Annotated in this window: 56 protein-coding genes and 1 tRNA gene (2 of these 57 running past the window's edge); 31 read left to right on the top strand and 26 right to left on the bottom strand. The window is 64.0% G+C overall.

The features are described from left to right. The 3 genes from B5X69_RS03655 to B5X69_RS03665 all read left to right on the top strand — a co-directional run. A protein-coding gene (locus B5X69_RS03655) for a saccharopine dehydrogenase family protein (protein WP_079637350.1) crosses the window boundary here: on the top strand, positions 1–948 show its 3' portion. It extends 168 nt beyond the left edge of the window; the window shows 948 of its 1,116 coding nt (coding positions 169–1,116); the start codon falls outside the window, past its left edge; its stop codon occupies positions 946–948. Beyond that, entirely contained in the window at positions 941–1,393 is a 453-nt protein-coding gene (locus B5X69_RS03660) for a thiol-disulfide oxidoreductase DCC family protein (protein WP_079637351.1), read from the top strand. Before B5X69_RS03655 ends, B5X69_RS03660 begins: the two co-directional genes overlap by 8 nt. Before the next feature lie 190 nt (positions 1,394–1,583). After that, complete coding sequence (locus tag B5X69_RS03665) at positions 1,584–2,855, top strand: MFS transporter (RefSeq protein ID WP_079637418.1); 1,272 nt, start codon at positions 1,584–1,586, stop codon at positions 2,853–2,855. Here B5X69_RS03665 and rsmD read toward each other — a convergent pair. Continuing rightward, on the bottom strand, positions 2,830–3,375 hold the full coding sequence (rsmD, locus tag B5X69_RS03670; protein ID WP_079637352.1) for a 16S rRNA (guanine(966)-N(2))-methyltransferase RsmD: 546 nt from the start codon (positions 3,373–3,375) through the stop codon (positions 2,830–2,832). The genes B5X69_RS03665 and rsmD overlap by 26 nt on opposite strands. Continuing rightward, the gene (locus B5X69_RS03675; protein WP_079637353.1) at positions 3,372–4,220 is read right to left on the bottom strand and encodes a pseudouridine synthase; all 849 of its coding nucleotides are present in this window, start codon (positions 4,218–4,220) and stop codon (positions 3,372–3,374) included. Before B5X69_RS03675 ends, rsmD begins: the two co-directional genes overlap by 4 nt. Before the next feature lie 155 nt (positions 4,221–4,375). Between B5X69_RS03675 and B5X69_RS03680 the strand changes: the two genes are divergently transcribed. Beyond that, positions 4,376–4,813 (top strand): response regulator, encoded by a 438-nt coding sequence (locus B5X69_RS03680; RefSeq protein ID WP_079637354.1) that lies wholly within the window; start codon positions 4,376–4,378, stop codon positions 4,811–4,813. A 102-nt stretch (positions 4,814–4,915) separates the two neighbouring features. Beyond that, entirely contained in the window at positions 4,916–6,313 is a 1,398-nt protein-coding gene (locus B5X69_RS03685) for an AmpG family muropeptide MFS transporter (RefSeq protein WP_079637355.1), read from the top strand. Between the two features lies 1 nt (position 6,314). Here B5X69_RS03685 and B5X69_RS03690 read toward each other — a convergent pair whose 3' ends face one another. From B5X69_RS03690 to purB, 8 genes are all read right to left on the bottom strand, one after another. Then, entirely contained in the window at positions 6,315–7,631 is a 1,317-nt protein-coding gene (locus B5X69_RS03690; protein WP_079637356.1) for a bifunctional folylpolyglutamate synthase/dihydrofolate synthase, read from the bottom strand. A gap of 125 nt (positions 7,632–7,756) precedes the next feature. After that, a complete protein-coding gene (gene accD / locus B5X69_RS03695; protein WP_079637357.1) occupies positions 7,757–8,608 on the bottom strand; it encodes an acetyl-CoA carboxylase, carboxyltransferase subunit beta in 852 nt (283 codons plus the stop codon). Beyond that, positions 8,605–9,396, bottom strand: coding sequence for a tryptophan synthase subunit alpha (gene trpA, locus B5X69_RS03700; RefSeq protein WP_079637358.1), 792 nt, complete (start codon positions 9,394–9,396; stop codon positions 8,605–8,607). The genes accD and trpA overlap by 4 nt, the downstream gene beginning before the upstream one ends. A 199-nt stretch (positions 9,397–9,595) precedes the next feature. After that, entirely contained in the window at positions 9,596–10,807 is a 1,212-nt protein-coding gene (gene trpB, locus B5X69_RS03710; RefSeq protein WP_079637360.1) for a tryptophan synthase subunit beta, read from the bottom strand. Further along, positions 10,804–11,433: a phosphoribosylanthranilate isomerase gene (locus B5X69_RS03715; RefSeq protein ID WP_079637361.1), complete on the bottom strand. Its 630-nt coding sequence runs from the start codon at positions 11,431–11,433 to the stop codon at positions 10,804–10,806. Before B5X69_RS03715 ends, trpB begins: the two co-directional genes overlap by 4 nt. A gap of 110 nt (positions 11,434–11,543) precedes the next feature. Beyond that, on the bottom strand, positions 11,544–12,218 hold the full coding sequence (gene pyrF, locus B5X69_RS03720) for an orotidine-5'-phosphate decarboxylase (protein ID WP_079637362.1): 675 nt from the start codon (positions 12,216–12,218) through the stop codon (positions 11,544–11,546). Next, on the bottom strand, positions 12,215–12,559 hold the full coding sequence (locus tag B5X69_RS03725; protein ID WP_176141502.1) for a LapA family protein: 345 nt from the start codon (positions 12,557–12,559) through the stop codon (positions 12,215–12,217). The genes pyrF and B5X69_RS03725 overlap by 4 nt, the downstream gene beginning before the upstream one ends. A gap of 71 nt (positions 12,560–12,630) precedes the next feature. Then, a complete protein-coding gene (gene purB, locus B5X69_RS03730) occupies positions 12,631–13,947 on the bottom strand; it encodes an adenylosuccinate lyase (protein WP_079637363.1) in 1,317 nt (438 codons plus the stop codon). A gap of 200 nt (positions 13,948–14,147) precedes the next feature. On the opposite strand from purB, the gene B5X69_RS03735 reads away from it, so the two are divergent. After that, entirely contained in the window at positions 14,148–14,732 is a 585-nt protein-coding gene (locus tag B5X69_RS03735) for an EF-hand domain-containing protein (protein WP_079637420.1), read from the top strand. A gap of 74 nt (positions 14,733–14,806) precedes the next feature. Here B5X69_RS03735 and rnk read toward each other — a convergent pair whose 3' ends face one another. After that, positions 14,807–15,211, bottom strand: a complete 405-nt coding sequence (rnk, locus tag B5X69_RS03740; RefSeq protein ID WP_079637364.1) for a nucleoside diphosphate kinase regulator — start codon at positions 15,209–15,211, stop codon at positions 14,807–14,809. A 262-nt stretch (positions 15,212–15,473) separates the two neighbouring features. Continuing rightward, a complete protein-coding gene (locus tag B5X69_RS22215; protein WP_281250916.1) occupies positions 15,474–15,599 on the bottom strand; it encodes a hypothetical protein in 126 nt (41 codons plus the stop codon). Between the two features lie 130 nt (positions 15,600–15,729). Between B5X69_RS22215 and B5X69_RS03745 the strand changes: the two genes are divergently transcribed. The 8 genes from B5X69_RS03745 (at position 15,730) to B5X69_RS03780 (ending at position 22,317) form a co-directional block, all read left to right on the top strand. Next, a complete protein-coding gene (locus tag B5X69_RS03745; RefSeq protein WP_245798560.1) occupies positions 15,730–18,915 on the top strand; it encodes an intermembrane phospholipid transport YdbH family protein in 3,186 nt (1,061 codons plus the stop codon). Continuing rightward, positions 18,912–19,127, top strand: a complete 216-nt coding sequence (locus B5X69_RS03750; RefSeq protein ID WP_079637365.1) for a YnbE family lipoprotein — start codon at positions 18,912–18,914, stop codon at positions 19,125–19,127. The genes B5X69_RS03745 and B5X69_RS03750 overlap by 4 nt, the downstream gene beginning before the upstream one ends. Before the next feature lie 64 nt (positions 19,128–19,191). Continuing rightward, the gene (locus B5X69_RS03755) at positions 19,192–19,554 is read left to right on the top strand and encodes a YdbL family probable chaperone protein (protein WP_079637422.1); all 363 of its coding nucleotides are present in this window, start codon (positions 19,192–19,194) and stop codon (positions 19,552–19,554) included. Positions 19,555–19,760: 206 nt separating this feature from the next. Next, on the top strand, positions 19,761–20,081 hold the full coding sequence (locus tag B5X69_RS03760; protein ID WP_079637366.1) for an AtpZ/AtpI family protein: 321 nt from the start codon (positions 19,761–19,763) through the stop codon (positions 20,079–20,081). A 67-nt stretch (positions 20,082–20,148) separates the two neighbouring features. After that, a complete protein-coding gene (locus B5X69_RS03765; RefSeq protein ID WP_079637367.1) occupies positions 20,149–20,934 on the top strand; it encodes a F0F1 ATP synthase subunit A in 786 nt (261 codons plus the stop codon). 42 nt (positions 20,935–20,976) lie between these two features. Next, positions 20,977–21,204 carry a F0F1 ATP synthase subunit C gene (locus B5X69_RS03770; protein ID WP_003044110.1) on the top strand — a complete coding sequence of 76 codons (228 nt, stop codon included), beginning with the start codon at positions 20,977–20,979 and terminating at the stop codon, positions 21,202–21,204. A gap of 77 nt (positions 21,205–21,281) precedes the next feature. Continuing rightward, positions 21,282–21,782, top strand: a complete 501-nt coding sequence (locus tag B5X69_RS03775) for a F0F1 ATP synthase subunit B family protein (RefSeq protein ID WP_079637368.1) — start codon at positions 21,282–21,284, stop codon at positions 21,780–21,782. Further along, a complete protein-coding gene (locus tag B5X69_RS03780) occupies positions 21,775–22,317 on the top strand; it encodes a F0F1 ATP synthase subunit B family protein (protein WP_079637369.1) in 543 nt (180 codons plus the stop codon). Before B5X69_RS03775 ends, B5X69_RS03780 begins: the two co-directional genes overlap by 8 nt. A gap of 281 nt (positions 22,318–22,598) precedes the next feature. Here the strand turns inward: B5X69_RS03780 and B5X69_RS03785 are convergent, their stop codons facing one another. After that, a complete protein-coding gene (locus B5X69_RS03785) occupies positions 22,599–23,318 on the bottom strand; it encodes an SDR family oxidoreductase (protein WP_079637370.1) in 720 nt (239 codons plus the stop codon). A gap of 67 nt (positions 23,319–23,385) precedes the next feature. Between B5X69_RS03785 and uvrC the strand changes: the two genes are divergently transcribed. The 7 genes from uvrC (at position 23,386) to B5X69_RS03820 (ending at position 30,062) form a co-directional block, all read left to right on the top strand. Continuing rightward, a complete protein-coding gene (gene uvrC / locus B5X69_RS03790) occupies positions 23,386–25,320 on the top strand; it encodes an excinuclease ABC subunit UvrC (RefSeq protein ID WP_079637371.1) in 1,935 nt (644 codons plus the stop codon). A gap of 97 nt (positions 25,321–25,417) precedes the next feature. Next, entirely contained in the window at positions 25,418–25,810 is a 393-nt protein-coding gene (locus B5X69_RS03795; protein ID WP_079637372.1) for a PaaI family thioesterase, read from the top strand. Continuing rightward, a complete protein-coding gene (gene recO, locus B5X69_RS03800; RefSeq protein WP_079637373.1) occupies positions 25,798–26,535 on the top strand; it encodes a DNA repair protein RecO in 738 nt (245 codons plus the stop codon). The genes B5X69_RS03795 and recO overlap by 13 nt, the downstream gene beginning before the upstream one ends. A gap of 48 nt (positions 26,536–26,583) precedes the next feature. Next, the gene (gene leuB, locus B5X69_RS03805) at positions 26,584–27,630 is read left to right on the top strand and encodes a 3-isopropylmalate dehydrogenase (RefSeq protein ID WP_079637374.1); all 1,047 of its coding nucleotides are present in this window, start codon (positions 26,584–26,586) and stop codon (positions 27,628–27,630) included. A gap of 13 nt (positions 27,631–27,643) precedes the next feature. Next, positions 27,644–28,852, top strand: coding sequence for a trans-sulfuration enzyme family protein (locus B5X69_RS03810; protein ID WP_079637375.1), 1,209 nt, complete (start codon positions 27,644–27,646; stop codon positions 28,850–28,852). A 17-nt stretch (positions 28,853–28,869) separates the two neighbouring features. After that, entirely contained in the window at positions 28,870–29,271 is a 402-nt protein-coding gene (gene apaG, locus B5X69_RS03815; RefSeq protein ID WP_079637423.1) for a Co2+/Mg2+ efflux protein ApaG, read from the top strand. Next, a complete protein-coding gene (locus B5X69_RS03820; RefSeq protein ID WP_079637376.1) occupies positions 29,268–30,062 on the top strand; it encodes a LysR family transcriptional regulator in 795 nt (264 codons plus the stop codon). The genes apaG and B5X69_RS03820 overlap by 4 nt, the downstream gene beginning before the upstream one ends. A gap of 2 nt (positions 30,063–30,064) precedes the next feature. On the opposite strand, the gene B5X69_RS03825 is transcribed toward B5X69_RS03820, so the two are convergent. Then, positions 30,065–31,378 (bottom strand): serine hydrolase, encoded by a 1,314-nt coding sequence (locus tag B5X69_RS03825; RefSeq protein ID WP_079637377.1) that lies wholly within the window; start codon positions 31,376–31,378, stop codon positions 30,065–30,067. A 770-nt stretch (positions 31,379–32,148) separates the two neighbouring features. Beyond that, positions 32,149–34,128, bottom strand: a complete 1,980-nt coding sequence (gene parE, locus B5X69_RS03835) for a DNA topoisomerase IV subunit B (RefSeq protein ID WP_079637379.1) — start codon at positions 34,126–34,128, stop codon at positions 32,149–32,151. Between the two features lie 171 nt (positions 34,129–34,299). Between parE and B5X69_RS03840 the strand changes: the two genes are divergently transcribed. After that, complete coding sequence (locus B5X69_RS03840) at positions 34,300–35,121, top strand: outer membrane protein (RefSeq protein ID WP_079637380.1); 822 nt, start codon at positions 34,300–34,302, stop codon at positions 35,119–35,121. A gap of 116 nt (positions 35,122–35,237) precedes the next feature. On the opposite strand, the gene B5X69_RS03845 is transcribed toward B5X69_RS03840, so the two are convergent. Both B5X69_RS03845 and B5X69_RS03850 read right to left on the bottom strand, forming a co-directional pair. Further along, complete coding sequence (locus B5X69_RS03845) at positions 35,238–35,642, bottom strand: PaaI family thioesterase (RefSeq protein WP_079637381.1); 405 nt, start codon at positions 35,640–35,642, stop codon at positions 35,238–35,240. Continuing rightward, on the bottom strand, positions 35,639–36,319 hold the full coding sequence (locus B5X69_RS03850) for a GcrA family cell cycle regulator (protein WP_079637382.1): 681 nt from the start codon (positions 36,317–36,319) through the stop codon (positions 35,639–35,641). The genes B5X69_RS03845 and B5X69_RS03850 overlap by 4 nt, the downstream gene beginning before the upstream one ends. Before the next feature lie 125 nt (positions 36,320–36,444). Here B5X69_RS03850 and B5X69_RS03855 point away from each other — a divergent pair, with 125 nt between their 5' ends. Further along, complete coding sequence (locus B5X69_RS03855; RefSeq protein ID WP_079637383.1) at positions 36,445–37,317, top strand: ABC transporter permease; 873 nt, start codon at positions 36,445–36,447, stop codon at positions 37,315–37,317. Between the two features lie 13 nt (positions 37,318–37,330). Here the strand turns inward: B5X69_RS03855 and hspQ are convergent, their stop codons facing one another. Further along, positions 37,331–37,717: a heat shock protein HspQ gene (hspQ, locus tag B5X69_RS03860; RefSeq protein ID WP_079637384.1), complete on the bottom strand. Its 387-nt coding sequence runs from the start codon at positions 37,715–37,717 to the stop codon at positions 37,331–37,333. 219 nt (positions 37,718–37,936) lie between these two features. On the opposite strand from hspQ, the gene B5X69_RS03865 reads away from it, so the two are divergent. Both B5X69_RS03865 and B5X69_RS03870 read left to right on the top strand, forming a co-directional pair. Beyond that, positions 37,937–38,512: a Yip1 family protein gene (locus B5X69_RS03865; RefSeq protein WP_245798562.1), complete on the top strand. Its 576-nt coding sequence runs from the start codon at positions 37,937–37,939 to the stop codon at positions 38,510–38,512. Between the two features lie 102 nt (positions 38,513–38,614). Then, entirely contained in the window at positions 38,615–39,172 is a 558-nt protein-coding gene (locus B5X69_RS03870; protein ID WP_139375653.1) for a peroxiredoxin, read from the top strand. Positions 39,173–39,176: 4 nt separating this feature from the next. Here the strand turns inward: B5X69_RS03870 and B5X69_RS03875 are convergent. Continuing rightward, positions 39,177–39,266, bottom strand: a tRNA-Ser gene (locus B5X69_RS03875). 103 nt (positions 39,267–39,369) lie between these two features. Between B5X69_RS03875 and B5X69_RS03880 the strand changes: the two genes are divergently transcribed. Both B5X69_RS03880 and yghU read left to right on the top strand, forming a co-directional pair. Beyond that, positions 39,370–40,548 carry a CaiB/BaiF CoA transferase family protein gene (locus B5X69_RS03880; RefSeq protein WP_079637387.1) on the top strand — a complete coding sequence of 393 codons (1,179 nt, stop codon included), beginning with the start codon at positions 39,370–39,372 and terminating at the stop codon, positions 40,546–40,548. Positions 40,549–40,621: 73 nt separating this feature from the next. Then, positions 40,622–41,503: a glutathione-dependent disulfide-bond oxidoreductase gene (yghU, locus tag B5X69_RS03885; protein WP_079637388.1), complete on the top strand. Its 882-nt coding sequence runs from the start codon at positions 40,622–40,624 to the stop codon at positions 41,501–41,503. Positions 41,504–41,521: 18 nt separating this feature from the next. Here yghU and B5X69_RS03890 read toward each other — a convergent pair whose 3' ends face one another. Further along, positions 41,522–42,598: an MBL fold metallo-hydrolase gene (locus B5X69_RS03890; protein ID WP_079637389.1), complete on the bottom strand. Its 1,077-nt coding sequence runs from the start codon at positions 42,596–42,598 to the stop codon at positions 41,522–41,524. A gap of 176 nt (positions 42,599–42,774) precedes the next feature. Here B5X69_RS03890 and B5X69_RS03895 point away from each other — a divergent pair, with 176 nt between their 5' ends. Together B5X69_RS03895 and B5X69_RS03900 are read left to right on the top strand one after the other, a co-directional pair. Next, positions 42,775–43,968: an acyl-CoA dehydrogenase family protein gene (locus B5X69_RS03895; RefSeq protein ID WP_079637390.1), complete on the top strand. Its 1,194-nt coding sequence runs from the start codon at positions 42,775–42,777 to the stop codon at positions 43,966–43,968. A 107-nt stretch (positions 43,969–44,075) separates the two neighbouring features. After that, positions 44,076–45,215 (top strand): acyl-CoA dehydrogenase family protein, encoded by a 1,140-nt coding sequence (locus tag B5X69_RS03900; protein ID WP_079637391.1) that lies wholly within the window; start codon positions 44,076–44,078, stop codon positions 45,213–45,215. A 29-nt stretch (positions 45,216–45,244) separates the two neighbouring features. Here B5X69_RS03900 and B5X69_RS03905 read toward each other — a convergent pair whose 3' ends face one another. The 4 genes from B5X69_RS03905 to B5X69_RS03920 form a co-directional block, all read right to left on the bottom strand. Continuing rightward, positions 45,245–47,674, bottom strand: coding sequence for a TonB-dependent receptor (locus B5X69_RS03905; RefSeq protein ID WP_079637392.1), 2,430 nt, complete (start codon positions 47,672–47,674; stop codon positions 45,245–45,247). Position 47,675: 1 nt separating this feature from the next. Then, positions 47,676–48,608 carry a FecR family protein gene (locus B5X69_RS03910; RefSeq protein WP_079637393.1) on the bottom strand — a complete coding sequence of 311 codons (933 nt, stop codon included), beginning with the start codon at positions 48,606–48,608 and terminating at the stop codon, positions 47,676–47,678. Continuing rightward, a complete protein-coding gene (locus B5X69_RS03915) occupies positions 48,598–49,119 on the bottom strand; it encodes a sigma-70 family RNA polymerase sigma factor (protein WP_079637424.1) in 522 nt (173 codons plus the stop codon). The genes B5X69_RS03910 and B5X69_RS03915 overlap by 11 nt, the downstream gene beginning before the upstream one ends. A 271-nt stretch (positions 49,120–49,390) precedes the next feature. Further along, positions 49,391–52,597 carry an autotransporter outer membrane beta-barrel domain-containing protein gene (locus B5X69_RS03920; protein WP_079637394.1) on the bottom strand — a complete coding sequence of 1,069 codons (3,207 nt, stop codon included), beginning with the start codon at positions 52,595–52,597 and terminating at the stop codon, positions 49,391–49,393. Between the two features lie 145 nt (positions 52,598–52,742). Between B5X69_RS03920 and B5X69_RS03925 the strand changes: the two genes are divergently transcribed. Then, positions 52,743–53,411 (top strand): hypothetical protein, encoded by a 669-nt coding sequence (locus B5X69_RS03925; protein ID WP_079637395.1) that lies wholly within the window; start codon positions 52,743–52,745, stop codon positions 53,409–53,411. Between the two features lie 42 nt (positions 53,412–53,453). Further along, positions 53,454–53,879 (top strand): GFA family protein, encoded by a 426-nt coding sequence (locus tag B5X69_RS03930; RefSeq protein ID WP_079637396.1) that lies wholly within the window; start codon positions 53,454–53,456, stop codon positions 53,877–53,879. A gap of 290 nt (positions 53,880–54,169) precedes the next feature. Here the strand turns inward: B5X69_RS03930 and B5X69_RS03935 are convergent, their stop codons facing one another. Then, positions 54,170–54,562 (bottom strand): HK97 family phage prohead protease, encoded by a 393-nt coding sequence (locus B5X69_RS03935; RefSeq protein ID WP_079637397.1) that lies wholly within the window; start codon positions 54,560–54,562, stop codon positions 54,170–54,172. Next, positions 54,559–54,590, bottom strand: partial view of a phage portal protein gene (locus tag B5X69_RS03940; protein ID WP_245798564.1) — the 3' portion only. It continues 991 nt past the right edge of the window; the window shows 32 of its 1,023 coding nt (coding positions 992–1,023); its start codon lies beyond the right edge, outside the window — the gene reads right to left on this strand; it ends in the stop codon at positions 54,559–54,561. Before B5X69_RS03940 ends, B5X69_RS03935 begins: the two co-directional genes overlap by 4 nt.

Here is a 54,590-nt window from a genome sequence, read left to right on the forward strand (position 1 = left end):
GCGATCGATATCGATGGCGACCTCGACGCAGCACTCGACCGTATCGCGCCCGACATCGTCATACACACCACAGGACCTTTCCAGACGCAGGATCATCACGTCGCCAGGGCATGCATCGCGCAGCGCTGTCATTATCTCGACCTCGCCGATGCGCGGGAGTTCGTGGCGACGATCGACCGGCTCGATGCCGAGGCAAAGGCGAAAAATGTGCTAGTCGTCAGCGGCGCCAGTTCCGTCCCCTGTCTGACCGCAGCCGTGATCGACGCCTATCTCCCATCCTTCGCCCGGCTGGAGGCTGTCGATTATGGCATCAGCGCTGCTCAACACACCAATCGAGGTCTGGCAACAACCTCCGCGGTGCTCAGCTATGTGGGCAAGCCGATACAGATGCTGCGCGATGGCGTGATGAAAACCGTCTATGGCTGGGAAGATACGCATGTCGTCCGCTATCCCGGCCTTGGCACCCGTCTCTTCGGCAACTGCGACATCCCCGACCTGACGCTGTTTCCCGAACGCTATCCCACGCTCCGATCGATGCGCTTCTGCGCCGGCCATGAGTTGAAGGCCCTCCATATCGGCACGCGCGCCTTGGGCGCCCTGGTACGGTTGGGGATGATCGTATCGCTCCGCGACCATGCCGGACCGCTGCTCAAGCTCGCTTTCGCATTCGACCGCTTCGGGTCCGGGCAAAGTGGCTTCCACATGTTCATGAGGGGCCTCGGCCATGACGGCAATCCGCTGGAACGACGCTTCTGGATCGTCGCGCGGTCAGGCCATGGCCCCTATATCCCGTGCATGCCGGCGATTCTGCTGGCCCGGCGACTGGCAGGAGACAAGGATATACAACCCGGCGCGATGCCCTGCGTCGATTTGATTGATCTCGACAGCTACCTTGCGGCGCTGTCAAATCTCGATATCGAGATCATTCGGGACGAAATCGATGCCTGAAGTCTCAAAGCAATCGTTCAGCTATCGCGATGATCCGTCGGTTCCCGATTTCGGTGACGGCAGGGCGCTGTTCATATTCGATGGCATCTGCGCATTATGCTCGGGCGGCGCGAGCTGGATCATGCGATATGACAGCCGGGCGCTCGTCAACTTCTCGCCCGCGCAGGAAGCGCTGGGTCGAGCGCTCTATGCCCATTACGGTATCGAGATGGACGAGAGCTATCTGCTGATTGCGGATGGCCGCGCCTACACCGCCTCTCGCGGCTATCTGGAACTCTGCCGGATATTGGGGGGCTGGTGGCATGCCCTCCGTATCTCCGCCATCGTCCCCGAGCGCCTGCGCGACTGGCTCTATGCGCTGATCGCCCGAAACCGATATCGCTGGTTCGGCAAGGCCGACTATTGCGCTCTGTTGACTAAAGAGCAGCGCGGGCGATTACTTTAGAATGGCAAGCCAACACCTGTTTGAATGGCCGCTGCCCAAACCACTTCGTGGATTGGCGTTCGCGAGAATGACAAAGATCGGGACGATGGGAACGCTCCACTCCAATTGACCCAGCGCCTCTTTCGTCTTGCGCGAAGCGGGGCAAACCGTCCAAAGCGGCGCCGGCACAAGCAGGGAAGGGGCGATTGACATGGATTTGGGACCCTATCGCTTGCACCGGCGCGTCCTGGTCGCGAGCCTCGTCGGTACCGCGGTCGAATTCTATGATTTTTACATTTATGGCACCGCCGCGGCGCTGGTCTTCGGGCCGCTCTTCTTCCCGTCCGAATCGGAGTCGGCGCAGCTGATGCTCAGTTTCATGAGCTTCGGTCTCGCCTTTTTCGCTCGGCCCGTCGGCGCGGTCGTCTTCGGTCATTTCGGCGACCGCATCGGCCGCAAGTCGACGCTCGTCGCCTCGCTGATGCTCATGGGCTGCTCGACGCTGCTCATCGCCTTTCTTCCGACCTATGCAATGGCGGGATGGGTTGCGCCGCTGCTGCTTTGCACCTTGCGTTTCGGGCAGGGATTTGGGCTCGGCGGCGAATGGGGCGGCGCTGCGCTTCTCGCGGTCGAGAATGCACCGCCCGGTTGGCGCGGACGGTTCGGCATGGCGCCGCAACTGGGTGCACCCGTCGGTTTTATCGCAGCAAACGGCCTGTTCCTGCTGCTCGGGCTATGGTTGAGCGATGCCGAGTTTGCGGCATGGGGCTGGCGCATCCCCTTCCTCGTTTCGGCCGTGCTGGTGGGGCTCGGATTGTGGGTGCGGCTGAAGATCCACGAGACGCCCGCCTTTGCCGAGGCCTTGAAACGCGAACCGCCGGTTGGAGTCCCGTTTGGCGCGGTCCTGCGCGACCATGGCGTCGCGCTGCTCGCGGGGACCTTCGCGGTCGTCGCCTGCTTCGCAATTTTCTATCTGGCGACGAGCTTCGCGCTTGCGCACGGGACAACCGCGCTCGGCTACGCGAAGGAGCAATTCCTGCTGATTCAGCTCGGTGCGATCCTGTTCATGGCGACGGGGATCGTCTTCGCTGGATATTGGAGCGACGCGGCGAGTGCACAGCGCGTGCTGAGTTGGGGCTGCGCGGCGACTGTGGGAATCGGTTTCCTGTTCGGGCCATCGCTCGCATCGGGGTCGTGGATTGTCGTCGGGCTGGGCCTCTCGGCGTCGCTGTTCGTGATGGGGCTCGTTTACGGCCCGCTCGGCGTGTGGCTCCCCGCGCTCTTTCCGGTAAGGGTGCGCTATACGGGCGCATCGGTGGCGTTCAACGTCGGCGGTATACTGGGCGGCGCCGGCGCGCCGATCGCCGCCCAATGGCTAAGCGAGAGCGGCGGGACGAACTTTGTCGGGCTCTATCTGGGTATCGCGGGGTTGCTGAGTCTCCTCGGGCTCTTGCTGGTCAGATCGCGCGCCGCAACAGCGTGAGACGCGCCTTGCCGACCTTGCGCTCAACATCGATCTCGAAGCCGGCGACCTCGACAACCTCCCTGTCAGCGGTTTCAATCGAGACCCAGCTTTCAGGGCCAACCCAGCCAAGGCGGGTGAGCTTGTCGAGCGCGACGCTGCCGGCTCCGGTGCCATAGGGCGCGTCGAAGAGCAGCAGGTCAAGCGCACGCGGTGCAGGCCCGAGCTCGAGGACCGACCCGGCGCGAACCTCAGCGCGGCCGGCGGCGTCGAGGGCTGCGAGATTCTTGCGCAGCGCCTCGAGCGCATCACGGTCTTGTTCGCTAAAAAGGCAGCGTTCCGCGCCGCGCGATAGCGCTTCGATGCCGAGCGCGCCCGACCCTGCAAAAAGATCGGCGACATATAGCCCTTCGAAGCTGCCGAGGCGGCTTGCGAGCATCGAGAAGAGCGTCTCGCGTGTGCGGTCTGCTGTGGGCCGCGTCGCATCATTCCTGGGCGCGAGCAGCTTGCGGCCGCGCCATTCGCCCGCAATCACCCTCATTTGTCGAGGCGCCGCCGAAACTGGAACAATTCATCGCGCGGGACGATCTCGACCGCTCCGACCGCGAGATCGCCGACGGTGAACTGGCCGTAGCGCGTGCGGATCAGCCGGCTGACCTGGAGTCCGAGATGTTCCAGAACGCGGCGTACTTCGCGGTTCTTGCCTTCGGTCAGCGTGAGTTCGATCCACTGGTTGCGCCCGGTGCGGCGCTCCAGATTGGCGTCGATCTTGCCGTAGCGAACACCGTCGATCGTGATGCCCTCGACCAGATCTTCAAGCCGCGTCTGGCTGATGTCGCCAAAGGCGCGCGCGCGATAGGTACGTTCGACACCGCTCGCGGGCAGTTCGAGCTGGCGTTTGAATTCGCCGTCGTTGGTGAGGAGCAACAGTCCCTCAGTGTTATAATCGAGCCGCCCGACCGGCATCAGGCGGGGCAAGCCGTCCGGCAGGAGGTCATAGATTGTCTTGCGCCCCTTGGGGTCGCGCGCAGCTGTGAGGCAACCCGAGGGCTTGTGGAAGCGGTAGAGGCGGGTGGAGACGGGCTTCGCCACCGGATTGCCGTCGACCGTGAGCCCCTCGAGCGAGTTGAGGAGCGGTGCGGGCTGCGACACGGTCTCGCCGTTCAGCGCAATCCGCCCTTCCGCGATCATCCGCTCGACATCGCGGCGCGATCCGACGCCGGCGCGCGCGAGCAGCTTTGCGATCCGCTGCGGCCCATCTTCGCGCTCGGGCTCGGTCGCCTTCGGCTTGCACGGCGACGCTGCGCGAGCCGCGCGGCGCCCCTTTGGTGCATCCCGGCCGGGCGATGATCGGGACGCGGATCGGGGTGGGCGACGGTTCGTCATCGGAACGGATGGGCCTTCTTATCGTTTTTCGGGAAGAAAAGTGTTGCGCTGCGATCACGCTCATAACCGGAAAAGTGCCGCTTCGTCGATGGGAAGCAGAAGCGATATTGCACAAGGGAAAGGGGCGCGTCATGGCGCGGTGAAATGGAGTTTCTATGCTCTTTGCGACTCGCCCCTCGTGCATCAAGAGGCTGCTGATCATCGAGGATGATCCGCTGGTCGCGTTCGATTATGAGCATACACTCAAGCAGAGTGGTTACACAATCGTCTCCACGGTTGATACGGGCGAAGCGGCAGTCGCCGTGATGGCTACCGAAGCGGTCGACGCGATTGTGCTCGACCTCGGACTCGCAGGCCATATGACCGGGCGCGAGGTCGCGCGGCTCGCGCGTGACCGCGGCGTCGCGGTACTCCTCGTGACCGGACAGTGTCCGAAGGATGCCGCAGACATCGCGCTTGCCTGCCTCAACAAACCCCATCCTCCCGCGGCGCTGGTAGGGGCACTGCGCGCGATCGAGACGATGATTTGCCAGAACAAGCTGCCGCGCAAGGTCAACGGGCTACAAACTTATTGGCGGCCTGAGGCCGCCTAAGCCTCACCCCGCCGATTAGCGGCTTCCAATTTGCTCACGACGCTTTAGGCCGGACGTTCATGCAGAGGAGGTTTGCTCGACCGAGCGGCCGAGGGAGGGACGATGCAGCTGGGCTTCGATAGTGCGATCCTGGTCGCGGTGATTGCCGCGATCATCGGCCTTGCCTATGTCATTCCGGCCTTTGCTCCCTACAGGCGGCCGATGCCCATCGTCGCATTCCTGCTGGGGATATCGAGCGGCTTTCCTCTGACCCTTCTGCTGGCGACGATGACCTTCTGGCTGTCGAAGGTGGGTATCGAGAAGTCCACGATCGGTTTTGCAATCGGCCTTACAACGCCGTACACGCTGAAATTCCTGTGGGCACCGCTTGTCGACCGCTTGCCGATACCGGTGCTGACCCGGCTGCTGGGCCAGCGGAGAAGCTGGCTTTTCGTGATCCAGGCGCTGCTTGTCATCGCGATCTGGCAATTGGGCGCGAGCAACCCCTCGAACGATCATCTCGCCCCCTTTGCGATATGGGCGATCATCGTGGCCTTCCTGTCCGCAACGCAGGATATCGTCATCGATGCCTACCGCATCGAGATATTGAGTGATGCTGAACTGCCGCACGGCACCGCGATGAACCAGTTCGGCTACCGCACCGGCAACCTGATCGCAGGAGTTGGCACGATCGCGCTTGCATCGCCGGAAGGGTTCGGACTGGGTTGGGCGGCGGCCTATGCCTTCACGGGGCTCGCCGTGCTCCCTGCGGCGATCGCCGCGCTTCTGGCAGGCCCAGGGCGTTTCCATCCATCGCAGGCGCGCGGCGGCGCCCAGGGGTTTGCGGCGTGGCTCAACGAAACCGTGGTCAGCCCTTTTCGCGAATTCCTCGGGCGGCATGGCGCGGCGCTGATCCTGCTGTTCGTCCTGATCTACAAGGTTGGCGATGCCATGGGACAGGGGATGCTCAACCCGATGATCGTCGAACTCGGCTTCACCGACACGGAATTTGTCGCGATCAACAAAGGCGTCGGCTTTGTAGCCCTGATCATCGGCTCGGCGTGCGGCGCGCCCTTCATCGCCTGGCTCGGCATGGGGAGGGCCCTGCTGATTTCAGGACTGCTGATGATGTTCAGCAATCTTCTGTTTGCCGCGCTTGCATCCGCGGGTCATTCACCGCTCATGCTGGCGATCGCAGTGGGGACCGAGAATTTTACCAGCGGGATCGGCCTCACTGTCTTCGTGACCTATCTCTCCGGCCTGTCGAGTCTGGCTTATACGGCGACGCAATTCGCCTTGCTTTCCTCCTTCGCGGCGGTCGGGCGCACATGGCTCGCGGCGCCCGGCGGCTATGTCGCAGAGACGCTGGGCTGGGTCGGCTTCTGGCTGTTCACCGTCGCGATTGCTGCACCGGGCATGATCTTGCTGTGGCTGCTGTGGAAGCGCGGATTCGTCGTCCAGACGGTGCGGCAGCCGAGCACCGAGGATGACGGGCATGAGGTGGCGCCGAAGGGCGGCTAGCCTATTCCGGCAGCTCCCCGTTGAGTTCGAGCACGGTGCCCGCGAGATAGAGCGAGCCGGCGACCAGGACGATTTCCTCAGCAGGATCGACGCTCAGGCGAGCGAGCGCCGCCTCGACAGACTGCGCTTGTCGTGCGTCGGGGCCGAAGGCCGCGGCGTCATGGTGATCATGGCCGGGAACAGGCACCACCGTCACCGATGCGAGGCGGGGCGCGAGCGGCGCGAGGATCGCCTGGGGATGCTTGTTCGCGAGCATGCCGGTGACGAGGTGGATCCGGCGCGGCTCCGTCTCGAAGTGGCGCGCGAGCTGGATGCCCGCGTCGGCATTGTGCGCGCCGTCTAGCCACACTTCGGTCGCGGGCGGAAGCAGCGCGACAAGTGGTCCGCCTTTGAGTCGTTGCAATCGCGCGGGCCAGAAGGCGTTTGCGACCCCCTTCGCGATCGCTTCGGCGTCCGGCTTCGCGCCTGGTGCGAGGTGGAGCATGGCGATGGCGAGGCCTGCGTTGCGCATCTGGTGCGCGCCGGCCATCCGGGGGCGCAACAGACCGGGCAGCGCACCGTCCATCGACGTCCAGCGGAACGCGTCGCCGGCCGGCTCGACCGACCAGGCATCACCCTCGACGAAGGGGGAGACGCCCGCGGCTTCGGCGCGCGCGGCGATGATATGGCCGAGCGGCGGCGGATAGGCGAGGGTGGCGAGCGCGGCGCCCGGCTTGACGATGCCGGCCTTTTCCCACGCGATCCGGGTGGCGGGTTCGGACGGGGTGCCGTCCTCCGGCGCGAGAAGGAAGGCTTCGTGATCGATACCGAGCGAGGCAATGCCGCACGCCGCGGGCGGCGGGATGATGTTGGTCGCGTCGAGGCGGCCGCCCAGCCCGACTTCGATGATGCAGTCGTCCGCGGGCGTGCGCGCGAACGCGAGGAAGGCGGCCGCAGTCGTGACCTCGAAGAAGCTGGCGTGCAAACCCTCAGCCTCGTCGAGCACCTCGGCGAGCAGCGCAGCCAGGAGAGCGTCGTCAATAAGCCTGCCCGCGAGCCGGATGCGCTCGTTGAAGCGGACGAGGTGCGGGCTGGTATAGGCGTGGACGCGGCGTCCCTGGGCCTCGAGAATTGCGCGGATATAAGTGCAGGTCGATCCCTTGCCGTTGGTTCCTGCGACGTGAAACGTGCGGGGCAGGCGCTCTTGCGGATTGCCGAGACGCTCGCATAGCTCGGCGATCCGTTCGAGGCCCAGGATGTCGCGCCCTGGCGACAGGGCCGCGAGGCGATCAAGCTGGGCCTGCACTTCGGGGTCGGAGCTATGGGCGTGGTCGGGCATGGCGGGCGGACCTGGCAGAAGCGCGGCGCTGCGAGCGATGCGAAGCTATCCCGAGCGGGTTTATTGAGCTCTGGAATAGCGTCGCTTCGCTCCTCGTAATGACGATAGTGACGATAGAGGAAAGCTTACGCCGCTTTTTCGGGTGCCAGATAGGCGATCAACCGCCCCAGCGTCGCAGGCAGATCCTTGCGGTGCACCACCATGTCGATCATCCCGTGGTCGAGCAGATATTCGGCGCGCTGGAAACCCTCGGGCAGCTTTTCGCGGATCGTGTTCTCGATGACGCGCTGCCCCGCGAAGCCGATCAGCGCCCTGGGCTCGCTGATCTGGACATCGCCGAGCATCGCATAGCTCGCAGTGACGCCGCCCGTGGTCGGGTCGGTCAGCAGCACGATATAGGGCAGACCGGCGCGGCGCAGGCGCGCGAGCGCGACGGTCGCCCGCGGCATCTGCATGAGCGAGAGCGTGCCCTCCTGCATCCGCGCGCCGCCGGCAGCGGTGACCGCGACATAGGGGCAGCCGCGCTTGATCGCCTCTTCGACGCCGGCGACAAAAGCTTCACCGACCGCGACCCCCATTGATCCGCCCATGAAGGCGAAATCCTGCACGCCGACAACGACAGGGCGGCCGTCGATGCGGCCGAAGCCGTTCTGATAGGCGTCGCGGTCGCCGGTCGATGCGCGCGCCGCCTTGATGCGGTCGACATATTTCTTGGTATCGCGGAACTTCAGCGGGTCCTCTGGCGCCGCGGGGGCGGGAAGAATTTCGTGCAAGCCCCGGTCGAAGAGCTGCGCGAAGCGCTCCTTGGCGCCGATGCGGTCATGATGGTCGCAGCGCGGGCAGACGTTCAGATTGTCTTCCCACTCCTTGACGAACACCATCTGCTGGCACTGGCGGCACTTGTGCCACAGATTGTCCGCCGTATCGCGCTTCGCAGTGAAGGGCAGGGCGTTGCGGACGCGGTCGAGCCAGCTCATTCAGCGATCTCCTTTGCGCCGTGGATAGCATCGGCGAGGGTACGGGTGAAGGCTTCGAGCGGCGCCGCGGCGGCGTCACCATGCTCGGCGATGATGTCGACAAAGGCCGATCCGACGACGACGCCATCTGCAACTTTCGCGATTGCTGCGGCCTGATCGGGCGTGCGGACGCCAAAGCCGACCGCCACGGGAAGGTCGGTTGCCGTCTTGAGACGCGCCACCGCATCCTCGATGCTCGCCTGCGCCGCCTGCTGGAGCCCGGTGATGCCAGCGACCGAGACATAATAGAGGAAACCGCCCGCGCCGTTCAGCACGTCGGGCAGGCGCGCGGCATCGGTGGTCGGGGTAGCGAGACGGATCAGGTCGACCCCGGCGGCGCGCAGGCTGGGCCCCAATTCGGCATCCTCCTCCGACGGAATGTCGACGCAGATGACGCCATCGACGCCAGCCTGAGCACATTCGGCGGCGAACCAGTCGGCCCCTCGGATCGTCATCGGATTGGCGTAGCCCATCAGAACGAGCGGAGTGTCTGGGTGGCGCTGGCGAAAGGCGGCGGCGATCGCGAAGATGTCGGCAGTGGTCGTGCCTTTGGCGAGGCTGCGCAGGTTTGCGGCCTGGATCGCCGGGCCGTCGGCCATCGGATCGGTGAAGGGCATGCCGAGCTCGATCACATCGGCGCCCCCCGCGACGAGCGCGTCGAGGTTCGCGGCGGTGTCGCCATCGCCGGCAGTAATGAAGGTGACGAGGGCGGGGCGGGGTTTGGCGAAGGCGGCGGCGAAACGGGTCATTCTGCCCACCTCTTCCTGGGCTCCGGCCAGAGACGATCGAATAGCTTGTCACCCTTCATGACGCTGAAAGCGATACCGATCGACAGGCCAAGATACCGGCTCCAGAGGTACGGCATTACAAGGCTGGCCAAGAATAGGACAACAGACCCCAGCGCCACGCCAATGCCAACTTTAAACAGGAAACGAAGAGACGCGCGCTTCACAGTTCAACCCCCAAAGCATCGGCCACGGTGAAGATGTCCTTGTCCCCCCGGCCCGAGCAGTTGACGATCATCAGCTTGTCCTTGCCCAGCGTCGGCGCGATGCGTTCGGCGGCGGCGATGGCGTGCGCTGACTCGAGCGCGGGGATGATGCCTTCGAGCTTGGTCAGCTTCTGGAAGCTCGCGAGTGCTTCGGCGTCGGTGACGGGTTCGTAGCGAACGCGGCCGATGTCGTGGAGCCATGCATGTTCGGGGCCGATCCCCGGATAGTCGAGCCCCGCCGAAATGCTGTGCGCCTCGGTGATCTGGCCGTCCTCGTCCTGGAGCAAATAGGTCTTGTTGCCGTGGAGGATGCCGGGGCGCCCGCCCGCAAGGCTCGCGGCATGTTTCTTGTCCAGCCCTTCGCCTGCGGCCTCGACTCCGACGATCTCGACCCCCGCGTCATCGAGGAAGGGGTGGAAGAGGCCGATCGCGTTCGATCCGCCGCCGACGGGAGCGATCAGCATGTCGGGAAGGCGGCCTTCGGCTTCCAATATCTGCGCGCGGGCTTCGTTGCCAATCACCGACTGAAAGTCGCGAACGAGCTCGGGATAGGGGTGCGGACCCGCGACGGTCCCGATTATGTAGAAAGTATCGTGGACATTGGCGACCCAGTGCCGCAGTGCCTCGTTCATCGCGTCCTTGAGCGTCTTCGCTCCGCTTTCGACCGCGACCACCTCGGCGCCGAGCAATTTCATGCGGAAGACATTGGGCTGCTGGCGCGCGACGTCGACCGCGCCCATGAAAATGGTGCAGGGAAGGCCGAACAGCGCGGCAACGGTTGCGGTTGCGACGCCGTGCTGACCCGCGCCTGTCTCTGCAATGATCCTCGTCTTGCCCATGCGTTTCGCAAGCAGGATCTGGCCGATGCAATTGTTGATCTTGTGTGCACCGGTATGATTGAGGTCCTCGCGCTTGAGGTAGATTTTTGCGCCGCCAAGATTTGCGGTCAGCCGTTCGGCGAACCACAGTGGGCTCGGGCGTCCGACATAATGCTCGAGCAGACGTTCGAACTCCGCCTTGAAAGCTGCGTCCTGCTGCGCCGCGCGATAGTGACGCTCCAGATCGAGGATCAGCGGCATGAGGGTCTCGGCGACGTAGCGGCCGCCGAAGGCGCCGAAATGGCCGCGGTCGTCGGGGCCGGTGCGAAGGCTGTTGGGTCGGTCGGTCATCGTCCCGCCGCTTTAAGGAACGCGGCGATCTTGTCCACATCCTTGACGCCCGGCGCGCTCTCCACGCCCGAGGAGACATCGAGGAGCGGCGCGCTGGTCGCGGCCATCGCCTCGGCGACATTGGAAGGGGTCAGTCCCCCGGCAATCCCCCAATCCATCCTATGGCGATGGTTGACGAGCAGGCTCCAGTCGAAACGCGTGCCGGTGCCGCCCGGTAGCGCCTGTGCGGGGGCGTCGAAGAGCAGGCGGTCGACGATCCCCTCATATTGCCGCGAGCGCTCAAGCGTTCCTGCATCCCGGAGCCCGACTGCCTTCCATGCCTCGGCGGACACATGCTGCTTGACAGCGGCGATCCACTCGGGGGTTTCGCTCCCGTGAAACTGGATGATATCGGGCCGCACAGCGCTGTAGGCCGCCCCCGTAAGCTGGGGCGAGGCGTTGACGAGGAGGAGGGCAACCTTCACCGCCGAGCCCGCCCGCTGGCGAAGCTCGGCCGCGGTCTTGAGATCGACGTGACGCGAGCTCGGCTCATAGTGAACAAGCCCGATGTGGGTAGCGCCAAGCTGGATCGCCGCATCGAGCGTTTCCGGCGTTGAGAGGCCGCAGATCTTAACGAGTGGGGGCATGATTTGTCTCTGCTAGGCTGTTCGCATCGAGCGATGCCGAGGGCCCTCGGCCTTGCGCTGCTTAGAGGGGTGCTCGACTGAGCTCGGCACCCACGGCGGTGAAACTTGTCTTAAAGCGTCGCTTCGATCTCGCGCGCTGCAAGGTCAGGGTCTTCCGATTGGCTGATCGGGCGCCCTACAACGAGGATGGATGCCCCGTCGGCCATCGCCTGCGCCGGGGTGACCACCCGTTTCTGATCGCCGGTCTTGCCGTTGGAAGGACGAACCCCGGGAACCACGAAAAATCCGCTTGGCCAGGCGTTCCGCGCGGCTTTCACCTCGTGACCGGAGCAGACGATCCCGTCGAGCCCGCTTTCCCGTGCCAGCGAGGCGAGCCGGACCACCTGGTCATGCAAGGATCCTTCAACTCCTGTGTCGGCAAGATCCAAGCTGTCGAGGCTGGTCAGCACGGTCACCGCCACCACCTTCGTGTTGAGGCCCGCCGCCGCTTTAGCCTCTTCGAGCATCGCACGGCCGCCGGCGGCATGAACGGTAAGGACAGCCGGCTCGAGCGGACGCAGCGCCTGGATCGCCTTTGCTACCGTGTTGGGAATGTCGTGCAGCTTGAGGTCGAGGAAGATGGGCAGTCCAAGCTTGGCAACTTCATGCACCCCGTGGTGACCGTTGGCGCAGAAGAATTCGAGCCCGAGCTTGAAGCCCCCGACATGGTGGCGAACGCGCTGCGCCAGCGTCAGCGCAGCGTCGAGATGCGGGGTATCGATGGCAAGATAGAGCGGAGACGTCATTGGTGATCCAGCGGCGATGGAGGAATGTCATTGACCGGTGCCGACGCCGGGGCAGGCGGAACGGGTGCGGGTTCTGCGGCGCGATTGGCCATCGCGCGCAGGTCGGCGAGCTGCCGCTCGCTGGTGTCGAGCCGACGTTTCAAGGACCAGCGTGCGGCGCGCAGCGCGATCCACATCGGGAGGCTCCCGAGGAGAAAAGCAACGACGATCAGCACCGGCAATTTGGTGTCGAGTACCTGACCTGGCCAGATCGTGACGGTCACCGGATTCCAGTTCGCCATGGCGAACAGGACGAGCAGGACGGTCAGCAAGACCCAGATGATCGTACGCAGGATTCCCACTTGGCGTTGCTCCTCGTTCGGCCCCTCGCATTTCCTATGCGAGTTTTGCCCGGGTTTCCAGCCCAACCAGTCTAGGAGGCGCCGAACACGCGCGCAAAGATCGTGTCGACCTGCTTTAGATGATAGCCAAGATCAAAGAGCTGGGTGAGTTGATCTGCCGACAGCCGCGCAGTGACATCGCCGTCAGCCTTGAGCAATTCGAGGAGCGAGATTTCGCCGTCCGACTCCCATACTTTCATCGCGTTACGCTGGACCATGCGATAGCTGTCCTCGCGGCTCGCACCCGCCTGCGTCAGAGCCAGAAGGACGCGCTGGGAGTGAACGAGGCCGCCCATCCGGTCGAGATTCTTCTGCATCCGCTCAGGATAGACGACGAGCTTGTCGATAACCCCGGTGAGCCGCGCGAGCGCGAAATCGAGAGTGATCGTCGCATCGGGGCCGATGAAGCGCTCAACCGACGAGTGGCTGATATCGCGCTCGTGCCAGAGCGCCACATTCTCCATCGCGGGGATCGCGGCACTGCGCACCATGCGCGCAAGGCCCGTCAGATTCTCGGTGAGCACGGGGTTACGCTTGTGCGGCATCGCCGAGGAGCCTTTCTGCCCCGGCGAAAAATACTCCTCGGCTTCGAGGACTTCGGTACGCTGAAGGTGACGAACCTCGACCGCGAGCCGCTCGATCGACGATGCGATAACGCCAAGGGTTGCAAAAAACATTGCGTGACGGTCGCGCGGAATGACCTGCGTTGAAACGGGCTCGATCGAAAGGCCGAGCTTTTCCGCGACATGCGCCTCGACCCGGGGGTCGATATTCGCAAAGGTGCCGACCGCGCCCGAAATGGCGCAGGTCGCAATCTCTGCGCGGGCGGCTAGCAGCCGATCCTTGCCGCGCGAAAATTCGGCATAGGCTTCAGCGAGCTTAAGGCCAAAGGTCACGGGCTCGGCGTGGATACCGTGGCTGCGTCCAATCGTCGGGGTCAGCTTGTGCTCAAAGGCTCTGCGCTTGATCGCGTCAAGCAGCGCGTCGATATCCGCCAGCAAAATGTCGGCCGCCTGCGTCAGCTGCACAGCGAGACAGGTGTCGAGAACGTCGCTCGACGTCATTCCCTGGTGCATGAAGCGCGCTTCCTCCCCGACATTATCGGCCACCCAGGTCAGGAAGGCGATGACGTCGTGCTTCGTCACCGCTTCGATCGCGTCGATTGCGTCGACGTCGATCGCAGGCTTTGTGGCCCACCAGTCCCACAGCGCTTTGGCAGCAGACTTGGGCACTGTACCGAGTTCGGCAAGCGCGTCGGTCGCGTGCGCCTCGATCTCGAACCAGATTCGATAGCGATTCTCGGCCGACCAGATAGCTGTCATCGTGGGCCGGGCGTAACGCGGAACCATTGGATTTCCTTCCTTTTATTACGATTTGTCGCGGAATAGGCGCGAAATCGCGACCAGCCGCCCCCTAGCAGGGGCCGAACGCTTCGCCAATCGCTGGAGAACCGCAACCTCGGCCAAGCTGGCCAGTTGAGCTCTTGCCCCTTCAAGAGGTTGGCGGGGAACCGTCTCAAAGGCGCCGCCACCGGTACAGGAGATTTATGATGCTGAAACACATGCTTTTGATCGGCGCTGCAGCCGTGAGTTTTCCCGCGCTTGCGCAGGAAGCCCCGCCTGCAGGTGAGGATCCTCAAACGCCGCCGGCGGGTGAAACGGCCCCGGCTGATCCCACTACCCAGACCCCGCCGACCGACCCTGGTACCGCGCCATCAGCGGACCCGGCCACTCCGGCCGATCCGGCGACCCCCGCGGAGCCGGCTACGCCGGGTGACCCTGGAACGCCGGCCGATCCCGCGACGCCTGCCGATCCTGCAACACCCGCTGATCCGGCAACCCCGCCGGCGAGCGAGCCCGGCGCACAAAGCGGCGCGGCTGCAACGCCCGGCCAAGTCGCGCAGATCGTGAACCAGGAGTTCCCGACTTATGACAGCGACGGTAACGGCGGCCTCGATGAGACCGAGTTTGGAACCTGGATGAAGAAGCTCCGCACGGCGACGGACCCCACGGTCGATCCTGAATCGGAGCAGGTCAAATCCTGGATCGGTCAGGCCTTTGCTGCCGCCGACGCCGACAAATCGGGCGGAGTCAGCAAGGAAGAGTTGACCAGTTTCCTGTCGCGCGGCGCCTGATCCAAACCGATCGACGCCCTTGACCGGGTGGTGCGGCCGCCGGAGTGATCCGGCGGCCGCATCCGCGATTCCGGCTACTGGGCGCGCTCGACCCTCACGATCGAAAGCCGGCGTTGCTGGCCGTCGCGGTCGGGCCAAAGGATGGATTGGCCTTCGCGCAGGCCGATCAGACCGGCTCCGACGGGGGTCATGATCGATATCCGGCCCGCCGCGATGTCGGCATCGCCAGGGTAGACAAGCTCGACGGTGCGTGAGGCGCCGTTCGCCTCGTCGACGAATTCGACGCGCGAATGCATTGTCACCACATCGGCGGGTATCTTGGTCGCGGAATAAATTTTTGCGCGATTGATTTCTTCCAGCAATAGCGCGCTGACCTCGGGCGAACGTTCCTGTCGCGCTAGCGCAAGGTCGGTCAGCGTATCAGCCTCGGTGTCGATCATATGGATAGGCGGCCGCTTGGCGGCGCTGCGGGTTTTCATCGTTCGAACCTTCAATTTGAGCAAACATACGCCTGCCGCATGTCGCAATCAGGAAAGGAGAAAGTTGGCCCCGGGCTCGGGGCATGACGCGCCGGACCCGGGGCTAAAGGCCCGCGAGGCGTTGACCCGCGTGCGAGTGGAGTCGGGAAAGGGCGCGCAGATTCTGCATCGTGTCATGATGTCCGCGCCGCGCTCCCAAGTCAAATCCTGACGTGCTGCGCCAAAGCGAGCGTGAGAAGATTCTCGTCGTCCGCATCTGCAATCATGCGATGATCGCGAAAACGCTGTTCCACGCCGCGCCGCGGTGACGGCCAAGCTGCTCCATGTCGCCGGATGGCCGGGCGGAACCGGCGCTGCGGCGGACGACCATCAAGACGGGCAGGCACACCGCATTGGCCTTTCATGGAAACAATCGCCTTGTGGGGGCCAATCAACGGTCATAAAAAAGACCGACAGCGTTGCGGACCAATTCCTGCATCGAAAAAGATTTCAGCGCGTTCCCATGCGGGAATAGGGGGTTGGCGGTCGAGGACGGACAACAGGTGCAGGCCATTACCGATCCCGAAGCGCCAAGGACTCCCAAGCGATTGTTCAAGAAGCGCTGGCTGACGGCGGGCGCCGCTGCGGCCATGGCGCTCGGGCTGTGGGTGGCGCGCGAGCCGATCGCGGACCGCTATATTCGTGACGAACTCGACGGCCGCGGCATTCCCGCACGCTACACGATTGAAGAGATCGGCTTTCGCACAGAGCGCCTCAGCGACGTGGTCATCGGCGATCCGGCGCGGCCCGACCTTACGGCGAGGATCGTGGAAGTCTCGATCGGCTACGGTATATCCGGGCCCTATATCTCTGAAATCCGGGCGGACGGCGTACGGCTTTACGGCCGCGTCGTCGAAGGTCAGCTGTCGCTCGGCGCGCTCGACAAGTTCCGGGACCCGGCCGACAAAACACCGTTCGCGCTGCCGGACATTTCGGTGATTCTCGCCGATGCCCGTGCGCGCGTCGAAACCCCGTGGGGTGATGTGGGCGCGGTGCTCAATGGCGGCGGCAATCTCAGGAAGAATTTCGCCGGCAAGCTCGCCCTGGTCGCCCCTGTTCTGGTTGCGGCGGGATGCTCCGCGCAAGAGCTGAGCTTCTACGGCGACGTGCGCGTGCGGAACGTTCGCCCGACGCTCACCGGAGCGCTGCGGGGCGAGCGTCTGGTCTGCGGCAATGTCGGCGCTGCGGTGGATAGTCCCCAGATCGCGATCGACGTTTCGCTCGCCGAGACTTTGCAAAGCTGGCGCGGCACGGCCGATGCGCGCCTCGCCAAGCTCGAGGCGGGCCGCATGAACGCTAAGAAACTGGGGTTGCGCGCCCGCTTTTCGGGCAGCGCCGCGCGCACGACGCTAGACGGTTCGGCCGAGGTCGCCGAGCTGAGCGCAGGCGATTTTTCCGCGCGCCGCGTCGAGATGTCGGCCAAGGCTGAGGTCGGACATGGCTCGCCGCAGGTCGAAGGCGATGTTCGCTTCGTCGAGGCCAGCGCCAGCCCGGAGCTGCGCCGTTCCATGGCCGCGAGCGCCGCGCGTCTTGACGCAAGCCCTCTCGGCCCGCTCGCCGCGAAAGCGGCTGCGGCGCTATCGCACATGCTCGCCGACGCGAGCGGCAGCAGCGGCTTTGCGCTCAGCGGCGAGGGCCGCGCGGCGCACTTTGAACTTGTCGCGCCGCAGTTGCGAAGCGCGAGTGGTGCCAGCGTCGCCGGGAGCGCTGGGAGCCGTATCGCATGGCTGCTCGCGGAGCCAACCCCCCTCGTCACGATCGCAGGTGACTGGACGTTCGGGGGCGGCGGCCTCCCTTCGGGGTCGCTGGCGCTTGATCGGCGCGCCGACGGGACGACGCGCGGCGAGGCGCGCTTTGCCCCTTACGCTGCCGACGGCGCGCGGCTTGAGCTCGACCCGGTTCGCTTTTGGGGCGGTCAGGATCAAATGCTGCGCTTCGCGACGCGCGCGACCCTGTCGGGACCGCTCGCGGACGGCCGCGTCGAGGGGCTGACGGTGCCGCTGGCTGGAACAATCGCCTCGAGCGGTGAGATCAGCCTCGCGGGCGGTTGCACCCGCGTCGGTTTCGATCGGCTCGCCGCCTCCGGCTTCCGCATTGCTCGCGCCGGGATCGATCTTTGCAGTCGCCCGCGGGCGCCGCTGTTTCGCGCCGGGCCGGCTGGTCTGCGTGGTACCGTCCTCACCCGCGACATTGCCCTGCGGGGCACCAGCGGCACCGGGCCTTTCGCCTTCGATGCAGGGCGGGGCGAGGTCGACCTCTCCGCAATGCGATGGATGCTCGCCGGTGCCGATGTCCGGCTAGGCGAGGGCGATAGCGTCACGCGCTTTGCCGCCGACCGCATCAGTGGGCGCGGCGTGAGCGGCGGCATGCAGGGGAGTTTGTCGGGCGCGAGCGGCAAGATTGGCGCCGTACCGCTCGTCCTGTCAGACATTGCCGGGAGCTGGCGCTGGCAGGGCGGCGCGCTGACGCTCGATGGGAGCTTGGGACTCAGCGACGCCGAGCCCGATCCGCGCTTCTTTCCTCTGGTGAGCGATACAGCGACCCTGCGCTACGCCGAGGGGGGCATCGACGCGGCGGCCAGTTTCCGCGAGCGCAAATCGGGGCGCAAGATCCTCGATGTCGTCATTCGCCATGACCTCGAGCCTGGTACTGGCTTTGCCGATCTCGATGCTCCGGAGATCCGTTTTGACGAAGGCTTCCAGCCCGACCAGCTCACCCGCCTCGCGCTCGGCGTTGTCGCGAATGTGCAAGGGTCGGTGGTCGGTGGGGGCCGCATCGAATGGTCGCCCCAGGCCGTCACGAGTCGCGGGACCTTTGCCACCGCAAACACCAACCTCGCTGCCGCCTTTGGACCGGTGAAGGGGCTGACAACGACGCTGACCTTTGTTGACCTCATCAATTTGCGAACAGCTCCGGCGCAGATTGCGACGATCGCAGAGATCAACCCCGGCATCCCGGTGATCGACGGGACGATCGAATACCGGCTTCTCGGCGACAATCGGGTTCGCATCGAGGGTGGGCGCTGGCCCTTGGCGGGGGGTGAACTGGTGCTTCATCCCGCGACGCTCGATTTCAATGCCAGCGAACCCCGGCGCCTGTCCTTCGATATCGTAGGGGTCGATGCTGCGGCCTTCCTGCAGCAATTCGGATTCGAGAATATTCATGCGACCGGCACGTTCGACGGAACGCTGCCGGTCGAGTTCGACGGGCTCGGTGGCCGCATCGTTGGCGGTCGCATCGATTCGCGGGGCGGCGGCGGGACGCTTGCCTATGTCGGCGAGCTGTCGAACCATAATCTTGGTGCGATCGCCAATTTTGCCTTTGGCGCACTGCGCAGCCTAAAATATGACGACCTCACGATCATGCTGAACGGGGATCTCGACGGCGAAATGGTGACCGATATCCGCTTTGGCGGCGTGGGGCAGGGCGAAGGCGCGACACAGAATTTCCTGACACGCCAAATTGCGAAGCTGCCGTTCGTCTTCAATGTGAAGATCCAGGCGCCCTTCCGCCAACTTATTTCCTCCGCGAAAGGCTTTTACGACCCGACGCTGGTGATCGAACAGAATCTGCCGACCCTGCTGCGCGTGCAGCAAGAGGTCGATGCCGCCAAAGCGGGCGCTGAATCGCCCGTTCAGCCCCCAGAAAGCGAGCCCGTGCCATGACGATATCCAACAAGGAAAGCAGGAGGCTGAACTTTGACGGCCGATATCTGGCAACCCTCTGCGCCATGGCGGGTCTTTCCGCCTGTGTGCAGATCGAAACGCCCGACAAGCCGATCGAAATCAACCTCAACATCAACATCAAGCAGGAAATCATCTACAGGCTCGATGGCGATGCGAAGAAATTGATCGAGCAGAATGAGGACATCTTCTGATCGAACACGAGCATAGAGGGTGATGATCATGCGTTGGAAAAACTGGAAATTGGGTGGGATGGCGATGGGGACAGTGGCGGTGACCGCCGCGATTGCGGTCGCGATCCCCTCGGCGATGGCGCAGCGAGACCCCGCTTATGAGGCGGCGCGCGCGGCAGGGCAGATCGGCGAACAGCCCGACGGCTATCTGGGTTTTGTGTCGAACCCGACCCCGGCGATCCGCGATATCGTCAAGGATATCAACATCAAGCGCAAGGCGGCCTACACCGCGAATGCGCCGCAGGGTAGCACGGTTGAACAATTTGCCTTTGCGACCGGATGCAATCTGATTGCGAAGACGAAGCCGGGCGAAAAATACAAAGCGCCCGACGGTCGCTGGCTGACGCGCGACAGTGGTCCGCCAGTGCGCGATTCGCGCTGTCCCTAAATTCCTGTTTTCAAGGGCGCCTGCGGGCGTCAATGCCGCCGCGCCCCTAAACGCGGCGGCATTTTTTGTGCACCTGCGCACAAGCATTGACTTCATGGGGCGGCGTTCCTAAACGGGCCGCGCCTTAGGGGTCCCCCGATTTTTCGGGCCTTTTTTCGCAGGCAGGATCGGAGGTTTCCGCTTCTGTTTCAGGAGGATGGCACAAGATGACGGGGAATGGCAGCGATCCGGAACTTGGCTCGGAGGATTCGCGCCTGGTCTCGCTCGAAGAGCGATTGGACCGGGCCGAAGCCGCAGAAGCGAGACGGACCGCGGTGAGCGCCGGACCGGAATCCGATGCCAATTACCGGCTCGGCAACCGCGTCTTGGCCGAACTGCTGGGCGGACTGATCGGCGGTGCCTTGTTCGGCTGGCTGATTGACCGCATCGCAGGTACGTCGCCCTGGGGTTTGTTGGGGATGTTGTTCATGGGGATCGTCGTGGCCTTCCGGAACATCATCCGCCTGTCTTCGGCGCCTCGCAAATAGGCGGGCGCAAACGAAATTCTCTCGCGGGACGGCCCACGGCCGCCTCGCCATACGCGTGGAGTGAACAGTGGCGGCGGAATCCGGCAAGATCGACCCGATGCACCAGTTCGAGGTGACGCCGCTTGGCGGCGGCTTCAACCTTGGCGGGCATGAAATCTTGTTTACGAACAGCGCGCTGTGGATGGTTGTTGCCGCAATCGCGCTGGGCATTTTCATGTGGGGCGGAATGCGCCGCCAGCTCATACCGGGCCGCTGGCAGGCCGCGGTCGAAGGCTTCACCGGCTTCATCTCGAGCATGATGATGGCGAATATCGGGACCGAGGGCCGCAAATATACGCCCTATGTCTTCTCGCTCTTCATGTTCATTCTGTTCTGCAATCTGCTCGGCATGTTGCCGCTGGGCGTCCTTGGCCTTCACCCCTTCACCGTCACCAGCCATATCGCGATCACGGGCGTCCTCGCGCTGATCAGCTTCGCGATCGTTCTTGTCGTTGGCTTCTGGCGTCACGGCCTCCACTTCTTTTCGCTGTTCGTGCCGCACGGAACGCCGCTCCCGATGATCCCGATCATCGCGCCGATCGAGTTTGTTTCATTCATGGTGCGCCCCTTCAGCCTTGGTCTGCGTCTTTTTGTCGCGATGACCGCGGGTCACGTGCTGCTCAAGGTGCTGTCGGGCTTCGTGATCAATGGCTTCAACGCCGAAACATTGTGGCTCGGCTCGATCGTTTCGGTGCTCAGCTTTACCCTGATGATCGGTATCAGCGCGCTCGAACTGCTCGTTGCCGGCATCCAGGCCTATGTTTTCGCCCTGTTGACCTCGCTCTATATCAATGACGCGGTCAATCTCCACTAATTCACGTTTTAGAATAAACGCTTACACCCAAGGAGTAGTATAATGGACGCAGAAGCAGCAAAGCTGATCGGTGCAGGTCTCGCCGCGATCGGTGCCGGCATGGCCGCCATCGGCGTGGGTAACGTCTTTGGCAGCTTCCTCGAAAGCGCGCTGCGCAATCCGGCTGCCGCCGACGGCCAGCAGGGCCGTCTGTTCATCGGCTTCGCCGCCGCCGAGCTTCTCGGCCTTCTGGCGTTCGTCGTTGCGATGATTCTGCTCTTCGTCGTCTGAGTTCGACGATTTAGCGAAGCCGGTCCTGCTGGATCGGCTTCGTTGCGGATTTTCAGACAATTTAGGGTTCGCCTTTCATGCCCCAGATAGCCCAGCTCACCGCTGACAATTGGTACCTTGCTTCGCAGCTTTTCTGGCTCCTGGTCGTATTCGCCGGCATTTATGTCGTGATCGGCCGCGGCATGCTGCCCAAGATCGAAGCGACGGTGGACGCACGCGACCGCAAGGTGGCGGACGATCTGGCAGCGGCCAAGGCTGCCCATGCCGCTGCGGATGCGCTCGAAGAAAGCTATCGCCAGCAGACCGAGGCGAGCCGCGCCGCGGCGCAAAAGGCGGTTGCCGATGCCAAGGGCAAGGCCGCGCGCGATGCCGAAAAGCGTCTCGCAAAGGTCGACGTGGAGCTTGGCGAAAAGCTTTCGCTCGCAGAGGCGGACATTGCCGCGGCGCGCAAGTCGGCGATGGCTGAGATCGAATCGGTAGCGGTCGAAGCAGCCAGCGACCTTGTCGCGAAGCTGTCGGGCGCAAAGGTAGCTGCAGCAGACGCCAAGGCGGCGGTGAAGGCGGTGCTCCATGGCTAATCTTATCATCATCCTTGCGGAAGCCTCCGGCGAAGCGCATGCCGCGCCGAAGGCGTTCGGCATGGACGCCACCGTCTGGGTCTCGATCGCGATGCTCGTGTTCCTCGGCATCCTGGTCTGGAAGGGCGTGCCCAAGATGATCGGCGCAATGCTCGACAAGCGCATCGCCGAAATTTCAAAGCAGCTCGACGAAGCCGAGCAGCTTCGCCTCGACGCGGAATCGCTGAAGGCCGAATATGAAGCGAAGCTCGCCGATGCTGCCAAGGAGGCCGAGGAAATGCGCGCGCGCGCCGATGCCGAAGCCGAAGCGCTGGTTGCCAAGGCGAAGGCTGACGCAACCCAGTTGATCGCGCGCCGCAAGCAGATGGCCGAAGAGCGCATCGCGGCGGCCGAAGCCGGCGCGCTCGCCGAGGTGCGCACCGCGGCCGCCAAGGCAGCGACCGACGCGGCCGCTGCCCTCATTGCGGCCAAGCATGACGCCGCGGCTGACAGGGCCCTGGTCGATCAGGCGATCGCGGCAGTCGCGAAGAGCTGATCCGGAAAAACCATCTTTGAGCCAGAGCGCCCGCGGACAATCCGCGGGCGCTTTTGCGACAGGCTGGTCCTTTTCCGCCAGTCCCGGCACCCATAGTCCGCCCGAGCGGATGGGCGCGCAACATAATCCTGCTGTTGAGCACCAAGATCGAAAAAGGATGGTGCGATCCGCGAGCCTGCAGATTATCCTCGCGGCGGCGGGATGCGCGGCTGAACTCCTCCATCAGCCACGCGACGCAAAATCCCCAGCCTTCGCCATGAAGGGTGCCCCTCGCGCGGCGCTTAATATCTGATCATGATACGCCGCGCGAGCGCAGGCGAGATGCTGTGGACGAGCCGCAGTATCTTCGTCTGACCCACCGCGACCTCGTCGCTGTCGGCCCGGATCCCGCGAGCGATTTCGGCTGCACAATCGCGCGCGGTCATCATCTTTCCGCCGCGCCCCGACGTCATGTTGGTCGCGACGAGCGGGGGGAGGGCTTCCATCACGTGGACGCCGCTGCCCTTCAGCAGATGGCGGATCGCCTGCGTGTAGCTGCGCAGCGCTGCCTTGGTCGCGCAATAGATGGCACCGTTCGCGCGCGGCGCGATGGCCAGGCCCGAGGTCACATTCACGATCATGGCCTTGCCCTGGGCGCTCAGCTGTGGAAGCAGCCGCGTGACGAGAGCGATTGGGGCGTAAAGGTTCGTATCGATGCACCGCGCCGCGCTTGCCAGCGTCGCCGCATTGGCCGGATCATAGTCGCTCCCCACCCCGGCATTATTCACGAGAAGCGCGAGCGGCTTTCCTGCAACACCCTTGGCGATCGCATCGATACCCGCTGCCTCCGACAAATCTCCGGCGATAGTTCCAAAACCCAGCGCCTGCATCGCGGCCAGCTTCTCGGCCGATCGCCCCGTCACGATCACAGCTGCGCCAAGGCCCTGGAGTTGCAGCGCGATTTCGCGGCCGATGCCGTCACTGCCTCCAGTGACAAGGGCGAGCATTCCCCGAACATCCATTGGTCCCTCCCATGTTTTCCCCTGCGCACTATGGCGGGTGCGATCGCCATCGCCTACATGCAAAATCATGGCTCGCCCCAACGCTCCCGACCGATTCAACGAAGAAAAGGCCACCTACGTGATCCGCGGCAGCGGGGAGGCGGGAGACAAGCCTGACCTCGAGCGCGGTTCAGGGGTCATTCGCGATGTTGTGCGAAAGCTTCCGGTGCGTCCGGGTGTCTACCGCATGCTCGATGCGCGCGGAGATGTGCTTTATGTCGGAAAGGCGCGCGCGCTCAGGAATCGCGTGAGCAACTATACCCAGGTCGCGCGCCTGCCCCAGCGGCTTCAGCGGATGGTCGCTCAGACGCGCGCAATGGAGATCGTCACCACGAACAGCGAGGCGGAGGCGCTGCTTCTCGAGGCGCAGCTGATCAAGCGCTATCGCCCCCCGTACAACGTCCTTTTGCGCGACGACAAAAGCTTTCCCTTCATTCTCCTGCGCATGGACCACAACTTTCCCCGTGTGCAGAAACACCGCGGCGCCCGGCGGGCGAAAGGACGCTATTACGGGCCATTTGCGAGCGCGGGATCGGTGAACCGCACGCTCAACGCGCTGCAGAAGACCTTTCTTCTGCGAAGCTGTACCGACAGTTTCTTCGCGAACCGTTCAAGACCGTGTCTCCTCTATCAGATCCGCCGCTGCTCGGCGCCTTGTGTAGGCCGTATCTCGAAAGAGGATTATGCACGCCTGGTGGGCGACGCGCAGGATTTTCTCGAGGGCCGTTCAACAGCAGTGCAGAAGCGGCTCGGCGACGCGATGACGGAGGCGGCCGAGGCGATGGATTTCGAACTCGCAGCGGTCCTGCGCGACCGGCTGAAGTCATTGACCTTCATCCAGGGCAGTCAGTCGGTCCACGCTGACGGGCTTGGTGACGCCGACGTCTTCGCGCTCGCGGCAAAGGGCGGGCAGCTCTGCATCGCGGGTTTCTTCATCAGGGGCGGGCAGAATTGGGGCCATCGCAGCTTCTTTCCTGCCCATGTCGCCGGGGTTCCCGAGGAAGAGGTGCTCGCGAGCTTTCTCATGCAGTTTTACGAAGGCGTCCCGCCGCCCAAACTGATCCTCGTCGACCGTGAGCCGGCCGAATGCACGCTGCTCGCCGAGGCGCTGGGCGAGACCGCGGGGCGCAAGGTCGAGATCGGCGTGCCTCAGCGCGGAAGCCGCCGTCGCTTGCTCGAGCAGGCGGTGCGCAACGCCGGCGAGGAACTCGACCGGCGGCTCGCCGAGAGCAGCAGCCAGGCCCGGCTGGGGCGTGAACTTGCCGACCTGTTCGACCTCGAGGGGCCGCCGCAGCGCATCGAGATTTATGACAACAGCCACATTCAGGGCACCAATGCCTTGGGGGCGATGGTCGTCGCGGGCCCTGAGGGCTGGATCAAGGGCGCCTATCGCAAATTCAATATCAAGCGCGCCGAAACACAGCCCGGTGACGATTTTGCGATGATGCGCGAGGTGTTCCACCGGCGCTTTGCGCGCGCGATCGAGGAGGACCCGGAGCGCGCGAAGGGCGCGTGGCCCGACCTCGTGCTGATCGATGGCGGCAAGGGGCAGGTGTCGGCGGTGTCGGAAGTGTTCGCCGAACTGGGGATCGACGACTTGCCCTACGTCGGCGTCGCCAAGGGGCCCGACCGCAACGCCGGACGCGAAACATTCTACCTGCCCGACGGGCGCGAGTTCACCTTGCCGCCGAACAATGCGGTGCTTTTCTATATCCAGCGCCTTCGCGACGAGGCGCACCGTTTCGCGATCGGGGCGCATCGGCAAAAGCGCGCAAAAGCCATGGGAAGCTCGCCGCTCGACGAAGTGCCGGGCATCGGACCCGCGCGCAAGAAGGCCCTGTTGATGCATTTCGGTACCGCGCGCGCGATCCGCAGCGCAAGTCTTGAAGACCTGAAGCGCGCGCCGGGCGTCAGCGCGGGCGTCGCGCAGGCCGTCTATGATTTCTACAATCCGCGAGGATAGGGAAAAGCCGCCATTCTGTGTTCCGGCAGCGAAAGATGAAAGCGCCCCGCCGAAAGCACGCCAGCCGAGAAGAGCCCGTTGGGAGAAAGGGGAGAGGATGGATTTTGCAGCCACCATGCCGCTGGCGAAAACGCTCGGCATTGCGATCGACGAAGGCACGAAGGATCGGGTTTCAGGCCGGCTCCTCGTTCGCGCCGACATATGTACCGCGGGGAACATCGTCCACGGCGGCGCGATCATGGCCTTTGCGGATTGTCTCGGCGCGGTCGGCGCCTTCCTCAGCCTTCCTGAGGGTGCTAGCGGAACGACGACGATCGAAAGCAAGACGAACTTTCTCGGCGCAGGGCCGGCAGGCTCCTGGCTCGTCGGCGAAGCGACGCCGGTGAAAGTCGGTAAACGCCTGTCGGTGTGGCAGACGCGCATTCGCATCGAGGGCGGCGCAGAGGTCGCACTGGTCACCCAGACGCAGATGGTGCTTTGGCCGTCCTGAATGCCGAGGCTATCGTCTGCGCGGTGCGCGCGCATGGCGAACATGGCGCGATTCTGCGCGCGCTCACGCGCGATGCCGGGCTGGTTTCCGGCTATGTCCGCGGTGGGCGGTCACGGCGACTGCGTCCAATCCTGGTTCCGGGCAATCTTGTCGCGCTCGAACTTCGTGCACGCACCGACGAGCAACTGGGCAGCGCGACGGCCGAACTCCTGACGAGCCGGGCGCCGCTTCTCGCCGAGCCGCTCCCCGCATCGGCGATCGACTGGGCGACGAGCCTCACGGCAGCGACTTTGCCCGAAAGCCAGCCCTATCCGGCGCTTTATGCCGCCCTGTCAGGAGTTCTGGGTGCCATCGCCGCTGCAACCTCGGCGCGCCAATGGGCAGCGGCGCTTGCGCGCTACGAACTGCTGCTGCTCGCTGAACTCGGCTTCGGGTTGAACCTCGAGGAATGCGCTGCGACCGGCGTGAGGAGTGATCTGGCCTTTGTCAGCCCCAGAACAGGCGGAGCGGTGTGCGCGGGCGCGGCCGCGGGCTACGAGGCCCGGCTGTTCCCGCTGCCCCGCTTCCTGCGCGGCGTCGACCACGATCCTGCGCTCAGCGACATTCTCGACGGGATGGCGATCACCGGCCATTTTCTCGATCGCGATCTTCTCGAAGGCCGCAACCGTGATTTGCTTGCCGTAAGGGAAAGATTGGTCGGCCGTCTCAAGAGGGCGGTTGCGTGACTCGCCGCCGCTCCTTAAGCGGCTGGCGAGAGATGAAAGGGCGAAGCGTTGAAAATCCTGTTGCTGGCTGGTGATGGTATTGGTCCTGAAATCATGGCGGAGGCCGAGAAGGTTCTCGCCGCGCTGGAGCTGCCGGTAACGCTCGATCGCGCCCTCGTCGGCGGCGCGGCCTATGAAGCGACGGGTCATCCGCTGCCGGCGGAAACGCTCGCGAAAGCCAAGGCAGCGGATGCCCTTCTGTTCGGCGCAGTCGGCGATCCGCGCTTCGACACTGCCGAGAGGCATCTGCGTCCCGAGCAGGCAATCCTTGGTCTGCGCGCGGAACTCGGCCTGTTCGCGAACCTGCGCCCCGCAAAATTGTTCGCAGGTCTTGAAGACAGCTCGGCGCTGCGTCCCGAAGTCGCTTCTGCGATCGATCTCCTGATCGTGCGCGAACTCAACGGCGATGTCTATTTCGGCGAGAAGGGTACCCGCGCGACGGCAAGCGGCGAGCGCGAGGGCTATGATGTGATGTCCTACAGCGAGAGCGAAGTACGGCGCATCGCGCACGTCGCCTTCAAGGCAGCGCAGGGCCGGCAGAAACGGCTCTGCTCGGTTGACAAGGCGAATGTGCTTGAAACCTCCCAGCTCTGGCGCGATGTCGTGATCGAGGTCGCGGCGGACTATCCCGACGTCGCACTCAGCCACATGTATGTCGATAATGCCGCGATGCAGCTGGTTCGCAATCCGGGGCAATTCGATGTCATCGTTACCGGCAACCTGTTCGGCGACATCCTGTCCGACCAGGCGTCGATGTGCGTCGGCTCGATCGGGCTGCTCGCATCAGCATCGCTTGGTGTGGGCCGGATGGGGCTATACGAGCCGATCCATGGCAGCGCGCCCGACATTGCCGGCAAGGGGACCGCCAACCCGTTGGCGATGATCCTCTCGCTCGCAATGCTGCTTCGTCATTCGGGCGGCGACGAGGCGAGCGCGGCGCGGATCGAGGCTGCCGTTGCCGCCGTACTGGCGGCGGGATGCCGGGGCGCCGACCTTGGCGGTGACATGACCACGACCGCGCTAGGCGATGCGGTGGTTGCGGCCCTGAACAATTAGGCGGACGGCTAGGATGAAAAAGAAAACGGGCTTCGATCGCAGCACCACGCTAAAATGGCACCCCGCGACGCGCGCGGTGCGCGGCGGAACCTGGCGCAGCGAGCATGGCGAGACGTCAGAGGCACTCTTCCTGACCTCGGGCTATAGCTACGACAGCGCCGAGGAGGTCGCGGCGCGCTTTGCGGGCGAGGAGCAGGGGATGACCTACTCCCGGCTGCAGAACCCGACCGTTGCGATGCTGGAGGAACGGATCGCGCTGATGGAAGGCGCCGAGGCGTGCCGGGTCCAGGCAAGCGGCATGGCGGCGATGACGACAGCGCTGCTCTGCCAGCTTTCGGCAGGGGACCACATCGTTGCCGCAAAGGCGGCCTTCGGCTCGTGTCGCTGGCTCGTCGACACGCTCTGCCCGCGCTTCGGGATCGAATCGACCGTCGTCGACGGGCGCGACAATGATGCGTGGGAAAAGGCCATCCGCCCGAATACGAAGGTCTTCTTCTTCGAGACGCCGGCGAACCCGACGCTTGACATCGTCGACATGGCGCACGTCTGCAGCTTGGCGCGCGCGCACGGGATCACCAGTGTCGTCGACAATGCCTTTGCAACCGCGGTTCTTCAGCGCCCGCTCGACTTCGGCGCCGACGTCGTCGCCTACTCGGCCACCAAACTGATGGAGGGGCAGGGGCGCGTCCTTGCGGGCGCGGTGTGCGGGACCAAAGCGTTCATCAACGATGTGCTGCTTCCTTTCCAGCGCAATACCGGTCCCAATTTGTCGCCGTTCAATGCCTGGGTCGTCATGAAGGGCCTCGAAACGCTCGATTTGCGGGCGCGGCGGCAGTCGGAGAATGCGCTTGCGGTCGGAAAGGCGATCGAGGGACGCGTCGCGCGCATCCTTCATCCAGGGCTTGCCAGCCATCCGCAGCACGATCTTGCGATGCATCAGATGGAGGCTTGCGGGCCGATTTTCGCTTTCGAGCTGCCGGGTGGCGCAGCGCAGGCGATGCGCTTTCTCAATGCCCTCGAACTCGTCGACATCAGCAACAATATCGGCGATGCGCGCAGCCTCTGCTGCCATCCCTGGACGACAACGCACTACGGCGTGAGCCCCGAGGTTCGGCTGGACATGGGAGTGAGCGAAGGGCTTCTTCGTATCAACATCGGTCTTGAAGATCCGCGCGATGTCATTGCCGATCTGGAGCAGGCATTGACCAAGGTCGGGCTATAGGCGACTCTATGGGGACGATGATCGACTCCTTCTTCCCCTTTTCCGCGACCACCGGCACCATCACGGTGCGGGTGGCGGTGAGCTATCTTCCCGAACAGTCACACCCGTCGCTCGGGCGCTGGTTCTGGGCCTATCACGTCCGGATTGAAAATCAGGGGGAGGCGACAGTGCAACTGATCAGCCGCCACTGGCGAATCAGCGACGGTCTAGGGAAAATCAGCGAAGTCGAAGGCGAGGGTGTCGTGGGCGAGCAGCCGTTGATCGCGCCCGGCGGCGCTTTCGATTATGTCTCGGGCTGCCCGCTGCCGACTCCTGAAGGATCGATGGTCGGAAGCTATATGATGGAGGTCAGCGACGGGTCGCAGATGCTCGTCGCCATCCCGCATTTCCCGCTCGTTGCGCCGGCGACCGCCTCATGAAGCGCACCCATCTTCCTCTCAATGCGCTGCGCGTATTCGATGCCGCTGCCCGGCACCTGAGCTTCACGCGCGCCGCCGATGAACTTGCAGTCACCCCCGCCGCGGTTGGGCAACAAATTCGCGCGCTCGAGGACATGCTCGGCGTCGTTCTCTTTCGCCGTACGCCCAAGGGGCTGGAGCTGACCGGTGAGGCCAATGCCGGGCTCGACGCGCTACGCCAGGGCTTCCTGCAGTTCGAGGAATCGGTGCGCGCGATGCAGGCAGGGCAGTCGTCGCAGTCGCTCACGATCGCGGCCCCGCGCGACCTCACTGCCAAATGGCTGGCACCGCGCCTCGCGCGATACAGCCAGGAGGCGCCCGATGTCCGCTTCACGCTCGTCTCGGCCGATGGAGGAATCGACTTCACCGAGGCCAATCTCGATCTTGCGATCTTCTGGACTGACAGCGCGGGCGAGCATGAAGGCGTCGCGCTCGCCGAAGCATTGATGGTCACCGTCGCGGGTCCGGGCAGCGACAGCAAAACGCGCATCGCGTGGCCGGGGTGCCCCGTTGAGGATGATGAACTCGTGCTTCGGCTCGGCGATGCCGGGCTGGCGATCGACGCCGCCGCCAACGGGCTCGGGCAGGCCAATGTTCCCGCGATGCTGGCCGAGGCGGATATTGCTGCCGGACGGGTCCGCGTCGTGCGCGAGCCCTTTGCGGTCAAGCACGGCTATTGGCTTGTCGCACCGACACCGCAGTGGCGACAGGCCAAGGTCAAGGCGCTCGTCGCTGCGCTGACCTCCGCCTGAGCTTATTTCGCGGCGAGCGCGAGCAGACGCGTCGTCATCCCGCTCAGCGTCTCCGCTGCCACGTCGGCATCGGGGTTGTTCCAGCTGGCGGTGACGACAAACCATTTGCCGTCGACCTTGCGCTGCCCGAGGAGGCTCATCGACAGGACGCCAAGCTCCGAGCCTCCTTTGTAGCCGAGATAAGCCCAATCTGCTGCTGCAGCGGGCGGGACCCCCTTGTTGATCGTCATCGCCGCCATCGCCTCCGGCGACCCTTGTGCTTTGATGTCAGCGAACGCCCGGGCAAGATCGGTCGGGGTCGCGAACCATTCGAGGCTTTCGATGAAGCGCGGCGTGCCGCCGAAGCTCACGCCATCGATATTGGAGAGCACAAGCTGGTCCGCATTTGCGTCGAGCAGGCGGCGCTGGGCCTCGTCGCCTCCAGCGAGAAACTTTGCCCGCAGGTCGGCAAAATTATTGCCCTTGAGCGCGAACGCTTCGACCGTGGAGAGGAAAGGAATGTTACGCGAGGGATCGCTATGGCCTGTGGCGCGCATCCGCGCCTCGATCGCGTCGCGACCGAGAAGATGGAGCAGCGTGTCGGTTGCGCCATTGTCGCTCACTGAAATCATCCAGTTGGCGAGCGTTTGCAGTGTCACCGGCGTGTCTTTCGGCCAGTTCGCCGTCGCTGCGGAAGAGAAGCTCAGCTGAGCGAGCGGGACGACATCAGACCATTTGCGCTTTCCCGCCCGGACCTGCGATGCAAGTTCATCGAGAATATAGAGTTTGAAGGTCGAACCGACCGCGAACGCGGCATCTGCGTTCGCGGACGCCACGGGCCGGATTGCTTCCCCATCGAGTTCGGCGACGAGGAAACCCGTGCGCCCCGACAAGGCCGAGAGTTCGGCCGCGACGCTGTCAAAACTGTCATTCGCGACGGTGAAACCCCGAAGAAAGAGGCCATCGACGCGGCGATCGCCGCCGGGAAGCACGCTGAGCGCAATCGTTCCTGTCCCCTTTTCAAAGCGCAGCTTGACCGTGCCGGTGCGGCCATCGGCGGTGTCGACAGTTTCCACCTCCACGGCCGCACCATATTGAGCGAGGAGATTCGCAGCGATGCCCCGGAACTGGCGTTCGGAAACGGCTTGTTGGAACTGGGGCGCGAAATAGTCGGAGTAAGCGATCTTTCCGTTCATCAATCCGACGAGCTGGCGAGCGCGCATATCGAAAGCCGCCTCATTCGCTGTCGGTATCTGCGGCGCCGGTTCGGCCTGCACGGCCGCGGAGACGGGGACAGAAGCGGCCGCGAGCAGCGCCAGGATCAGAAATCGGTACATCAGCTATCTCCTTCGACCGCAATGCTCTTGTCGATCTGCGCAATCTGGGCGCGCAGCTTGGCGGCGGCGCGCCGGTTGTGCAACCAGATGCCGCAAAACATCATGGCCGATACCGCGGCGAGCGCTGCATCGCGAAGCAGCGAAAGATCCGCAGCGCCGGCAATCCACGCAAGAAAGACCGCAAGCCCGCGCGAGGCGGCGCGTCAGCATCGATTTGAAGCGGTGGATCCTTGTGGTCACCACGGCGGACGTGACGCCTGCGATCTCGGCTATCTTAGCCCCTGGCACGCATTCCAGATACGAAGCATGATCTGGCGGCCGGGCGGGGTGAGCCGCTGGACAATCGCTGCGATGCGTGTCTTTGCTTGATTCTATTCGGCGGTCTCGGAAGGCGTGGGCGCGGCGCCGGCAATGTCAGCCGCCTCGAGGCTCGCCCCGCCGGGCGCGTTTCGGCGCCGGTTTGCCAGCATATGCGATGCTGCGCGATTGCGGCAACGCGCCACACCTAAGTGCTCAGCGCGCAGCGGCCGCCGAAATTCGCCAGGCTTTGCCAAAGCGCGACCTGCCCATGCTGCTCCAGCTCGCGCAGAAGATCAGGATCGACCTCATAGGGGCGCCCCATCCGGGATAGGACTTGCCCGAAGCGGGCGATGGCCTCGACAAATAGCCGGTCCTGCGCCGCTTCGCTCGCGCCAGCCCGGGAATTTCAAGTCTCAGGACCGGTTAGTCGATGGCGACGAAAATCTCTGACAGAGCGCGAGAAATTTATCTCAGGCGTCGATCGCGGCTTCATCGAGCGTCGCGGCATTGGCCTGGATAAATTGAAAGCGATGCTCCGGGTGCTTGCCCATCAGCCGGTCCACAAGATCCTTGACCTGGTGTCGCTCCTCATATTCCTGCGGCAAGGTCACGCGCAGCAGGCTGCGCGTGGCGGGGTCCATGGTCGTCTCCTTGAGCTGATTGGGGTTCATTTCCCCCAGGCCCTTGAAGCGGCCAACCTCGACTTTCTTCCCCTTGAAAAGCGTGGCCTCAAGCTCGGCGCGATGCTCGTCGTCGCGCGCATAGGCCGATGTCGCTCCCGCGGTCAGCCGATAGAGGGGCGGCTGCGCAAGATAGACATGTCCCTCGCGCACGATCTCGGGCATCTCCTGAAAGAAGAAGGTCATCAGCAGCGTAGCGATATGCGCACCGTCGACATCAGCGTCGGTCATGATCACGATCTTCTCGTAGCGCAGCCGGTCGGGGTCGCAATCCTTGCGCATCCCGCAACCGAGCGCGAGCGCGAGGTCAGCGATTTCCTGATTGGCGCGGATCTTGTCTGCGCTCGCGCTCGCGACATTCAGTATCTTGCCGCGGATCGGCAGGATCGCCTGTGTCTTGCGATCGCGGGCCTGCTTGGCGCTTCCGCCAGCGCTGTCGCCTTCGACGATAAAAAGCTCCGTACCTTCAGGACCGTCGTTCGCACAATCTGTGAGCTTGCCGGGAAGGCGCAGCTTGCGGGCGCTAGTCGCGGTCTTGCGTTTTACTTCCCGCTCGGCCTTGCGCTTCAGCCGCTCCTCCATCCGCTCGAGGATCAAGCCAAGCAGTGCGCGGCCGCGGTCCATATTGTCAGAGAGGAAATGGTCGAAATGATCGCGAATGGCGTTTTCGGTGAAGCGCGCAGCCTCGGGGCTCGAGAGCCGGTCCTTTGTCTGGCTCTGGAACTGCGGATCGCGGATGAAGACCGAGAGCATCATCTCGCCGCCGTTAAATACATCGTCGGCGGTGATCTGCGCCGCCTTCTTCTGCCCGATAAGCTCGCCAAAGGCGCGCAGACCCTTGGTCAGCGCAGCGCGCAGGCCCGCCTCATGCGTCCCTCCGGCGGGCGTCGGGATCGTATTGCAATACCAGCTGTAGCTTCCATCCGACCATAAGGGCCAGGCGATGGCCCATTCGGCGCGGCCTTGCCCGTCAGGAAAGTCCTGCCGTCCTGTAAAGGGCTCGGCGGTCGCACATTCGCGGCTGCCGATCTGTTCCTTCAGATGGTCGGCCAGTCCGCCTGGAAACTGAAACACAGCCTCGGTCGGCGTGTCGTCGCCGATCAGCTCGGGGGCGCATCTCCACCGAATTTCTACGCCTGCAAACAGATAGGCCTTCGACCGCGCCATGCGATAGAGACGTTGTGGTTTGAAGCGGCCGTGCTCGCCGAAGATTTCCGGGTCGGGTACGAAAGACACGCTCGTTCCGCGGCGATTGGGCGTCGGGCCGAGCTCCTCGAGTGCGCCGAGAGGAACGCCGCGCGAGAAACGCTGGCGATAGAGCTGCTTGCCGCGCGCCACCTCGATCTCGGTCTCGGTCGATAGCGCGTTGACGACGCTGACGCCGACGCCGTGAAGGCCGCCCGAGGTTGCATAGGCCTTGCCCTCGAACTTGCCGCCCGAATGGAGCATCGTCATGATGACTTCGAGCGCCGATTTTCCAGGAAATTTGGGGTGAGGGTCGACCGGCATGCCGCGCCCGTTATCCACTACTGTGAGGCGATTGCCGACATCGAGTTCGATCTCGATCCGGCTCGCATGGCCGGCGACCGCCTCGTCCATGCTGTTGTCGATCACCTCGGCGGCGAGGTGATGGAGCGCCCGCTCGTCGGTGCCGCCAATATACATTCCCGGGCGGCGACGGACGGGCTCCAGCCCCTCCAGCACCTCGATCTGCGAGGCATTGTAGCTGTCTCCAGATGGGGCGGAACTATCGAACAAATCGTGACTCATGCCAAGGCTATAGGGGGTGGGGAACGCCACTGGCAAGGCCGGTTTTGAGCCGGTTTGCGGCCCTTTTTCGGCAAAACGGCTCGTCCCGTTTTCGGCACGGGGAGGAACTTCGGGGCAAGGGGCCGGGTTTCCGGGGAGCCTGCAAGGCCATCAAATATCGGAGGAAAACACATGAAACTCACATCTCTCCTCGTCGCCGCGGCCGCGGGTTCGCTCGCGGTGCCTGCCATGGCTCAGGATCGTGACACCGCGGAGGATTTCAACGGCCCCTACATCGGCGTAGTCGGCGGATATACGGTGCAGCCGAACGACGGACATGAAACACTGACGTTCGACACCGATCTCGACGGCACCTTTGGCGATACCGTCAATACCGCAGGCGGCACAAATGCCTTCTCGCCCGGATTTTGCGGCGGCGGCGCCACGGGCACCGCGAACCGCGGCTGCACGGACGACAAGGATGGCGCCGAATATATGGCGCGCCTTGGCTACGACAAGCGCATGGGCAACTTCGTTGTCGGTGCCGTCCTCGAGGGTGGCCGGAGCGAAGCGCGCGATAGCGTATCGGGCTTTTCGACAACGCCCGCGAGCTACACGATCAGCCGCGAAGCCGATTGGCAGGCGGGCGCCCGTCTGCGCGCGGGTTACACCCCCGGCGGCGGCGTGCTCTTCTATGCCACCGGCGGCGGGGCTTTTGCAAAGATGGACAATCGCTTCGCGACGACCAACAGCGCGAACAGCTTTGCCGATAACGGCAAGACGAACGCCTGGGGCTATTCAGCTGGCGGCGGCGCGGAAGCGATGCTGACCCAAAATATCTCGCTGGGCCTCGAATATCTCTATACCGACCTTAAGGACAATGACTACACCGTCGAGGTCGGGCAGGGGACGGCACCGGACACCAATCCATTTGGCGAAGGCACCGACATCAAGCGCAGCGATCCGCATTTCCGCACCCACAGCGTGCGGGCATCGGTCAACTTCCGCTTCTGATCGATAGCAATTCCAGGGATTGGGCGCCGGGCTTCAAGGCCCGGCGCCCTTTCCATTGAACGGGCGAGGCCCCCTGAATTGCAGACACACGCCCTCCCATCGCTTCGCAGCGATGCCTATCCTTTGGTACCCAAGGGCGCTGAGAAGATGGCGAAATTCCCGTTCGCGCTCGCGACCAGACGGTCATGCTGGAAGAGGCGCGCGTCGATATTGGCGATGCGCTTGCCCCTGTGGAGCATGGTCGCATCACAGATCAGCCGGCCCTCGTGAACCCCGACATGATAGTTGAACTTGATCTCCAGGGTCGCACACCAAAGATCGTCAGGAAGCGCACTTGTGAGCGCGCCGCCCATCGCCGTGTCGGCGAGCGAATAGGCGACGCCGCCATGCGCGACGCCTTGCGGATTGAAATGGCGCGCCGCCTCGACGTCGATCGCCATCCGGCATCGCCCGTCGCCGCGCTCGACCATCTGAAAGCCGAGCATGCGCGCAAATTCGAAATCCTGCCCGAACGACCTCACCGCACGCGCGGTCCCCCAAAGGGTGGCGGCGGGGGCGGCCGGCGCGTGCCGCGCGGCAGCTGCGCCTGATAGGCGCGGCCGCAATGCTCGACGCAATAGGGAAAGCCGGGGTTCACCGCTTCCCCGCAGAAGTGAAAATCGGGTTCGCCCGGATGTCCCATCGGCCAGCGGCAGATACGGTCATTAAGGTCGAGCAGGCTTGTCTTGTCAGCGATCTCGGGGCTCGGCTTCGCAGGCACCAGACGGCGGGGCGGAGCCGGCGGGATCGGCGCCTGCTGGTCGCCGGGGCCCTGGCGTATGAAGCCGCCGGGACCTATCGAGACGATACGCGGTGCATCGGGCTTTGCTGGCGCTGCATCGACCGCGGCGTCTCGAGGTGCGACCTCGGGAACAGGCTTGGGCTCGGGCCGCGGGGGCGCGATGGGGCTCGGCGCAGCAGCATCAGCGGGACGCGGCGCCGGTGCGGCCGCCTTGGGGGCGGCCGGAGCCTTGGCGGGCTTTGCGACCTTCTCGGTCGCCTTCACGGGTGAAGGGCGCGATTTCAGGCCCAGGCGGTGCGCCTTGCCGATCACTGCGTTGCGGCTGACGCCGCCGAGCTCATCGGCAATCTGGCTCGCGGTCAGCCCTTTTTCCCACATGCTGCGCAGCTGTTCGATGCGCTGGTCCGTCCATGACATGCTTCACATTCCTCATTGTCTCACGCCGCGGGCGACGCAGCGATCCTTTCGGGCCGGTCCGGACGGATCGGCGCGGCGGCTGCCCAGCTTGCGGTAAGGTCGGGGAGGCGATAGGCGAGAACGCCATGAACGACCAGCCCCAAATTACGCGCGCCGACTCGGCTCCCGCCACCGCGGCACGAGCCTTTGCCGAGCCGGGGGTGCCGCACATCCGCACGCTCAACGTGCCCGGTATGCAGGCACTCTATGTCAAGGAGGTGCGGCGCTTTTTCAAGGTCCAGCTCCAAACAATCTGGGCTCCTGCCGTTACCACGCTTCTTTTCCTGGTCATTTTCACGGTCGCACTCGGCGGCTCGGGGCGCACCGTGATCGGGGTTCCCTTCGCCGATTTCGTCGCGCCTGGTCTCATCATGATGGCGATGCTCCAGAACAGCTTTGCGAATGCAAGCTTTTCGCTCCTTGTCGGCAAGATCCAGGGGACGATCGTCGATTATCTGATGCCGCCGCTCGGCATCGGTGAACTGATGCTTGCGCTCATCGGCGCCGCGATCAGCCGCGCTGTCCTCGTCGGGCTTGCGCTTTGGGTCGCCATGCTCGCCTGGCCCGGAGTTCATGTCGCACCCGAACATCTTTGGGCGGTCATCGCTTTTGCGCTCCTCGGCGCGGCGATGATCGGCTTCGTCGGCCTGATCACCTCCGTCTGGGCCGAGAAATTCGACCATGCCGCCGCGGTCACCAATTTCGTTGTCACCCCGCTCGCGCTGCTTTCGGGCACATTCTATTCGATCGACCGCCTGGCGCCCTGGTTCCAGAGTATCGCGCACGCCAACCCGGTTTATTATGCGATCATGGGGTTCCGATACGGCTTCATCGGCACCGTGGACTCGACGATCGACCATCCGGTCCTGACGGCGCTCCTCGCGCTCGTGGCAGTCAACATCATACTTGGCCTCGTGACCTACCGCCTTCTTGCATCGGGATGGAAGCTGAAGGCCTGATCCGCATCAGGCCCTAGTGGCGGTGGATGGCGCGAAGACGATAGCGCCCCTTGTCGAGCCCCTCGAACATGGCCTCGATCTGGGGGTGGTCGACGGGCCCATGCTCGGAATCCGCGACGAGATTCTGCTGGCTGACATAGGCGATGTAGGAAGAATCCTCATTCTCGGCGAGCAGATGGTAGTAAGGCTGCTGCTTCGAGGGACGGATCGCCTCGGGAATGGCCTGGTACCACTCCTCACTGTTTGCGAAGACCGGATCGACGTCGAAAACGACGCCGCGGAAATCGAACATGCGGTGCCGCACGATATCGCCCGGCGCAAAGCGCGCGCGTTCAATAAGCGGCATGACGATGCCGCGATCGCTTTTGCCTTGGAAATCCGAAGAAGTCTTTGCTCTCATGCCGTCAATCTATGCCGGTTCGCCGACGATTCAAGGCGCTATCGCCCGCGTGTGAGCAGCTATGAGCCGCCTTGATAGTGATCTTGACCATAGAAACCCGCTCAATTCCGGGTTAGCTTGCTGTGTGACGCCCCGGAAGAGGACAGAATCTTTGCGGGGTAGATTTCGCAACGAGGGGAGATACGCACCATGACCGACAAATTGCAAAGGGCGAAAGACATGATCCTCAGGCCCCAGGAGACTTGGGCCGCGATCGAAGGAGAGACGGAGACCGTCCAGTCCCTCTATGTGCCCTATGTGCTTGTGCTTGCTGCGATTGGTCCGCTCGCGCAGCTGATCGGCGGGCAACTTTTCGGATACCGTTTTCTTACCCTTACCGTTCATCCCCCGCTCGGCAGCGCCATTGTTGGCGCGCTGCTTTCCTACGTGCTGACGCTGATCGGCGTCTATGTCGTCGCGCTGGTGATCGACGGGCTGGCGCCGACATTCGGCGGAGTAAAGAACCAGATTCAGGCGCTGAAGGTCGCGGTCTATTCGTTTACCGCGGCCTGGCTTGCCGGGATCTTCGCACTGGTGCCGCCACTCGCCATCTTGGGGCTTGCCGGACTGTACAGCCTCTATCTTCTCTATCTCGGCTTGCCGCGCCTGATGAAGGCACCCGATGACAAGGCCCTTGTCTACACGGTGGTGGTCGTGGTCGTCGCTATTGTCCTCTACTTGATTATCGCCGCCATCGCAGGCGCCCTGGCGATGACGCAGGGGCCTGCGCTGGCCGGAAGTATGAGCCTTCGCTGACGGGCAATTATTCCGTCGTCCCGCTGCAACCTGCGAGCGGCGCGCGACAAAGAGGTGGGGAGGTCCCGCGCGCAGGACCTCCTGTTCGAAATGGAGGCTGACATGAAGAACTGGAAGGTCGCATTGGCGCTTGGCGCGGGGCTGATGCTGGCGAGCATCCCCGCGCAGGGAATCGGGGCGCTTCAGCCGGGGGCGAAGGCCCCCGACTTTACCCTTCGCGCCGCCCAGGGCGGCAGGTCCTTCAATCTCTCGCTGAAACAGACGCTGCGGAGCGGGCCGGTCGTCCTCTATTTCTTCCCTGCAGCCTTCACGCCCGGCTGCACGCTGGAGGCGCATCTTTTTGCCGAAGCGAACAGCCGCTTCAACCAGCTCGGCGCGCGCGTGATCGGGGTCACTGCAGGCAATATCGATCGGGTCGCCGAATTTTCCAAATCGGAATGCCGCAGCATATTCGCGGTGGCCGCGGATCCCGGCGCCAAAGTCGCGGCGGAATTTGACGCGACGATGGAGGGGCCTAGAAAGGCAAGGCTCTCCGATCGCACGTCGTTCGTGATCGCGCCGAACGGCACGATTCTCATGAGCTACAGCGATAAAAACCCGCGCGGGCACATCGAAAAGACAATGGCAGCGGTGCGGGCCTGGAGGGCCAAGCCGAATTAGAAAATGGAGGAGAGTGAGGGATTCGAACCCTCGGTACCGTTGCCGGCACTTCGCATTTCGAGTGCGACGCTTTCGACCACTCAGCCAACTCTCCTCGCTGAGGCAGACGCCCCTAGCGATGCTCTACGGATCATGCAAGCCTCTCTTGGTAAAAATGCGGCCTGATTCGCGGGCGCACCGATGACGAAGGGGGCGCTGTGCCGCTGACCGGACTGAAAGTGCTCGATTTCGGGCGTTATATCGCAGGGCCTTATTGCGCGGCACTGCTTGCCGACTATGGCGCCCACGTGATCCGGGTCGAGGCGCCAGACGGCAATGACGACCGCTACACCGTTCCTGTAGCTGCGGACGGATCCGGCGCGATGTTCCTGCAGATGAACCGCAACAAGCGCTGTTTGACGCTGAAGCCAGGTACGCCCGAAGGCCGCGAGATCGTCCGGCGGCTTGTCGCAAGGGCTGATGTCGTGATCGCCAACCTGCCGCATGATGCGCTGCTCAAGCTTGGCCTCGACTTTGATAGCCTGTCTGCGATCAACCCCCGGATCATCGTGGCGGCAGCCTCGGCGTTCGGCAGGGAGGGCCCGCTGGCCGAACGGGTCGGCTTTGATGCCGTAGGCCAGGCGATGTCCGGCAGCGTCCACCTGACGGGCACCCAGGACCAGCCCTTTCGCGCGCAGGTCAATTATGTCGACTTCGGTACAGCGCTCCATTGCGCCTTCGGGATCATGCTGGCCCTTCGCGAGCGAGGCGTGTCCGGCAAGGGGCAGCTCGTATCGGGGTCGCTGTTCGCGACCGCGCTCGCTATGACGAACGCGCTGACGATCGATCACGCGCTGAACGGCATCGAGCGGCAGCCGCTTGGCAACCGGGCCTACAGTTCAGGGCCAACCGACCTTTTTCGCACGCGCGACGGCTGGATCGTCACCCAGATTGTTGGCACACCGATTTTCCGGCGCTGGGCCGAACTGGTCGGGCGCCCGGAGCTCAACGACGATCCGCGCTTTGCGAGCGATATGCTGCGCGGCGACAACGGCGAAGAGCTGAGCGCGATCATGCAGAATTGGTGCTCGGCGCGAACGAGCGAGATGGCCATCGTAGAACTCGCGGCGGCACGCGTCCCCGCGGCGCCCGTCGTCAAGCCCGCAGACGCGCTCGCGCATCCGCAGGTCGCCGCGATGGGGATCGTCGAGCCCTCCGCCTATCCGGGCACACCGGTTCCGGCCCCAGTCATCCGCGCACCGATCGAACTCTCCGCGAGCGCAAAGGCGCCGGCCGCCCCCGCGCCGCAGCTTGGGGAACACACCCACGCGATCCTGAGCGAACTTGGATATGATGCCGAGACCATTTCCGCTTTGCGGGAGGCAAGCATTATTTGACGCTCTGGTGGGTGAACGAAGTGGCAACCCATGTTTAAGTACCGAACAGTATGAAATTGCAGGAGCAGCCGCGATGAACGACCAGAGCGAATATGTGCCCCCGAAAATCTGGACCTGGGACAAGGAAAGCGGCGGGCGCTTTGCCAATATCAATCGTCCGGTCGCGGGTCCGACGCACGACAAGGAGCTGCCGATCGGGAAGCATCCCCTCCAGCTCTATTCCCTCGGCACCCCCAATGGTGTGAAGGTCACCGTGATGCTCGAGGAATTGCTCGCCGCAGGCCATGGCGGCGCCGAATATGACGCCTGGCTGATCAATATAAACGAAGGTGATCAGTTTTCGAGCGGCTTCGTCGGGGTCAATCCGAACAGCAAGATTCCCGCTCTTCTTGACCGCAGCGAACCGGAGCCCATCCGTATATTCGAGTCGGGTGCGATCCTCATCTATCTCGCCGAGAAGTTCGGCGCGTTCCTGCCGACCGATCCTGCAAAGCGCGCGGAGGTCCTGTCGTGGCTCATGTGGCAGATGGGCAGCACGCCGTTCCTCGGCGGCGGTTTCGGTCACTTCTATGCCTATGCGCCGGCGAAGCAGGAGTATCCGATCAACCGCTATGCGATGGAGGTGAAGCGTCAGATGGACGTTCTCGATCGCCGACTGGCAGAAAGCGAGTATCTGGGCGGCGCCGACTACAGCATTGCCGACATGGCCGTGTGGCCATGGTACGGTGCACTCGCCAAGGGGCTGGTGTACGACGCAGGCGAGTTCCTGCAGGTGCAGGATTACAAGAATGTCCAGCGCTGGACCGATCAGGTGGCAGCGCGGCCTGCGGTGAAGCGCGGACGGATGGTCAACCGCGTGACTGGCGACCCCGCCAGCCAGCTCCACGAGCGCCACGACGCTTCGGATTTTGATCTGCGCACACAAGACAAGATCGCCGCAAAAGCCGCGGAATAGTCCGCGGCTTTTGCGGCGCTACAATAAGCGGCTGCGCTCGATTGTCCCGCCTCCTGCTGGCAGGGAGAAGAATTGCCCGTCCTCACCGACAATCGTCGGCCCACCGAAATGATCGGCAGCACGCCCCAGAAACGCGGGATAGAAGGCGCGCGATGGAAGCGGCGGGACGATATGGCTGAGGACCAGCATTTTCACGCCAGCGCGGCGGGCGCAATCGGCCGCCTGCGCGGGGCTTGCGTGATAATCGAGAATGTCGTGCATGATCTGCCCCGTCATGGGCCGTCCCGCGGCTGTCAGCTGGCGGGAAAGCATCTCGACCATTTCGGGTTGCAGCGCCTCGTGGATGAGGAGATCGGCGCCCTTCGCGGCGGCTTCGACTGAGGCGGAGGGTGCGGTATCCCCGCTTATGACGACCGACCGTCCCTTGTAGTCGAAGCGATAGCCGACCGCGGGCTGTACCGGACGATGGTCGACAGGAAAGGCCGTGACCCTTAGTCCATCGGCCTCATAGACGAGCCTCGGCGCTTCAGGCATTGCGAAGGGCACAGCGATCGCGCCTGCCGCCTGCGGCGGAGTAATCACGGCGCCATGGTGCGCCGTGCGGTAGCGATTGTCGGCGGCATAGGCGGCGTTGAAGCCCCCGATCACGGCTTCGAGACCCTCAGGACCATAGACGGGAAGCGGCGCGCTGTTGCCGCTTGCGGTCCAGCGCAGCAGCATCATGGGACCGAGGCCGTCGATGTGATCCGAATGATAATGGGTCAAGAACAGCGCGCCGATCCTGCCATTGGGCAGCCCCATCATCGCGATGTTGCGTGCCCCGCCTTCACCTGCATCGACCACAAACATCTTGTCGCCCGCGATGAGGAGGGTGCATGCGCCGGCGCGATCGCGGCTAGGCAGCGGCGATCCGGTTCCGCAGAGCGCGACGTGGAGCCCGTCGGGGAGGTCCGCCAGCGGATCGCGCCCTGCCGCCTTGGCGGCGCCCCGCTCGAAGAGCCAAAGGCCAGCCGGTCGCTGAAGGAGCCACAGTGCTGCCGCGGCAAGCGCCGCGAGCAGCACAACGAAAAGCGCAGCGCGCCTGGCCTTGGTCATTGCCCATCCCCACCCCGTTTTCGGCTATCATGCGTCAGGGGAGGGCGCTGGACAAGCCGCTACGTTCGGCGCAAGCTTTCCCGCCTGACATGGATGCAAGTTGCTGGCTGCAACTTACCGTTTACGTAAACGTGAGTGATTATTATAAGAACCCATTGCCCAAGGGAGAATCGTCAATGGACATGGAGTTCAGCCCCGAAGATCTCGCTTTCCAGCAGGAAGTGCGGGACTTCATCGCCGAAAACTATCCCGCGGAGCTGCGCGGCAAGCAGGACGAAGGCGATGAGCTCACCAAGGAGGATTTCCTCTCATGGCACCGCATCCTCTATAAAAAGGGGTGGGTCGCGCCGGCGTGGCCCGTCGAATATGGCGGAACGGGCTGGACCCCGACGCAGCGCTTCATCTTTTCGGAAGAGACGGCGCGCGCCGATTGCATCCGCTTGATGCCCTTCGGCCTCGCGATGGTCGGTCCCGTCATCTACACCTTCGGCACGCCCGAACAGAAGGCCCGCTTCCTCCCGCGCATCCTCTCGGGCGATGACTGGTGGTGCCAGGGATATTCCGAACCGGGCGCAGGCTCCGACCTCGCTTCGCTGCGCACCACGGCGGTTCGCGACGGCGATGATTATATCGTCAACGGACAAAAGACCTGGACCACGATGGCGCAGCACGCCGACTGGGGCTTTTTCCTGGTCCGAACCGACAAGGATGCAAAGCAGCAGGAGGGAATCAGCTTCCTCCTCATCGACATGAAATCGCCAGGGATCACCGTGCGCCCGATCATCACGCTGGGCGGAGAACATGAGGTCAATGAGGTTTTCCTCGAGGACGTCCGCGTTCCGGTATCGCAGCGCGTCTATGAAGAAAATAAGGGCTGGACCTGCGCCAAATTCCTGCTCGCGCACGAACGCACGGGAATCGCCGGCGTCGCATCATCGAAGCGCGGGGTCGAGCGCGTCAAGCAGATTGCCCGAACCGAGCTCGACGGCGATAAGCCGCTGCTTGCCAATCCCTTCTTCAAGCGCAAGCTCGCCGAGCTCGAGATCGACCTCACCGCGCTCGAGTTCACCGAACTGCGCGGCCTTGCCGGCCCGAACGCGGGCAAGGGGCCGGGCCCCGAATCGAGCCTGCTCAAGATCAAGGGCAGCGAAATCCAGCAGCGGCTCACCGAACTGACCCTCGAGGCGGTCGGTCATTATGGCGCGCCTTATTTCCGCGGCTTCGGCGAGGGCGACAATGCGCATCCGATCGGGCCGGACTATGCGCACCGCGCCGCGCCGACCTATTTCAACATGCGCAAGACGACAATTTACGGTGGGTCGAACGAGATTCAGCGCAACATCATCGCGAAGATGGTTCTGGGGCTTTGATCATCGACTTGGCGTGGCCGAGGCGGTGACCGCACGCTGCCTCGCCCCTCACCGCAGCTTTGAGTCATAGGAGCCCCTCATCTTTCAGGGGCGACGGGGATAGAAAAATGGATTTCACCTATACCGAAACGCAGGACATGATCCGCGACACGCTGGCGCGCTTTCTGGGCGACACCTACGGATTTGAAACGCGTCAGAAATTTATCGCCAGCGAGGCCGGGCGTGACCCCGGAATCTGGAGAGCGATCGCGCAGGATCTCGGCATGCTCGGGGCCTCCTTCGCCGAAGAGCAGGGAGGGCTCGGTGGCGGCGCGCTCGAAAATGCGATCATCATGGAGGAACTGGGCAAGGTTATCGCGATCGAGCCCTATCTTTCCACCGTCGTGATTGCAGGCGGAGCGCTCAAGGCCGTGGGCGGAGCCCAGGCCGACGCGATGATCCCCGAGATCATTGCGGGCAACGCCATTGTCGCCTTCGCCTATGCCGAGCCGCAGGGTCGCTATGATCTTGCCAATCTCAGGACGAGCGCGAAAAAGGACGGCGCGGGCTGGGTCCTGAATGGTCACAAGGGTGTTGTCTATGCGGGTCCCTGGGCGACACAGCTTCTCGTCACCGCCCGCACGGGCGGCAACCAGCGCGATCGTGAGGGCGTGTCCCTCTTCCTGATCGACGCAAATCTGCCCGGTATCGTTCGCCGCGACTATCCGACCGTCGACGGCAATCGCGCGTCGGAGATTTACTTCGAAAATGCCGCGATCCCTGCCGATGCGCTGCTGGGCGGCGAGGGCACGGGGCTGCCGCTGATTGAACAGATCGTCGATGAAGCAACCGTGGCGCTCTGCGCCGAGGCGACCGGCGTGATGCAGAAGCTTCACGAAGGGACGCTTGAATATACGCAGCAGCGCAAGCAGTTCGGTGTGCCGATTGCGAAGTTCCAGGTCCTCCAGCATCGGATGGTCGACATGTTCATGGAAGTCGAGCAGGCGCGTTCGATGACGATCATGGCAACGCTGAAGCTGGGGTTACCGGAGAAGGAGCGCATGACGGCGGTATCGGCGGCGAAGAGCAAGGTCGCGCGCGGCGCCAAATTCGTCGGTCAGAACGCCATCCAGACTCACGGCGGTATCGGCATCACGCAGGAACTGGCAATCGGCCATTATTTCAAGCGCGCGACGCTGATCGAAGGCCAGTTCGGCAGCGCTGATTATCATATGGACCGATACGAACGGCTGGCACTCGCCGACTAGGAAGGCCCCGCGGCCTCGAGGGGGGCGCCTCAATAGGCTACGTCAATCGCTATTCGCAGCGTGCGGGGACGCAGCGGGGTGAGATAGCCCGCGCTCCCCTCGACAAAGGGCGTGCCGAGCGCGAACCGATTGCCGCGGGCATCGAGAAGATTGGTCAGCGTCACCGACAGGCCGCGCCGCTCGTTGCCGAGACGCGCGGCGAGCCCCGTGTCGACATAATCGCCTTGGCCTTCTCCGAGGATCGGACCGATCCCGAGGCGTGACGGCCCGACATAATGCGCCCAGCCGTTGACACGCAGATCCTCCTCGCCGATCGCGAGCGCGTAATTGAAAGCGCCGCGCAGCGCGTAGCGCGCGATATTGGGGATCTGCCCAAGGCGCGTCAGCAGGGCGGAAAATTCCGGCGCCTCGCCATTGGCACTGAAGCGCGTCGCGATTGTCCTCAGTTCGCCGGCGAACAATTCATCGACACGGCTGTGATTGTAGACGGCGCCTGCCTCTAGCGACAATGATGGCATCGGTTGCACCGCGACGGCGCCAGAAATGCTCGTGATGCGTCCGTCACCAATATTTGCAGTGCTCGGAAAGCCGTTGGAATCGATGAAGTCCGCCTGGATATCGCGCCAGCGGCTGTACGAGACCGAAAGATGGGCATCAAATGGGGTTCGCCCCTTTTCGCCCAGGCGCACACCCCCTTCCCAGGTGCGGACCTGGTCGTTGCGGAAGCGGCGTACGAAGTTGCTGTCGATCGCGAGGCCGCCCGGCCTGAATCCCTCCTGATAGCGCGCGTAAAGCGTGATGTTGCGAACGGGCTTCGCGAGCACGGAGAAAGAGGGGAGAAGATCGGTTTCGGACCGGTGCGCGGTGACCGCGCGCTGGGCAAGGGCAAGCGCGAACGGCACATCCTCGCCGCTACCCCCGAGCCGCGCGTGCGACAGCCTGAGGCCGCCTGCGACAAGCAGTTTCGGCAAGACTTCAAACGTTGCCTCGCCATAGCCAGTAAGCTCGGTGATTCGGTTGGTCACGCCTGTAATCGGAGCCTGGAAGCTCAGCTCGCCATATTCGCGCTTCTGCCGCGTCCGATTGTCGACGAAACTCGCGCCCACGACCCACCCCAGCCCCTCATGGAAAGGGCGGGACAGCCGCGTCTCGCTGACGAACATGCGCGTCCGGTTTGCCTGGTCGAGAACACGCGGGTCGCCGTCGGTGCCGCTCGCATCGAAGCGCTCGAACAGGCGGTGGCGAATGAATGCGTTGGATGACTGGAAACGGAGGTCACCCCAATCCTTCGCGACGACCAATGTCGCCATTCCATAGCGCGCACGAGCCTTCTGCTCGACGAGTGAATAGCGGGTCAGCGGCGGCGCGTCCTTGTCGGCATATTGTGCGTCCTTCGACGTTGTCGCCTGATATACGCCGCCCAGATCCAGCGTCCAGTCGTCGCCGGCGTCGAGCCGGAGCGTCGCACGGCCACCGCGGATCACGACGCGGTTCACGTCATCCTGTCCGCGAACCGGGTTGTCGATATAGCCGCCGTCGCTCAGCATGTAGCCGACGAGGCGAAGCGCATGGCGTTCGCCCGCGGGCACATTGGCGATCACGCCAAGATCGCCGCCGGGATCGCCGTGCTGGGTTACAGACGCACCGGCAATTGCCTGCAATTCCATCCGGTGGGGGCTCGGGGCCTTCGGCACGACGCGAATGATTCCGCCGAGCGACCCCGCGCCGTAGAGGGTGCCTTGCGGCCCTTCGAGAATCTCGACGCTGTCGACGTCATAGAGCCGCAGATCAGGGTCGGGCGCATTGTAGCTAAGGCGGATGTCGCCCAGATATTGCCCGACCGTCGACTGGGTGGGTCCGGTGAAGCTCGAATCGGCGATGCCGCGAATAAACAGCTTGTTGCGCCCCGATCCCAGATGGGTCGAGGAAACAGTCGCCATCCGCGCGAGGATCGATTCCATCCCGCGCTCGCCGCCAAATGCCAAATCGCCGCCATCGAGAAGAGTGGCGACGCCGGCAAAATGCGAATGGGGAAGATCGGTTTTCGACGCGGTGACGATGATCTCGTCCTGCGGCTGCGCGATCCCGGCAGGGGCGGGGCCCGGCCGCGCCATCCGGCGGGGCGGGGAGGTCGCGCGGCGCGCGACGCGGGGTGAGGGAGGTCGGCGTTCGATGCGCCAGCTCGTTTTGCTCACACGCACCGCGCGCGCGTCGGAGCCTGCGAGCATTCGGCGAATGGCATCCTCGGCGCTCATTCGTCCCCGAACCGGCTTGACGCGGCCGTTCCAAAGCTCGGCATCGGCGACGCTCACGCTGATGCCTGCCTGACGGCTCAGTACCGGCAGGGCGCTCGCGAGACTACCCGCCGGGACGTCGAACCGCTGCTCCTCTGCCGCCTGCGCCGTCGAGGGCGCGCAGAGCGCGGCGGCCGCGATCAGGAGGGGGAGGCGGCCCGTCATCTCAGCGCGTCAATACCCAGCCGCTGCCCTGCCGCGTGGCGCGGGTTCCCGACAGCGCGGCGAGGTCGGCGATGGTGCGTGCCCGATCCTGCGCGATAATGAGCGCTCCGCGAAACGACACGTCGCGCGCTTCTGCCGCAACACGCACGTCCATTCCGGCGGTACGGCGCAGATCATCGGCAACGTCCGTGAGCGGGGTTCCATTGTAGACCAGGAGCCCGGTGCGCCAGCCCCCGACGTTGGCCGGCTCGATATTCCTGACCTTCGGCGCCGCGCCATCGGCAGCATCGAGCTCCTGGCCGGCTACGACACGCACATTCTCGCGCCGCGGGTTGTAGGCGACGACGCCTTCCGAAACGGCGATCGATGTCTGCGCGCTTCGGCGCACGACGTTGAACGCGGTGCCAAGATCGACAATCTCGGCGCTGCCCGCCTCGACCACGAAGGGATCGTCATCGCGGTGCATGACGTGGAACATCGCCTCACCCTGTTCGAGCCGCGCAAAGCGGGGGCGATCCTCCTCAAGCGTCACCACCGAGGCGCCATTGATCTCGATTTTCGACCCATCGGGGAGCGTGACGGTGCGATGCTCGCCCGCGACGGTCTCGATCCGGTTCGCATCGCCAAGCAGGTTGAAAGTTGAAAGGCTCACGGCCGCAACCAGCGCAGCGGCCACCGCGCCGCCCAGCCACGCGCGGCGAGGCACGCGGCGCCGCGCGGGCACCTCGTCCCAATCGACCTCGGGGCTTGATGCCGGAGGCACTGCGCCAAGATCAGCATCGAGGCTCGCGATCGCGTCATAGGCCTTAGCATGAACCGGATCTTCGGCGAGCCAGTCGGCAAAGCCATCCCAGTCGGAAAAGGCGGGGTCCCGCTGGCGGATCACCCAGTCGATCGCCCGCGCTTCGATATCGCTGGAGGGATCAGGGCGCATCGAATTGCCTCCTAAGCGCAGCGAGCGCAGCGTAAACCTTTCGCAGATCAGCCTCGACCGTGCTCAGGCTGACGCCCATTTCGGCGGCAATGTCGCGCTGCTGCACGCCGTCGACGCGAAACCGGCGGAAGATGCGTGCGGGACGCTCGCCGGTCGCCGCAATGGTCTGTTCAACAAGGGCGAGCTGCTCGCGCGAGATGAGCGCGCTCTCGGCCGAAGGTTTCTGGTCCGCGGCACTTTCGCCCCATGCCTTGTCCCGAAGCTCGCTCTGGCGCGCCGAGCGATAGCGGTCGAGCATCAGATTGTTTGCAGCGCGCATGACATAGGCGAGGGGGTCGGCAACGGGTCCCGTGCTGCGGGCGGAAAGCCGCACCCAAAGATCCTGGAACAGATCCTCCGCGGCATCGCCCGCGCCGCGCAGCGCAAGGAAACGCAGGATGCGTTCGCGGTTGGCGAGCAACACGCCTTCGATGCCTTGCGCGGCGTCGGTTCGATCTCTCGCCTGGGTCATGCTTCGCTTGGTCAGGAACGCCGTTCGTTGTGAGCCGGTCCGCGCACCCATGGTCCGGGACGTCCCCCTGGTGGCGCTTTCATATAGCGGCTTGGCGAGCCTGCGCAACCGCGGCGCTTGCCGAGGGGGAAGGGAGGGGACTGCCAGAGCGAGCATCGATCATTCTCTTCCTAAAGCCCTAGGCAAGGGGGAAGCAGGGTGAGGAGAGCTTCCCCCTTGCGGGCGGGACCGACCCGGGGGGCATTGGGTCGGCCCGCAACTCGTGGCAGCCTTAAAGGCCAACCTTGAGGCTGGCGCGGAACGACCAGCCGAAGTGGCTCTGCTGCTCCTCTGCCGACAGCTCGCCGCCTAGCTGGAATGCCGAATTGCCGGCAATCGCGCGCAGCCGGCCAATCCAGCCGCTCGTCCGTTCCTCAGGGATGAGGGTGAAGGCGTCGCCATCCTCGAACGAGGCGACCGTCGCGCCCAGCGATCCGCCGACGAGCTGGCGCCGCCCGGCCTCGATCTCGAAGCGCGTCCAGCCGTCATATTCGTCCGCACCGCCAAAATCGAGGCCGAGCGCAACGGTGCCGGTCACTGCCAGCTCGTCGCTGCTCCGGCCAAGCACGGTGAGATCGAGGGCATCGCCGCCACCGGTTTCGGTGTAACCGTCTTCCTTCAGCTTGTAATAATCGACCGCGACCATTGGTCGGAACGAAAGATTGCCGCGCGTCCTCGCATCATAGGCTAGCGAGCCCGACGCCGAATAGAGCGTGCCGTCCCATTTGCCGCGCATCGTCTTCTCAATGTCCTCAGCGCCCGCCTCGGCGCGGAAGTTGCGCGTGCCCTTCATCTTGATCGGCGCTCCTGAGACGCGGGCGTTCGCCATGAAGCCGTTGGACCGCAGGCGCCAGTGGAGGGCGCCTTCGAACTGGCTGGTGCTCACTTCATTGTCATTGCTGCCATTGCCGTCCTTGCCGCTCAGGAAGGCGACCGAGCCGCCGAAATTGCCGATATCGGTCTTGATCTCGGCGCCAAGCGAGATGCCCCACCCGGTGACATCATAGCTTGCGGTGTTCCCGATGCCCTTCGAGGTGCCCCAGACGGCCTGATTGACCCAATAGCCCCATTTGCCTTCGTCCTGGAACGGCGCATTGGGATCCTGAAGATAGCGCGCCAGCGCACGCGATCCGGTGGTCACGGTCTCGAACACGCCGCCCTCATGCTCGGGCAGCATTTGCTGGAGCTGGCCGCGGAACGCATCGCCATCGGCGATGCGCAGGAACACGCCCTCGATATCCTCGTCGGCGCCGAGCGCCTCGAAGGCTGCATCGAAGGCGCTTGCCTCCGACCGGTTCAGGCCAAGCTCGCTCACGGCCTTGCGGGTCACGTCGACCACCAGCGTGTTTCCGCTCGCGGTGAGCTCGCCCTTGTAGAGGAAGGGGAGGAGCGTTGTTTCGGCGGTGAGGTTGCTCGCGCCCGTCAGCGAACCCGCCGTCAGCACGACATGCTGACCCTCGGCCCCATCGATGCTGGTCAGCTGGAGCGCGAGTTTCGAATCCTTGTCGAAGCTGGCGTTCCCGGTCACGGTGAGCGCGGTACCGCCGTCGTCTCCGTCGAGCGTCACGCCGAGTACGCCCTTGCCGGTGACCGAGAGCGACGCGATCGTCGCGGCGCCCTGCACATCGAAGGCGCCGCCGTTGACGCTGACCCCAAGGCCGGAAGAATTGGCGAGCGTGCCGGAGAAAACCGACGATCCGCCGATGCTCAACGTATCGCTTCCGCCGCCAAAGTCAGCAAGTCCGGTGAAACGGGACGAGCCCTCCATCGCGAAACTGTCGCTTCCTGCCCCGAAGGTCGCGTTGCCCGTATAAACCGCATCGCCCGAAAGCTTCAGCCGGTTGTTGCCAGCCCCGAAGCTTGTGTGGCCCTTCACCGTGCCGTCGGCGATGTCGAAGACGTCGTCGCCGCTGCCGAAACGGACATCGCCGGTGATGCTGGGCGCGGTCTTGCCATCACCCACGGCGATCTGCTTCACCGTCGCGCCGCCGGCATTGGCGGTAAGGTCGATGGCGATATTGTCGGCCGCATCCTTGGCGCCAGTCGCGCTGATCGCGCCGCTATTCTCCACCATGTCGACATTGCCCGAGAGGTCGACGATGGCGCGCGCGGTCGCATCGTCACCGCCAACCTTGGCGTTGACGGTGCCGCTGTTGCGGATGAGGCCAACATTGCTGCCCGCTTCGACGAGGATTGCGGTTGCGACTGCGTCTTGCGCCTTGCCGCCCGTGGTCGCATCAACTTTTCCCGACACGCGGATTTCAGGAACCGTGGCGCCCGCGCCGATGCGCATCGCTGTCGCCGAGGCGTCCTTCGAAATCGCATTGACCGAGCCTGCAACGCTGACCCCGCCCGAGATATTCACGGCGCCGCCGAGACCGCCGATCTGGAGGCCGGTCGAATCCACCCCCGTGTAGACGCCGCTGCCCACGACCCCGCCATTGATGATCAGACCGAAATTGGTGCCGGTGCCGGCGACGGCGCCAATCGCGATATCACGGCTTGCCGAACCGACCTGCATCGCGGGCGCCGACCCGAAGGAGCGCACGGCAGCAGAGCCTTCCTTGGCGTCCTCGATACCGTCCTTGTCTTCGTCCTTGTCGGTTTCGCTCGTGTCCTTGGGGGGAACCGCGAGAATGATGCCGCCCGTGACGTCACCTTCGATCGACAGCGCGGGACCTCCTTGCAAGAGGTCGTCGGCGTCGAGTTTCGAAGGATCTGAAGGCGCGCTCGTGTAACGATAGCCGCTCGCGGTGAGCTCGCCCTGCACCTCGAGCGCGCCGGTGATGTCGCCGGTCAGTCGCGCCGCTGTCGCATTCTCGCCGATCGCGGCAATCTTGCCCGCGAGACGGACGTTTCCGGTAACGTCCTCCAGTCCGACGCCCAGCGCATTGTCGCCGAGAACCGATATCGACCCGTCGTTGGTGAATTTTCCGGTGAGCGGCCCTCCAAGACGAATGCCCGCCGAATTATTGCCCTCGATCGTGATTTCGCCCGAATTGACGATGTTCCCCGCGAACGCACCGGCGGTAAGAATGCCCGTGCGATTGCTGCCGACGGCAAAGGGACCATCGATGTCGCCATCATTGTCGATGTCGGTGGGGGCATAGGTCTCGTTGATGATGATCTTGCCGGTCGCGCCATTGGTGATCGATCCCGTGACCCCGGCGTTGGCCGCGATGCCCGTCGCGCCGTCTTTATTGACAATCTCGATCGTGCCTTCGTTGACGACCTTGTGATTGCTGTCGATGGTGACTGCCGGACCGGCGGCCGGCTTGATGGAGCCGTCCTTGCTAATCTTGATGTCGTCAGGCGCACCCGATTTCACCGTCGAAGTCTTGACCGCTGTTGTCGTCGCGGTGGAGATCGTCGTCTCGGCGTGGGCGGGCAGGGCGGCCATTGCGGCCAGGCAGGTCGACGCCAGCAAAGTCTTGCGCATGAAATTCCTCTTGTGATCGGTTCGGGACGTCCTCCCGGGGACAATCGCAAGACGGAGACCCGGCCGGTCGCCCTTGAAACTATTTTGGCGGCGCGCCGAAGGCGCTGTTCAGCGCCTCGTCAGGCAGCGGCGCTAGAATGACGTCATGACGAACAATTTCCGCCGCTGCGCCCGCCCCCTTGCTCTCGCGCTGCTCGCCGGCGCGCTCGCCATGCCTGCCTCGGGCCAAACCGCGCAGGACTGGGAGATTGGCCCTGTCATCCGCGGCAAGAATTACTCGGTGGGAATGCCCCTCCATCCGGTGCAGGGCAGGGGACAAAGCTGGTCCTTCGACTTTCCCCTCGTGCCCGACGCGCGCGGTCGCGGCGGACATGTCCATTATGTGACCTTCGCGCCGGGGAGCCTCGCGGGCAAGACGAAGATCCGCGTTCGCTACCGAATCGATGCCGCTCAGGGCGTGCGTTTCGTTCCGCAGGAATTTCCCGATCGCACTGCTATCATGAGCCTCTATTTCCAGCGCCGCGGCGATACATGGACCGCGAAAGGGCGCTACCGTTTCTACCGGTGGTATGCGCCAAATGCGGCCGTTCAGATGATCGAGCCGGGGGTGCACGAATTCACCCTCGCACTGGATGATCCGCGCTGGATCGCCGTCATGGGCGGTACCAGCAGCACCAATCCTGCCGAGTTCCGCCAAGCGCTCGAACAGGCGTCCCGGGTCGGGCTCGTATTCGGGTCGAATGGCGGGCGCGGGCACGGTGTCTACGCGACGGGACCTGCGCGCTTCACGCTGCTCAGCTTCCATATTTCCTGAGAGCGCTAGGTCCGCTTATCGAGAGGTGCTAGGGTCGCGGCGATGGAACGCCATGCCACCTGTCATTGCGGTCAACTAAACGTCCGCTGTGTCGGCGAGCCGTCAAAGGTCTCGATGTGCCATTGCCGGGATTGCCAGCGGCGCACCGGATCGCTTTTCAGCATCGCCGCCTTTTTCCCGCTTGACAATGTCGAGCGGACCCAGGGCACGTCCAAGTCGTTCACTCGCCCCTCGGCGAGCGGGTTTGACGTCACATTCCATTTCTGCCCCGATTGCGGGTCGTCGTTATGGTGGGAAGCCGCACGTATGCCACACTTATTAGGTATCGCCGCTGGTGCCTTTGCGGACCCGGGCTTTCCAAGGCCAGAGCAAGCCGTGTGGTGCGAAGATAAGCACGATTGGCTGGAATTGCCGGCGCAGCTCGAAACCCATGCCAGAAATCCGCTGAAAGTTCCGCCGGACGACTGAAGGCGACCAACGCGTCCTTTCCAGAGCAACATTTATTGAAAGCGATGTTGCTGCCCGAACGGACACACGGGCTAGTGGCGGAGAGTACGGGAGATTGTTCGAACTCCCTTTATGACACTCTAGCCGATTGGGAAGCCCAGCTTAAACATGCAAATGTCTCGTTCGAGGAGCCGTCCCCATGACAGGCTCCCCGGACCCGAATGTTAGCCGCCTCAATGACTTCTTGACCGCCGCCAAGGGCGAGTCGGCCCCTCTGGCGGGCCAGAAGGGCAAGCCGCTCCATCCGTTCTCTATTCGGCTGACCCAAGAGGAACGGGAGCGGCTGGAAGGCGAAGCCAAGGGCAAGCCGCTGGGCGTCTATAGCCGATCGACAGGCCGCCGATCGCCCCGTCCTTGACCAGGCCATGGGCCTCGCGCCCCGTCGCGGTCGACATCGAGAACCGACCCTTCACGAGCAGGCCGTCGGCCGTCTCCTGGAAATCGGTCCAGACACCGGCCGGGCGCTTCTGGTCGTGGTACATCAGCATCGGCACCGACTTGCGGCCGGCAATCGATGCCGTGATCGCACCGGGCAGGATGATATCGCCGCCATAGTCGAGATTGCCGTAACCGGCAGCCAGACCTTCAATGTGGCCGTCATCATCGAGCGCCTTGGCGTCGAGGGTGAAATCCAGTTCGTTCAATTTCCGCCTCCTGGCGCTGGGGTCACGG

This window comes from Sphingopyxis flava (genome assembly GCF_900168005.1).
Classification (GTDB): Bacteria; Pseudomonadota; Alphaproteobacteria; order Sphingomonadales; family Sphingomonadaceae; genus Sphingopyxis; species Sphingopyxis flava.

What these genes read in the sequence shown, in the direction of transcription:
- B5X69_RS03660 (WP_079637351.1), top strand. Translation starts at nt 941, where the DNA reads ATGCCTGAAGTCTCAAAGCAATCGTTCAGCTATCGCGATGATCCGTCG.
- B5X69_RS03665 (WP_079637418.1), top strand. Translation starts at nt 1,584, where the DNA reads ATGGATTTGGGACCCTATCGCTTGCACCGGCGCGTCCTGGTCGCGAGC.
- rsmD (WP_079637352.1), bottom strand. Translation starts at nt 3,375, where the DNA reads ATGAGGGTGATTGCGGGCGAATGGCGCGGCCGCAAGCTGCTCGCGCCC.
- B5X69_RS03675 (WP_079637353.1), bottom strand. Translation starts at nt 4,220, where the DNA reads ATGACGAACCGTCGCCCACCCCGATCCGCGTCCCGATCATCGCCCGGC.
- B5X69_RS03680 (WP_079637354.1), top strand. Translation starts at nt 4,376, where the DNA reads ATGCTCTTTGCGACTCGCCCCTCGTGCATCAAGAGGCTGCTGATCATC.
- B5X69_RS03685 (WP_079637355.1), top strand. Translation starts at nt 4,916, where the DNA reads ATGCAGCTGGGCTTCGATAGTGCGATCCTGGTCGCGGTGATTGCCGCG.
- B5X69_RS03690 (WP_079637356.1), bottom strand. Translation starts at nt 7,631, where the DNA reads ATGCCCGACCACGCCCATAGCTCCGACCCCGAAGTGCAGGCCCAGCTT.
- accD (WP_079637357.1), bottom strand. Translation starts at nt 8,608, where the DNA reads ATGAGCTGGCTCGACCGCGTCCGCAACGCCCTGCCCTTCACTGCGAAG.
- trpA (WP_079637358.1), bottom strand. Translation starts at nt 9,396, where the DNA reads ATGACCCGTTTCGCCGCCGCCTTCGCCAAACCCCGCCCCGCCCTCGTC.
- trpB (WP_079637360.1), bottom strand. Translation starts at nt 10,807, where the DNA reads ATGACCGACCGACCCAACAGCCTTCGCACCGGCCCCGACGACCGCGGC.
- B5X69_RS03715 (WP_079637361.1), bottom strand. Translation starts at nt 11,433, where the DNA reads ATGCCCCCACTCGTTAAGATCTGCGGCCTCTCAACGCCGGAAACGCTC.
- pyrF (WP_079637362.1), bottom strand. Translation starts at nt 12,218, where the DNA reads ATGACGTCTCCGCTCTATCTTGCCATCGATACCCCGCATCTCGACGCT.
- purB (WP_079637363.1), bottom strand. Translation starts at nt 13,947, where the DNA reads ATGGTTCCGCGTTACGCCCGGCCCACGATGACAGCTATCTGGTCGGCC.
- B5X69_RS03735 (WP_079637420.1), top strand. Translation starts at nt 14,148, where the DNA reads ATGCTGAAACACATGCTTTTGATCGGCGCTGCAGCCGTGAGTTTTCCC.
- rnk (WP_079637364.1), bottom strand. Translation starts at nt 15,211, where the DNA reads ATGAAAACCCGCAGCGCCGCCAAGCGGCCGCCTATCCATATGATCGAC.
- B5X69_RS03750 (WP_079637365.1), top strand. Translation starts at nt 18,912, where the DNA reads ATGACGATATCCAACAAGGAAAGCAGGAGGCTGAACTTTGACGGCCGA.
- B5X69_RS03755 (WP_079637422.1), top strand. Translation starts at nt 19,192, where the DNA reads ATGGGGACAGTGGCGGTGACCGCCGCGATTGCGGTCGCGATCCCCTCG.
- B5X69_RS03760 (WP_079637366.1), top strand. Translation starts at nt 19,761, where the DNA reads ATGACGGGGAATGGCAGCGATCCGGAACTTGGCTCGGAGGATTCGCGC.
- B5X69_RS03770 (WP_003044110.1), top strand. Translation starts at nt 20,977, where the DNA reads ATGGACGCAGAAGCAGCAAAGCTGATCGGTGCAGGTCTCGCCGCGATC.
- B5X69_RS03775 (WP_079637368.1), top strand. Translation starts at nt 21,282, where the DNA reads ATGCCCCAGATAGCCCAGCTCACCGCTGACAATTGGTACCTTGCTTCG.
- B5X69_RS03780 (WP_079637369.1), top strand. Translation starts at nt 21,775, where the DNA reads ATGGCTAATCTTATCATCATCCTTGCGGAAGCCTCCGGCGAAGCGCAT.
- B5X69_RS03785 (WP_079637370.1), bottom strand. Translation starts at nt 23,318, where the DNA reads ATGGATGTTCGGGGAATGCTCGCCCTTGTCACTGGAGGCAGTGACGGC.
- uvrC (WP_079637371.1), top strand. Translation starts at nt 23,386, where the DNA reads ATGGCTCGCCCCAACGCTCCCGACCGATTCAACGAAGAAAAGGCCACC.
- B5X69_RS03795 (WP_079637372.1), top strand. Translation starts at nt 25,418, where the DNA reads ATGGATTTTGCAGCCACCATGCCGCTGGCGAAAACGCTCGGCATTGCG.
- B5X69_RS03810 (WP_079637375.1), top strand. Translation starts at nt 27,644, where the DNA reads ATGAAAAAGAAAACGGGCTTCGATCGCAGCACCACGCTAAAATGGCAC.
- apaG (WP_079637423.1), top strand. Translation starts at nt 28,870, where the DNA reads ATGATCGACTCCTTCTTCCCCTTTTCCGCGACCACCGGCACCATCACG.
- B5X69_RS03820 (WP_079637376.1), top strand. Translation starts at nt 29,268, where the DNA reads ATGAAGCGCACCCATCTTCCTCTCAATGCGCTGCGCGTATTCGATGCC.
- B5X69_RS03825 (WP_079637377.1), bottom strand. Translation starts at nt 31,378, where the DNA reads ATGTACCGATTTCTGATCCTGGCGCTGCTCGCGGCCGCTTCTGTCCCC.
- parE (WP_079637379.1), bottom strand. Translation starts at nt 34,128, where the DNA reads ATGAGTCACGATTTGTTCGATAGTTCCGCCCCATCTGGAGACAGCTAC.
- B5X69_RS03840 (WP_079637380.1), top strand. Translation starts at nt 34,300, where the DNA reads ATGAAACTCACATCTCTCCTCGTCGCCGCGGCCGCGGGTTCGCTCGCG.
- B5X69_RS03850 (WP_079637382.1), bottom strand. Translation starts at nt 36,319, where the DNA reads ATGTCATGGACGGACCAGCGCATCGAACAGCTGCGCAGCATGTGGGAA.
- B5X69_RS03855 (WP_079637383.1), top strand. Translation starts at nt 36,445, where the DNA reads ATGAACGACCAGCCCCAAATTACGCGCGCCGACTCGGCTCCCGCCACC.
- hspQ (WP_079637384.1), bottom strand. Translation starts at nt 37,717, where the DNA reads ATGAGAGCAAAGACTTCTTCGGATTTCCAAGGCAAAAGCGATCGCGGC.
- B5X69_RS03865 (WP_245798562.1), top strand. Translation starts at nt 37,937, where the DNA reads ATGATCCTCAGGCCCCAGGAGACTTGGGCCGCGATCGAAGGAGAGACG.
- B5X69_RS03870 (WP_139375653.1), top strand. Translation starts at nt 38,615, where the DNA reads ATGAAGAACTGGAAGGTCGCATTGGCGCTTGGCGCGGGGCTGATGCTG.
- yghU (WP_079637388.1), top strand. Translation starts at nt 40,622, where the DNA reads ATGAACGACCAGAGCGAATATGTGCCCCCGAAAATCTGGACCTGGGAC.
- B5X69_RS03890 (WP_079637389.1), bottom strand. Translation starts at nt 42,598, where the DNA reads ATGACCAAGGCCAGGCGCGCTGCGCTTTTCGTTGTGCTGCTCGCGGCG.
- B5X69_RS03895 (WP_079637390.1), top strand. Translation starts at nt 42,775, where the DNA reads ATGGACATGGAGTTCAGCCCCGAAGATCTCGCTTTCCAGCAGGAAGTG.
- B5X69_RS03900 (WP_079637391.1), top strand. Translation starts at nt 44,076, where the DNA reads ATGGATTTCACCTATACCGAAACGCAGGACATGATCCGCGACACGCTG.
- B5X69_RS03905 (WP_079637392.1), bottom strand. Translation starts at nt 47,674, where the DNA reads ATGACGGGCCGCCTCCCCCTCCTGATCGCGGCCGCCGCGCTCTGCGCG.
- B5X69_RS03910 (WP_079637393.1), bottom strand. Translation starts at nt 48,608, where the DNA reads ATGCGCCCTGATCCCTCCAGCGATATCGAAGCGCGGGCGATCGACTGG.
- B5X69_RS03915 (WP_079637424.1), bottom strand. Translation starts at nt 49,119, where the DNA reads ATGACCCAGGCGAGAGATCGAACCGACGCCGCGCAAGGCATCGAAGGC.
- B5X69_RS03920 (WP_079637394.1), bottom strand. Translation starts at nt 52,597, where the DNA reads ATGCGCAAGACTTTGCTGGCGTCGACCTGCCTGGCCGCAATGGCCGCC.
- B5X69_RS03925 (WP_079637395.1), top strand. Translation starts at nt 52,743, where the DNA reads ATGACGAACAATTTCCGCCGCTGCGCCCGCCCCCTTGCTCTCGCGCTG.
- B5X69_RS03930 (WP_079637396.1), top strand. Translation starts at nt 53,454, where the DNA reads ATGGAACGCCATGCCACCTGTCATTGCGGTCAACTAAACGTCCGCTGT.